Genomic DNA, 53,088 nt, shown 5'->3' with positions numbered 1-53,088 from the left:
TGGCGGCTGTCGCTGGGCAACGCGTCGTCGCCGTCCCAGTTATATGTCAGCTCGATCGGTGCGTCTTCCTGACCCGGAGGGGCCAAGAACACCAGGGTAAAGCGCCCGGCCTCACTCTCGTACCGGCGGGTTTCTTTCAGGCCCAAAAGTTCATAAAACGCCATGGATTTCTCCAGATCCTTCACGCGGACCATGGTGTGAAGATATGTCAGCCCCATCGTGACTTCCCTTACATTGATTGTGATTTTCAGCAGCTTAGCGCGCAGTCATCGTGTGTCGAGGGGTGCGGCGGAACACAATTCCAATTTTGCACGAAACGCCGCACATCTCGCGGTTCCGGTAGGGAAGTCGACGATATATAGTGGTGGGCGACTCATTTCTGGAAAGGATAATTTCATGCCTCTGTCTGCCGACCAACTGGCCGAGATCGACGCGCAACGTGCTCAGTCCCATCCGACCCGCCGCGTTGTTGCCGAAGGTATGGAAGATCACCTGTACACGGCGCATCCGGTTCTGGATCACGGATTTGTCCGGGTTATCGATTATATGGGCGACGATGCTGCAATTTGTCAGGCGGCGCGTGTGTCTTACGGCAAAGGCACCAAGTCGGTGCAGAATGACGAGGGGCTGATCCGCTATTTGATGCGGCACTGGCATTCGACACCATTCGAAATGTGCGAGATCAAACTGCACGTCAAACTGCCGGTCTTTGTCGCGCGCCAGTGGATTCGCCATCGGACGGCAAATGTGAACGAATATTCCGCCCGTTATTCGATCCTGGATCGTGAGTTCTATATTCCTGCACCCGAACACGTCGCCGCCCAATCCGAGGTGAATAACCAGGGGCGAGGCGACGCGTTGCAAGGTGAGGAAGCAGCTCGCGTTCTAGAGATTCTCAAGGCCGACAGTGCCCGGTGTTACGACAACTACGAATCCATGATCGATCAGGATGGTCAGCAGGGGCTGGCCCGCGAGTTGGCCCGCATGAACCTGCCGGCAAATATCTATACCCAATGGTACTGGAAGGTGGACCTTCACAACCTGTTCCATTTCCTGCGCCTGCGCGCAGACCCGCATGCACAATATGAGATACGGGTCTATGCCGAGACCCTGTGCAAAATCGTTGCCGACTGGGTTCCTTTCGCCTATCGCGCGTTCGAAGACTACCGCCTTGGCGCGGTCAATTTGTCGGCTCAGATGGTTGCTTGCCTTCGACGGATGCTGGCAGGTGAGGCTGTCACGCAAGAGAATTCGGGCCTGACCGCCCGCGAGTGGCGAGAGTTTCAGGATGTGATCCGCGAAGGCTGAGCTCGCATATCATTTGTCTATACGTTTTGTCATGTATCTGTTACATTGGATGCATGACAATGATCTCGGATATTCGAAATGTTGCCGCAGCTCTGCTGCTGGCGGGTACGGCTCACGCGCAATCTCCGATTGCAGAGGTGATCTGTGAACCCACCAGCCGGATGCACGACAAGTTGACACTTCAGTTCGGATCGCAGCAGGCAGCATCGGGTATACGCGGGCCCGAGCAGATCATGGAAGTCTGGACCAGCGAATCCGGTGATTGGACCTTGGTTATTACCTACGCAACCGGAACGTCCTGCATCGTTGCAATGGGCGAAAACTGGTTCACCCATGCCGAAGCAGATCCGGCACGAGGGTGAATTTTCCTGGAAGGGCGGTCAACGGCCGGAAATTGGCCGCTAACCTTTTTTGGAAACGTCCCACCTTTGGTGAGAGCAAATTACAATGGCTTCAAATCAGCCGCCATCTGACGACCGTCACGTCCGTCCTGCAGCTCGTACGAGACTTTCTGATTATCAGCGAGCCCGGTCAGACCGGATCGTTCTACGGCTGAGATATGAACAAACACGTCTTTGCCGCCTTCATCGGGGGCGATAAACCCATAGCCTTTGGTTGTATTAAACCATTTCACGGTGCCGGTTGGCATTTCCCGTGTCTCCTTCCTACTTACACGTTGACCCCTAAATTGGCGGGGACAGTAGTTGACGCAACCGCAACACATCACAGTTCGCCCAAGCGAGACGGCCCGAATTGCGTGTTTCGTCTTTTTCAACATTGCACGGTGAAGTAAAAAATCAAGAATAACCGGGGTAAGCATTTCATTTTGCCCAACATTGCATCAACGACAGGAACAACCCGATCATGCGCCTTTATGGATTGAAAACCTGTGATACCTGCCGCAAGGCATTGAAATCGCTTCCAAATGCTGAGTTCGTGGATGTTCGGGCGCAAGGTGTGCCGGATTCAGTGATAACGACGGCGTTCCAACGTTTCGGCAAAGCCTTGCTCAACACTCGCTCAACAACCTGGCGGGATTTGGATGAATCCGAGCGGGATCGTCCTGCTTTGGACCTGTTGGCAGAGCATCCCGCGTTGATGAAGCGTCCATTGATCGAAGCAGACGGCAGATTGTTCTTGGGCTGGACCGAAGAAACACGCCGAGGCCTTGGTGTTGTCTGAGAAACCACATATCTGACATCTGAAACTGTGGAGACGGAAGAATGCGGAACGCTGCAATGATCTTGGGCGTCATCGCCGGCCTTGTTGGAATGATTGTCGGCTTTTTTGGCTATGGCTTCGTGGAACTGGTTGATCAGTTTGGTGAGATCGACGGCATTGCCGAGCAGGTCGAGAATCCCGAACTGGTTCAGACCATCTCGATCCTGGCGCCCCTTCTGGCAATTGCAGGGGGCGCAATGGCTCATGCGCGTGCGCTTGTGGCTGGTGTTTTGCTGCTGCTTTCGGCGGCCGGCATGTACTACGCCTTTGGTTTCGGCGTGTTCACCATGTTCCCGATTGCCTTTGCCGCAGTGGCCGGGGTTCTTGGGCTGGCCGCGGGAAAGCCGGACGAGCCCAAGACGCATTTCTAAATCACTTGATGCGCAGGATTCGGTCCAGCGACAGTGGGCCTGCGCCATTGATCACGATCACCGCAAGCGTGAAGGACCACAGTGTCCGATCATCCAGCAGGTTCGGAGCGTTCGTGAAGTAGCTACCCAGCTCGGTACCGTGCCCGTTAACGTCCACGATCGTCTGAACCCAGACAAACGCGATCATGCCCAATGCGGAGATGCGCGACAGCAAGCCCACCACGATCAGAGCGGGCAACAGGAATTCCGCCCATGTGCCCGCCACAGCAACCGCCCAGTGAAAGATACCCAGTTGGGAACTGTCATAGCTGACAGCTTCCATGGCTTTGGGGAAAATCTGTACATAAGCACCGTCAGACGGGCGCAAGAACCCGAAAAATCCGCTGCCCAGTTTGGTCGTCGCCGAGTTCCAATAGTACACCAGCAGAGTTGCCGCAAAAACCAGCCGGGCCAAGGTCGGTGTCAACCAGCCAGAGGTCACCTCCAGCCGTCCCAGGGTGTTGTTGTACGTAGAAATCAGGGCAGTCATGTATCCAGCCTTTCGATAGTCACGGAAGTAATCGCACCGCCCTGCAAAAGCAGTGCCAGAGTGGTTCCCAGGTCAAAGTCGTGGGTTTCTGCAGTTGTCGCCTCAAACGCTTCGCCGATGGTTTCACCGTTCTGAATTCGTTCAATCCAGTCGGCACCGCCAGGCGGTAGTTCACGCGGGGCAGGGTCATATTCCGGACGAGTGATCAGGACGTCCTGTGCGCCCGCTTCGGGTTTGGGAGCATCTTCCTGCGTGTTGAACCGCCAAATTGCATGAATCGGCCAGACCGAGCGGACGATCTGCACCGCCGGAGCCAATGTAAGCTTTGCCCGCATCAGATCCTCGGGCGCGACGGCCAGAGCATCCGGATCGATCGGTTGACCATCGGCCGCGTGATAGGATCGCCGAATTGCAAGTTCCAGCCGGGCGACATCCGGCAGGTAACCCAGATGGGAAAGCTGCTCCATTTTGGCCAGAAAACCCGGAAACTCTTCCCCATAAAACATCATCAACGGTGAAGACGGCGGATGCTGGCGCAGAAAAATTCCCGCCAGGCCGTCCATGTTTTGCGGGCCCAGCAGTTTGGCAATCACCGGGAAGGCCTGATGCATTGCCTCGGTCAGGGATACGGCGACGTTGTTGCGATAGACGCTGAAACGGCCCCCCGCCGGTTGGTCGGCTGAATCCAGCAGACCGTCCGGAACGGGTTGGCTTGCATCCAACAGGGCCGAGTGAAAAGCGGTTTGCGACACCCTCATGCCGGAACCCGGTCCAAAGCCGATTGTGCGCGTTCCGCTTCGGCCCGCAGGACCGGCCAGTCGGGAACATCAGTGTCCCATTCGATCAGAATTGGCTTGGGTCCCGACCGGTCCAGAACGTAATCCAGCAGAGCCCAAACCGGATCGACGACTTCGCGCCCGTGGCTGTCGATCAACAGCTGGTGGCCGTGATCGTCCTCGTCTTCGTCATGACCGCCAAGGTGAATCTCGCCAACCTGCTCCAGCGGGTAGGCGTCGATATAGCCCTGTGGCGAGAAATCGAGGTTGGTGGCAGAGACAAAGACATTGTTGACGTCCAGCAACAAGCCGCAGCCCGTACGCCTGGCGATTTCGCGAAGGAAGTCGGGCTCGGACCAAGTGCTTTCCTCAAAGGCAAGATAGCTGGACGGGTTTTCCAGAAGCATTTGCCTGCCAACGACTTCCTGTACCTGATCGATATGATCGCATACGCGGGCCAGTGTGGTGTCGGTATAGGGCAGGGGCAGAAGGTCGTTCAGAAAATGACTGTCATGGGTTGACCAGGCCAGGTGCTCGGAAAAGCTTGCCGGGTTCAGCCAGCCGACCAAACTTTTCAAACGTGTCAGGTGGTCAGAGTTCAGCGGATCCTCTCCACCAATGGAAAGGCCGACACCATGGACGGAAATCGGAAACTGTTCGGACAGGTGTCGTAACTGCGCCAGCGGACGGCCACCGTCGCCCATGTAGTTTTCGGCATGAATTTCCAGCCATGCCACTGGTTTTGCGTGATCAAGGATCTGCGAGAAGTGCTGCGGCTTGTATCCTACGCCCGGTGCGGCAGGCAGTCGGTTCGATCGGAGAGCATCATCCAACATAAGCGCGTTCCCTGACTACGACGAAAAGGGCGGGCGATGTTGCCCGCCCCCAAATCTTCGTTTGCGAGGCCTTATGCCGGCAGGTCACGCTCCAGCGGCTCGAGCGAGCCGTGGCGGGGCGTACCGTCGGCGGACTTGGGCAGTTCGATATCGGCGCATGTGCCGGCATCGACCAAGGTCCAGGCGTTGCCCTGATAATCAACGGTCGAGGTGCCTGCGCAGGTAGTGCCGGGGCCCGCGGCGCAGTCATTCTGACCGGCCAGCGAAACGCCATAGCACTTTTCTTTGGCTTGCGCGGTTGCTGTAGTGGCTGCGCCCGATACAGCAGCTGCAACTGCGGTTGCGATGACCAGGGACTTTGCGGTGTTCGACATCTCGGTAATCCTCTTGATGACTGGGTATGTCTGCTTGTGACAATGACAAAGGTAATGGCTTGCGGGCCAGAGTTGAATTCACGAGCCCGTGTCTCACGAGCGCGTCAAAGGTAGTCATGCCACCTTGCGCGTTAACAAACTGTTTTTGAAGTGGAAAATTGGAAATGTTTCAATCCGGCCCCAAAAAGGGGGCCGGATTCACGGCAATTTGCTGCCGAATGTTACAACAGGTCCGGCGGGGTCGCGGACTGGCCCAGCTCTTTTGTTACAGCTTCAAGTGATTGAACCTGTGTCTGTTTTTCACCCAGCCGGCGAACGCTGACCGTGCGCTCTTCGACTTCGCGGTGGCCGACGGCCAGAATGACCGGAACCTTGCCGACCGAATGCTCGCGGACCTTGTAGTTGATCTTCTCGTTGCGGATGTCGGCTTCGGCGCGGACACCGGCGGCCTTGAGCGTTTCAACCACTTCCATCACGTATTCATCTGCGTCCGAGGTAATCGATGCGACGACCACCTGCCGCGGAGCGAGCCAGAACGGCAATTTACCTGCGTGCTCCTCGATCAGGATGCCGATGAAGCGTTCGAAAGATCCAAGGCAGGCGCGGTGCAGCATGACAGGACGGTGTTTGGCGCCATCAGCGCCGATGTAAGTGGCGTCCAACCGTTCCGGCAGAACGAAGTCCACCTGGAACGTGCCGCATTGCCAGTCCCGGCCAATCGCATCGGTCAGGACAAACTCCAGCTTGGGCCCATAAAATGCGCCTTCTCCGGGGTTCAGCTCTGGTTCGACACCCGCTGCGCGAGTGGCGTTCAGCAACGCTTCTTCGGCTTTGTCCCAAACCTCGTCCGACCCGGCCCGTTGTTCCGGGCGGTCCGAGAACTTGATCTTGAAACTGTCAAACCCGAGGTCCTTGTAGACATCCGTCAGGAAGCCGATGAAGCGTGCGCACTCGTCGCCGATCTGATCTTCAGTCGAAAAGATATGAGCGTCGTCCTGTGCAAAGCCTCGAACGCGCATGATGCCATGCAGCGCGCCCGATGGTTCGTATCGTGCGCACGACCCGAATTCCGCCATGCGCAGCGGTAGGTCGCGATACGACTTCAGACCCTGTTTGAAGATTTCAACGTGGCAGGGGCAGTTCATCGGTTTCAGCGCGTTGACCGATTTCTCGCGCGCGTGTTCTTCGTCCACTTCAACGATGAACATATGCTCCTGGTATTTGTCCCAGTGGCCGGACTTTTCCCACAGTTTGCGGTCTACGACCTGGGGTGTGTTCACCTCAACATAGCCACCGCGGTGCTGGGCGCGGCGCATGTAATCCTGCAACTGGGTGTAGATGGTCCAGCCGTTCGGGTGCCAGAAGATCTGACCCGGGGCCTCTTCCTGCATGTGGAACAGGTCCATCTCGCGACCCAGCTTACGGTGGTCGCGTTTGGCGGCTTCTTCCAGCATGTGCAGGTGGGCCTTGAGCTTTTCCTTGCCGGTGAAGGCCACGCCATAGATGCGTTGCAGCATCGCGCGGTTGCTGTCGCCACGCCAATAGGCGCCGGCAATGCTCATCAACTTGAAGGCGTCACCCGGCAACTGACCGGTATGTTGCAGGTGCGGACCGCGGCACAGATCCTGCCAATGGCCATGCCAATACATACGCACTGGCTCGTCACCCGGGATCGCTTCAATCAACTCGACCTTGTAAGGCTCGTTGTTGGCTTTGTAGAATTCGATCGCACGGTCCCGATCCCAGACCTCGGTGGTCACGGGATCACGCTTGTTGATGATTTCTTTCATCTTTTTTTCGATGAGGCCGAGATCTTCGGGCGTGAAGGGGTCCTCCCGGTCGAAATCGTAATACCAGCCGTTCTCGATGACCGGGCCGATGGTGACCTTGGTTGCGGGCCAGATTTCCTGCACCGCGCGCGCCATCACGTGAGCAAAGTCGTGGCGGATGAGTTCATTGGCCTGAACCTCATCCTTCATGGTATGGATGGCGATATCGGCATCCGCTTCGATGGGCCATTGCAGGTCCCAATGCTGGCCATTCACCGTGGCCGAGATGGCCTTTTTCGCCAGCGAGTTTGAGATGTCGGCCGCGATTTGCGCCGGCGTGATGCCAGCTTCATAGGATCGTGCATTGCCATCGGGAAAGGTGAGAGAGACGGATTTTGAATCCAGGGCCATGGTCTGGCTCTCCTCGTCGGTTTGGCGCCCACTGAACGCCCGGTTGCGGGTTATGGTGTTCCGATCCTTTGTCAGGCGGTTGCGCGGGTGTCAAGGGAAGAAGCGAGGAGCGCTGCCCCTCGCGCTCCCCGGAGTATTTGTGAAAAGATGAAAGGGCCGGGGAATTGCACTTGGGTTCGGGGCGTGCATGATGCGGGAAACGCAAAGAGGATTTCATGGCGGCGACGGAATATCTGGAGACAGCGCAAGGGCGACGGCTGGCCTATCACAAGAGTGAAGGGTCAGGGCCGACACTTGTTTTCCTTGGGGGGCTCAAGTCCGACATGGAGGGCACCAAAGCCGTACATCTCGAGGCATGGGCGCAGGCCCGTGAGCAGTCGTTTCTGCGGTTCGACTATTCCGGGCATGGCGAAAGCTCAGGCGCGTTCGAAGAGGGCTGCATCGGGGACTGGCATCAGGATACGCTGGCTGCGATTTCCACGCTGACGGACGGGCCGCTGATTGTTGTCGGTTCGTCCATGGGCGGGTGGCAGGCGCTGCTGCTGGCCAAGGCGATGCCGGATCGGATCGCGGGCATGGTCACCATCGCGGCCGCGCCGGATTTTACCGAGGACGGGTATTGGGCGTCCTTTACGGATGAACAGAAAGCGACGCTGGAAACCGTCGGTCGCGTGGAGCTGCCATCGGACTACATGGAACCTTACATCATCACCAGGCGGATGATCGAGGACGGACGGCAGCAGCTTGTTCTGCGCAACGCTCTTGAGTTACCGTTTCCCGTTCGCTTTCTGCAAGGTACGGCGGATACTGCGGTATCCACCGAAACGGCTGTTCGTTTGCTTGAGCACGCCAGCGGGCCGGATATGCAGCTGTTATTGGTCAAGGACGCCGACCATCGGTTTTCGGATGGCCCCTGCCTGCAGATAATCGAAAAGGCAGTCCTGGATGTGATGGCGGGTAGCTGATGCGGCGGTTCGGGCGTTTCCTGGGACGCGTTCTTCTGGCAGGTATTGCACTTGGCGCTCTTGTGTATTGGTTTGGCCCGCGTGAGATGGTGGACCTGAATCCCCAGTTTGAATCGCGAAAGTTCGGCGAAGGTGTGCAGGTCTATTTCGAAAGTACCGAGTCCGTCTTTGATGACATCGTGCCCGGTGTGGAGAAGCGGGTAATCTGGCGGGATGGCTTCAATGAGCGACGCACGCCCTATTCCGTTCTTTATGTTCACGGCTTTTCCGCGTCATCCGAAGAAATCCGACCGGTGCCGGATCTGATAGCAGACGCGTTGGGCGCCAATCTGGTCTACACGCGCCTGCAGGGGCATGGTCGATCCGGAATGGCCATGGCCGAAGCGACCGCGTCCGGCTGGATGATGGACATGGCCGAAGCGCTGGCCGCGGCCCGCGCTGTTGGCGAGCGTGTGGTTGTCATTTCCACGTCGACCGGTGGTACGCTGGCGGTAGCGGCCGCTCTCAACCCAGAACTCAGCAAAGACGTCGCGGCAATGGTTCTTGTGTCACCGAATTTCGGCGTCAATACGGTTGGGTCGTGGGTACCATCGCTGCCTTGGGCACGAAACTGGTTGCCGGTTCTGTTGGGGTCGGAACGGGATGTTTCTGGCCCAGACCCCGAATTGAACAAGTATTGGACCGTCGTCTATCCGTGGGAGGCCGTCGTGCCGATGACGGTGTTGGTCGAGAGCGTTTATGCTCTGGACGTCTCTGGCGCGCAGGTTCCGGCGCTGTTCTGGTTTTCCGACGACGATCAGGTTGTGCGGCCGGACCGGACGCATAAAGTGGCAGAAGCATGGGGCGCACCGGCCACCGTTTCGCTTGTCACGATGGGGCCGGGGGACGATCCGGCGTCTCACGTCATAGCGGGCCGGTTGATGGCTCCGGGGCAGACCGAATTTGCCGTGGCCGGTATGCTCGCTTGGTTGAAGGAACAGGGGATCGAATAATGGAACAACGCGTCAGCCTCATCACCGTCGGAGTTGTCGACCCGGAAACTGCCGCGGGATTCTACGAGCATTTGGGTTGGAAAAGGGTCGAAAGCCCGGATGGAGTCATCGCGTTCGATTTGATCGGACAGACCCTCGGCCTTTACCCGCTTTCGGCACTGGCAGAAGAAATCGGCGTCGATGTTGGTACGCTGGGGCAGGGGGCGCTGACCCTTAGCTATAATTGCCGCGCAAAAAGTGACGTGGCCGAAGTTCTGAGCAAGGCCGGAGAAGCAGGTGCCGAGATTTTGAAGCCTGCTTCGGATGTGTTCTGGGGTGGTCACCACGGCTATTTCCGCGCGCCCGAAGGCACGATCTGGGAGGTGGCATTTAACCCCTTCTCGAAGCTCGGAGAGGACGGCGCTTTTCGCTGGAACGGATACTGACAATGCGCAAGCCGGGCAGTATGTGGAGCCTCGAAACGCTCGGCCGTATACGCCTGTCCCGGCATTTCTTCATGCGGGATTTCCTGTATTCCGAGATCGGTAATTTCCACGCCCGGCAGAACATCCCCGAGAATCCGGATCTTGCAATCGAAACCGGCCGGGCGTTCTGCGAAACCCTGCTGGATCCGCTCGAAGAAACCTTTGGCCGCATTGCCGTGCGCTCCGGCTATCGGTCGCCGTCATTGAACCGGTTCGGCAATGAGAACAAGCTGAATTGCGCCCGCAATGATCACCCCCTGGAATGCCATATCTGGGATCGGGGTGAGGGCGAAGCCCGGATCGCCGGGGCATCCATCGTGATTCCGTGGTTTGCGGATCGGTATGCGCGGGGGCGCGACTGGCGGGATCTTGCATGGTGGATGCACGACCATCTGGACTATTCCGAAATTTGGTTCTTTCCCAAGCTCTGCGCTTTCAACCTCGTCTGGCGCCCAATCCCGATGCGGCGCATCGACAGTTATATCGCGCCGCGCGGCTGCCTGTTGCGACCAGGCGCCGAGCCGAACGAAAGCACGACGGAAAGGCGCAAGCGATACGTGGATTTCCCTGCATTCCGAGCCATCCAGTATCCTTGAGCCGTTGATCGAACGGGGCTGCGATTAATCGTAGAACGATGCGCGTTCTTCTTTGGTCAAAATTGTCGGCGTGACGGTCGGTGCACCGGTTTCCCGATTAAAGAAAACAGAGGTTTTCCAGCGTCCTGACAGTCGGGATGCCAAGGCGCGCCTGAAAAGTCCGATCGCAGCATATTGCAGCTTTTCGTGCTTTTGTTTCCTTTCTGGGGCAGGAACGAACCCTCGCGTGGTCACAGGGCCCAAGGGTGTTGGATCGGCGATGCGTTCAACGATAAATCCACCAAAGGAAAATTTCGGTGATTGCGGGGTCGTCAAAAGCGGTGCGTTACAGCAGTTTGCATACCAGCGCATCATCCCTTTGGGGCTTAACTGCATTGCGGCCAGATGCTCGGCCCCTTTTTCTATGATGATATCTTCCGGAGTGGTCTGAAGAATTTCAACGGGTCCCGGCGCCGGGTCCGGTTGGCCGAAGTATAGTTGAGCTGCCCGGCAGTCGCGGCAGAAGCACACGACATGTGTTCCGGACTTCACGCCCCGAGCGGTGATATGTCCTTGCAGGGAACCGCATGTGCAGGAAAAGGGGATATCTCCAACCTTTTTCCCGCTCATGGTTGTCAGGCAACTTTGTTCTGGTTAGCCGCTTTCCGGCGTGGCTTGCGGCTGTTTTGGTTCATGAAATCAATCACAAGCGGGCGGATATTGTCGCGCCAGCTTCGGCCGGCGAAGATACCGTAATGGCCAGCGCCCGGTTCGACATGGCTTGCTTTTTTGCTTTCGGGCAAACCGGTACACAGGTCCAGCGCGGCGATACACTGGCCGGGGGCTGAGATATCGTCATTCGCACCTTCGACCGATTTCACCGCCACGTCGGTGATTTTTGCGATGTCCACTTTGTGCCCAGCCACGACAAATTCGTTACGGGCGATTTCGCGGTTCTTGAACACCCGTTCCACTGTGGACAGATAGAACTCGGCCGTCATGTCCATCACCGCCAGGTATTCGTCATAGAATCGGTTATGGGCATCATGGTCCGACGCTTCATCCCGGATCACGCGGTGTATCTGATCGGTGAAGGCTTTGCTATGACGCTCCGCATTCATCGACATGAATGACGCCAGTTGCAGCAGGCCGGGATAAACCATGCGCCCCACGCCCTTGTATTTGAAGCCGACGCGCTGGATCATCGTTTCTTCCAACTGACCCATTGTGACGCGACGCCCGAAATCGGTAACCTCTGTCGGGGTTGCGTCCGGATCGACAGGGCCGCCGATCAGGGTCAGTGTGCTGGGCTGAGCCTTTGGTTCAAGCTCGGCCAGATAGGCGGTCGCGGCCAGTGTCAGCGGCGCGGGCTGGCAGATTGCAACGACGTGGGTATCCGGCCCCAGCTCCTTCATAAAATCGACAAGGTAGAGCGTGTAATCCTCGACATCGAACTTGCCTTCGGACACAGGGATATCGCGCGCATTATGCCAGTCGGTTACATAGACTTCGCAGTTGACCAGCAGGCTTTTGACAGTCGAGCGCAAAAGCGTCGCGTAGTGTCCCGACATCGGTGCAACCAGCAGCACTTTGCGGGCCTGGGTCTCGCGCCCGTTCACGCGGAAATGGATCAGGTCGCCGAATGGGCGTTCAAGCACGGTGGTGATGTCGACCAGATGGTCCTTGCCGTCTTCGCAGGTAAAGGTCCGGATACCCCAGTCGGGCTTTACGACCATGCGCTGAAAGGTGCGTTCCGTCACTTCACCCCAGGCGGCCATCCATTTGAACGCCGGGTTCGGGATCATCGCGAATTGGGGAAACGACGCCATTGCACTGGCCGTTGCGCCAAGCCACTGATTGGTGTTGCGCATGGTTTCCATCAGGTCGTAGGTCATCATGTAGCGCATGAAATGGGGCCTCCTGAGTGTCAGCCTGAGAGTTCGGACCATTCGTCGCTTTGCCCCCCAGCACCCACGACGTTATTCTGCATAGCAGCGAGGTTAGGGGGGAATTGTTAAAATGACAACTAGCGAAGGTCAGACACCCGAGGTGACCGAAGAACATATTGAACGCCTTAAAGAAAATATGGAAAAGGTCGAGCAGTTGTCGAAGCGCCTGATCGAGGTGATGGCCGGAAAAACGCCGCACGCCCCCGCGCTGGACGGCCCGAATCAAGATCTTTATGCAAAGGCAGCAACCGCTTATTGGGCCGATGCTTGGCAAAATCCCGCCAAGTTGTTGGAACAGCAGGTCGAATTCTGGAGCAAATCCGTTTTGAACTTTGCTGAAGCGCAGCGAGCGATGACCACCGGCGAAGTTGAAGACGACGGAAACTCGAAACCCGACCGCCGGTTTTCGAACCCGATGTGGGACACGAACCCCTATTTCCGATTCATTCGTCAGCAGTATCAGACCAATGCTCAAGCCATCGAACAGGCCGTGGCCTCGGTCGAGGATCTGGATGCGAAGGACAGACGCCGCCTGGCCTATTTTTCACAGCAGATTATCGACATGATGGCGCCGACGAATTTCCTGGCCACAAACCCGGATGCGCTGGAAAAGGCCGTCGAGACCGAGGGGCAATCTCTGATCAAGGGACTGGAAAACCTTGTTTCCGACCTTGAGGCCAACGATGGCGAGCTGGTGGTCAAGCTGGCTGATGACAGCGCCTTCGAGATCGGCGGGAATATCGCGACGACACCTGGTGATGTGGTCTATCGCAACCGGATGATGGAACTGATCCAGTACAAACCCGCGACTGAAACGGTACACGAAACGCCCATTGTTTTGTTCCCGCCCTGGATCAACAAGTTCTACATCCTGGATTTGAAGGCCCAGAACAGTCTGATCAAATGGGTAACCGAGCAGGGATACACCCTATTCGTTGTGAGTTGGGTCAATGCGAACCAGTCCCATGCCGATATCGGGATGGAAGACTATATTCAGGAAGGATTTCTGACCGCCATTGAAGAGGCCAAGAAGATTTGCAAGGTCAAGCAGGTTAACGCCGTCGGTTATTGTATCGCCGGAACGACGCTGAGCCTGACACTGTCGTTGCTCAAGCAGCGCGGCGACAAGTCGATCAAATCAGCCACTTTCTTTACCACGCTCACGGATTTTGGCGAGCAGGGCGAGTTCACGCCCTTCCTGCAAAACGATTTTGTGGACGGGATTGAACAGCAAGTTGACAAAGACGGCGTTCTCAAGGCGTGGATCATTGGGCGCACCATGTCGTTCCTGCGCTCGAAGGACCTGATCTATACGCCCGCCATCCGCAGTTACATGATGGGCGAAACGCCTCCGGCTTTTGATCTGCTCTATTGGAATGGAGACGGCGCCAACCTGCCGGGACGGATGGCAATGCAATATCTTCGCGGGTTGTGTCAAAGCAACGATTTCGTTGCAGACGGTTTCGAGTTGATGGGGCACAAGCTGCACATCAAGGACGTGGACGTGCCCTTGATGGCAGTTACCTGCGAAACCGATCACATTGCAGCCTGGAAGGATTGTTATCGTGGTGTCCAGCAAATGGGCTCGCGGTCCAAGACCTTCGTAGTGTCCGAATCCGGTCATATTGCCGGGATTGTTAACCCTCCGAGCAAGAAGAAATACGGCCATTACACCAATCCCGATCTCAAGGCCGACGCCGACACCTGGCTGAAAGAGGCTGATTTCCACGAAGGGTCGTGGTGGCCGCTGTGGGAGGCCTGGCTGAAGAAGCGCTCGGGCAAGCAAGTGCCCGCTCGCGATACCGGCGATTCGGACCATCCGCGTCTGTGCCCGGCACCGGGGACCTACGTGTTGGTCAAGGCAAATCGCTGATTTCATTATGAAACTAATTTTTTCTGCATCGCAGCAAGAAAATACTTGAAATGCTGCGGTGCAGAAATCATATTGTCCTCAAGCTGATGAAACCCGGGGTGGGCCCGGACCGGCTGAAAGGATTAGGACAATGGCAAAGACCCAAGACTTTACCGCGACCCTGAAAGACATGATGGGCGCGTTCCCGGTTGACACAACCGCTCTGGAAGACGCATTCAAGTCGACCGCGACCCTGAACGAAAAGCTGTCGGGCGTTGCTCTGGACGCTGCTGAAAAATCGGCAGAAATCTCGAACAAGTGGACCAAGGAAACCCTGGCCAAGCTGAGCGAGATGTCGAAAGCAAAGGCAGAGCCTGCCGACTACGCCAAGGCTGCAACCGACTTCGCAAGCGCGTCGGCCGAAGTTGCTGCTGAAAACATGGCTGCATTCGCCGAGATCGCAAAAAAAGTGCAGACCGAAACCGTTGAGCTGCTGATGGCCGCCGGCAAAGACGCTGCAGAAGACGCGACTGCCGCTGTCAAGAAGGCAACCAACGAAGTGACCGCTGCTGCCAAGAAAGCCGCGACCACCAAGTAAGCGACGACGGCAATCGGCACCCAACCCTCCCATTTGGTGTGATTGCTTCGGGCAGGTCGAATGACCTGCCCTTTCTTTTTGTGCTGCGCTCGCATAATCTCTGCTGCAACGCATCATCCTTGGGGAGGGTACTAGGTGTCAGAACAAGAAAAACCGCTGCTGATCAAGCGCTATGCCAGCCGCCGGCTGTATAACACTGAGACCAGCGATTACGTCACGCTCGAAGACATCGCAGGGTTCATCCGCGATGGGCGTGAGGTTCAGATTATTGACCTGAAAACGGGAGATGACCTGACCCGTCAATACCTGCTGCAAATCATTGCTGAACATGAAAGCCGCGGTGAAAATGTTTTGCCGGTGAATGTGCTGAACGATCTGGTACGCAGCTATATGGTGCCGGGCGGTGGAATGATGCCGCAATTCCTGCAAAGCTCGTTCGAGATGCTTCGCGAAAGCCAGACCAAGATGATGGAAAACATGAACGCCATGAATCCAATGTCACAGATACCTGGGTTCGAGGCGTTGCAGGCGCAGCAACAGGCGTTTCTGAAGGCGATGACGGGTGGTCTATCGGGGAACTGGTCCGGTCCTGATGCCGAAAAGGAAGACACGTCCGAACCGAAGGAAGATCTGGCGGACATCAAGAAACAGCTGGCCGAATTGCAGCAGAAACTGTCCAAACTTAGCTGACGATCCTTATGTGGTATGCGCTTCTGCTTCCTGCGGTTCTCTGGGCAGGGGGAGCGCTGGCGCAGGGGAAGTTCACTGAGACCTGGGAACCCGTTTGCACGATGGGCAGGGATGCGGCGGCCGGGTGTAGCGATATTCGCGCCCGTGAAATTATTGACGCATCTCAATCACCATGGCGCGCCATTGGTCGGGTCAATTTTGCCAGTACCAGCCAACGGTTTCATTGTACTGGAGTTCTTGTGTCAGAACGCCATGTCCTGACGGCTGCGCATTGCCTCTATAACGGTGCTCGTAAACGGTGGATTCCCGCAGCGAGCATCCGTTTCGCCGCTGGCTATCAACGCGGAGAAGCTGCAGCGTTTTCGACAATCAAAGACTACCGATTAGCGCCCGCACAGGGACGTGATGGGACGTTCGATGGGCAAGCCGATCTGGATTGGGCCGTTTTGGAGCTGTCCGAACCGATCGGTCAATCGGTGGGCTATCTGCCCATCGATCCGGTCACGCAACCGGGATTCGTGGTTGGTTACTCGGGCCTGAGGCCACATGTCCTGAGCCGAACGAACAGCTGTGAGCCCGATCCGGGGCCGCCAAGGCTATTGCGTGCGATCTGTCCGGTGATGATGGGAGATTCCGGTGCCCCACTGCTTGTCGAGACCGAACACGGAGTGGCCGTGGCTGGTATCCTGTCGCGTATCGCGCCGACTCCGCAAGGGATCAACGCGCTTTTTTTATCTGTCAGGTTGTTCGAACTGAACGGCGATTGAAAATCAGGTGCCGTAGACGGGCATCGGGCCCGTGACAACTGCGACCGACGCCAGCAGAATGTCCGTGATCACATCCAGCTCGTCCCGCGTCAGGCGAACGGGCAGGCGGACATCACAGGCTTTCATCAACATCGCACGGGTCCGCGGCAGCTCGACCTGTTCCGGCAAGAATTGCCAGTTCCAGAACGCGCGCGCGTTGTCCTCGCTCAGACCAAAGACCTGAACCTTGACGCCGCGCGCCTCGGCAGCCTCGGCAAAAGCACGGGTTTCGGCCACATCCATACCCACCAGATTGAACTGGATCGAATCCGGAGCGCGCCGTTCCGGAGCCAGCGGGGCTGGAACATCGATGTAAGGAGAGGTGTTCAGACGATCTGCGACGTAGTCGTGGTTTTCGAGGCCGTCGCGCACACGGCGGGCAAGTTCCGGGATCTGCGGGCGGATGACGGCGGCGCTCAGGTTGCTCATGCGCAGGTTATACAGCGGCAGTTGGTTCTGCCAGCGGGCGAAAGCTTGTTCAAGGTCTGGCGAGTTATCGCCATGCGGGCCTTTGTGCTTCTTCCAGTTGTGTTCATAGGCACCGGACATGATCACAGCCCGAGCGACCAGATCGGCGTCGTCGGTGATCAGGATGCCACCTTCGCCCGCATTGATCATCTTATAGGACTGGAAGGAGAAACAACCAACCTTGCCAATGGTCCCGATGTTGCGACCATGCCACTGAGTGCCCAGTGAATGGGCTGCGTCCTCGATCACCGGGATGTTGCGCGCGTCGCACAGCTCCATGATGGCGTCCATATCGGATGTGTGGCCGCGCATGTGGCTGATGATCACCGCCTGTACATCGTCCAGTTTGACGGCGAAATCTGCCATGTTGATCCGATAATTGTCGCCCACTTCGCACAGAACTGGGATGCAGTCGGCATGCACGATCGAAGACGGAACGGCTGCGAAAGTAAATCCGGGGATCAGCACCCGCGCATCGCGCGGCAGCCCCAATGCCTTGATCGAAAGGAACAGCGCGGCGGAACAGGAGGACACCGCCAAAGCGTATTTCGTGCCCAATAGTTCGGCAAATTCGGCCTCGAGAAGGGCAACCGGCGCGTCCTGCGGTGCGGTATAGCGAAACAGGTCGCCGGACTGCATCAGGGCGTCAATGGCTTCTCGTGCTGCTGCGGGGATGGGTTCGGCATCATGAACGTTAGGTGGTAGCGTCATATTTGGTTTTCCCGAATTCTATTATTTGGAAATATAAAGTAATGAATTCAGCAAACCAAGGCCCCATTGCACGCTTAAGCGGAATTTCACCAAACTGTTGCTTTTTCGAAAGGTCGACCTGTCTGCATGACCTCCCCCGGTGACGTCGGTATCCGCCCTGGTATCGCCGCGTACCAGCTTGGCGAGTGGCTCGATTATCGATCGTTGGAAGGGCGGAGGCTGAAATTCACGATCAAACGTTCATCAGCATGTAGTCATGTTCCCGCACCGAAAACCAACGCGGGACCTTGGCGACAATTCAGGGGGCGGCCGACACAGCAAATGCTCCAGTTTTCAGGCAGCCGTCCGGCCAAGCCGAACTTTTGCATGGCGGCCGTCAATGTCGGCTTCTAAAAGTCCGACATGACTACTCGAGATAGTATCCGCGCATTTCTCCAGCATGGCTGCAAATGAAGACGGCACTCCTTTGCTTCGCAGTTTTCGTTCAGGTAACTTGCGTTGATGCGTCATTGAGCATGGCCGTCATGACAAATTGGAGCTCGATTGGACTTGGCTCCAAAGGCGAAATGAAAGCCAGCGCAACCTGTCGAGACTTGAACAGACTGTTCAATGTGCGCGACGCCGAACCCAGGAGTTTCGACGCATCGCGCAAATAGTACGATCACCTAGCCATGATCGATCCATTGTTCGGTCAGGATTGGAGACGGTTCGTCGCCAATTGTACCCCTTGGCGTGATCCGTATAGTGTTCGCTGATGATACTGTTTCTTGCACTTGTCCTGCTGATCGTCGCGGTTTTGGGCTATCGCTTTTGGTCGAAAAAACAAAAGCGGGCGGCGCTTCTTTCTGCGCCGCTTACCGACCATCAGCGCAAGATCATCTATCGTCGTGTGCCGATCATTCAGCGGTTACCCCAGGACCTGCGCGGCAAGCTTGACGGCAAGATAAACCTGTTTTTGAACCAGGTGAATTTCCTTGGCTGTGATGGCCTCGAGGTTACAGAAGACATGGAGCTTTCCATTGCTGCACAAGCGTGTTTGCTCGTCGTGAACAGCGAGCTTTGGTACGATAATTTGACAACTGTCCTGATCTACCCGAACGCGTTCAAATCAAAACAGCAGAAGCATTCCGGTTTCGTTGTGACGGAAAAGGAAATCGTACGGACAGGGGAAAGCTGGGACCGGGGTCCTGTCATTCTGTCCTGGGCGCACAGCAATCAGGGCGCGCTGGATGATCACGATGGACAGAACGTTGTTTTTCACGAGTTTGCCCATCAGATCGATGATCTGTCCGGTGGAACCAATGGCGTGCCGATCCTGAGCGAAGGTCAGAGCTTTACCGAGTGGGAACACGCATTCCTTACAGCCTATGACGCCCATGTTCGGGCCGTCGAGAGCGGCCGTCACACGGTTATCGACCCCTATGGGGCAACAGGGCACGAAGAGTTCTTTGCGGTTTCAGTCGAGGTGTTCTTTGAAAGGCCCCAAGCGTTGAAGCATGAGGTTCCCGAAGTATACGCTCAGCTGTCCAAGCTGTTTCACCTCGACCCCGTCACCTGGCAGTAAGGTCCGACCCTTAACGCGCCAGATTCAACCGGAAGCGCATCTTGGCTTTCCGCTCGGCTGGCAGGTGGCGGTTCAGTCGTTTATTGACCAGCCCGAATCCCCAGACGATGACCAGCGTTAGCAGGATGAAATAGAATGCCAGGATCGGGTAAGGGACGAACGGGTTGAACGTCTTGTCCGCGAAATAGCTGGCGTAATAAAGCGCGTCACCCCGTTGCTGCCACGCAGGAAAGGCCGAGAAAAAGACGAGTGTGGTTGCATGGAACAGAAAGATCGCTTCGTTCGTGTAGGCGGGCCAGGCTAGCCGAAGCATGGTCGGCCAGACGATACGGCGAAAGCGGGACCACCCGGACATCCCATAGGCATCTGCCGCCTCGATATCACCCTTGGGGATCGAGCGCAGCGCGCCGTAGAAAATCTCGCCCGAATAGGCGGCGGTGTTCAGGAACAGCACGATCAACGCCCCCAGCCAGGCCGAGGTGAAGGCGTCGAACATCGGATAGGTCTTCTTCAGCGACAGGAAGAAGAAATAGGCGAAGAAGAACTGGATAAAGAGGGGCGAGCCCCTGAAGATGAAGATGAACCACTCGGCGGGCTTGCGCAGCCACTTGTTGGTCGATGCCTTGCCTACGGCCAGTGCGGTTGCAAGAAAGAACCCGGTCGCCAGCGCCATGATGCCGAAATAGACGTTCCAGATCATTCCCGAACCGATCAGAGTGAACTGTTCACACAGGGTAAAATCGGTTCTCGGCAACAAACGTTCGCCGATCCCGATCGAACGCAGGCCGTAGTCCTGGATGGTTTGCAAGCAGCTCATGCAGTGGTCTCCTTGCGCAGCAACTCGCCGCCGGATGTGGCCTGGCCGTGGGACAGGCGGCGCATAAGCTTTTCAAGCCCGATCTCCGACACGCGCGTCATGCCAAGGTAGAAAATGAGCAAAAACAGGAAGTACCACATGCGCCAGTCACCATGCGGGTATTGGGTGAATTTCGACGTCTTGGTCCCGCCAAGTTCGCGGGCCCAATAGACGATATCTTCGATGCCCAAAAGAAACAGCAACGGTGTCGCCTTGATCAGCACCATCCACAGGTTGCTGAGACCGGGCAGCGCATAGACCCACATCTGGGGCACAAGAATGCGCCAGAAGGTCTGGCGTCTGGTCATGCCATAAGCTTCGGCCGTTTCCAGTTGTGCATGAGGGACGGCGCGCATACCGCCGAACAGAACGTTTGCCGCGAAGGCGCCAAAAACGATGGAAAATGTGATGACGGCGAGGAAAAAGCCATAGGTCTCGTGCACCCATTCCGGGGCAGTGCCCAAAGGTAACTTGGCTGCCTGACACACGAGGAAGTCATTACCCTGGCGAACGGGCTCGGTCCATTCGGGGCACAAAACCTTGTGGCGGATCCATTCGAATCCCTGATCAAGGGCGATGACGAAAAACAGGAAGAACGCGATATCCGGAACACCCCGGACGATGGCGATGTAGCCTTTGCCCAACCAACTGAGCGGTGGAAAATGCGACCGTGCAGCCATGGCACCGCCAAACCCGAAAGCCAATGCGACAGGGGCGGTTACGGCCAGCAGGGCCAGAACCTTGACGAACGACAGGTAAAACGACCAGTGGACGCCGTTGGTCAGGTAACATGAAAACCAGCGAAACGTGCCCAGTGTGTCAGGATCGGCGCAGTAGGAGAACATAAGGCGTCTTTCGAACGTCAAGCCCGGTGATTAGCCGGGTTGGTCCGGCGCGCAAATGGCGCCGGACCTTTGAACGGAGTGCTTAGTTGGTGACGACCGAGCCGTCAGCGCTGTAGGTGGAGATGCCTTCACCAAACCACTTGATCAGCATTTCGTTCAGCGTGCCGTCAGCTTTCATCGAGGTGATTGCCTCGTCGAACTTACCGCGCAGTTCGCCGTCGCTTTCACGCAAGCCCATGCCAACACCACCGCCCAGTGGAACCGGGTCGCCTACGAATACCAGTTCGCCACCCGATTCCTCGACCAGCGGGACCAGATAATCGCGGTCCGCCAGAACGGCATCGGCTTCGCCGTTGCGAACAGCGGCGATGGTTTCTTCCGGTGTGGCAAATTCAACCAGAGTCGCACCGGATTCGGCGACGTGGCCCGCCTGAATGGTCGCGGTTTGGGCCGCAACGATGCCGCCGGTCACGTCCGCCGCATCAGAGGTTGCGACATAGGCCGACGCGGTCGGAGGATAGTAATCCTGAGTGAAGTCGATGACCTCGTCCCGCTCATCAGTGATCGACATACCGGCAATGATGGTGTCGTAGTTGCCCGAAACCAGGTTCGGGATGATCGAATCCCAGTCGTTCTTGACCCATTCGCATTCCAGACCGGCGCGCTTGCACAGCTCATCGCCAACTTCACGCTCGAATCCGTCGATTTCACCCGCATCGTTGATGAAGTTGTACGGAGGGTATGCGCCCTCGGTTCCCATCCGAACGGTGTCGGCCATAGCGATACCGGCAGTCAGCGCCAGTGCTGCGGTGGTCAGAATCAGGTTTTTCATTGGTTACTCCCCTTATTGGTTCTGTCCGTAGATTATGCCGCCTGAGTGGCGGAGAGAAAGCCCTGAAGCCGTTTGGATTCAGGGGTGGTGAAAATATCTTCGGGTGTGCCTTCTTCCTCGATCAGGCCCTGATGCAGAAACACGACATGGCTGGATATGTCAGCCGCCATCTTCATGTCATGGGTCACGATGATCATGGTGCGGCCTTCGGCGGCCAGATCCTTGATAACCTTGATCACTTCCTGTTCCAGCTCGGGATCGAGCGCTGAGGTCGGTTCATCGAACAACAGCGCCTCGGGTTCCATGCAAAGTCCGCGGGCGATGGCCGCGCGCTGCTGCTGGCCGCCGGACAACTGCGCCGGGTAAACATCGCATTTGTCGCCGATGCCCACTTTCTCAAGGTATTTGCGGGCGCTGTCCTCGACCTCGGCCCGGTCGCGGCCCAGAACGGTCACAGGTGCCTCCATCACGTTCTGAAGGATCGTCATGTGAGCCCAAAGATTGAACTGTTGGAACACCATTGACAGGTTTGTGCGAATGCGCAGCACCTGTTTGGGGTCGGCCGGACGGCGATGGTTGTGGTTACCGGTCCAGCTTACAGGTTCGCCTTTGAACAGAATCTCGCCTTCCTGGCTGTCCTCCAGCAGGTTGCAGCAGCGCAGAAGGGTCGATTTTCCTGACCCGGACGATCCGATCAGAGAAACGACGTCCCCGCGATGCGCCGTGATGTCCACCCCTTTCAACACCTCGAGATTTCCGAAGCTTTTGTGCAGGTTCTTGATCTCGATTACGGGCGCGGTCTCTGTCACGGGCGATCCAGGCATTGTTGGTTGTGTTGGTGCGGTACTAGGGCTGAAAAAATCGTCCAATGCAATGCGCAAATGACACGTTCCGGACCTGAAACCTCCAAAATGACCAGAGGTTTTGGTCAAATCGGTCAGGGATTGCGCAGGATGGCCTCTGGCGCGGGCGGATTGGGTACGGCCAGATAGTGTTCCGCCGGGATGTCGATCAGGTCGCACAGATGCAACAATTCCCGCTCGGTGCGTGACAAATTTCCGATGGCGTCACGCACAGCGCGGGCGACACTGCGCGCATCCTGTCCATTGGCAGTAATGTAGGGCAGTACGGGGGTCGGAGTCGTGGCAGCAGTTTCGCGTAGCTTTGCGCCGAGATCGCTATGTTCCTTGAGCAATTCCCAGGTCAGCGCGTCCAACGACGCATAGTCTGCACGTCCTTCCGCGACTGCCTGAGCCGACAAAGCGTGCCCACCGGTTTCCAGAATTGTCCTAGGAATTTTGCTGTGCTTGCCAAAGTGAACCATGGGCGCGGCCCAGCCGGATTGAGACAGGGCCTCGTTAAAGGCAAAAACACCCTCGGCAAGCTGATCCAGATCGCGGGAATCATCCCGCCGCGCGACGATGATCGAGCGATAATACCCCGGCGGACAACCAGTTAGTCCGTAATCCGGTGTACCAACCAATTGAACCTTGCCATGCAGGCGGGTTCGGTAGGGCATACCGCAGGTTTGTGCAAATACCAACCCCGGGTCCATCCAGACGTCCCAGAAGTCGCGATCACGGTCAAGTTTTGTGGGGCCGTACCCAAGGTGGTATCGAATCAGCGTCCAGAAACTGTCATTGGCGGCTTGCAAGGCAGGCATGTCGTACATGCCAAGCATCGCCGTCACGATTTTTCAGCCTTCTGCCGGGCCAAGGCCGAATCCACGTCGCTGATGCCCAAAAGGCTGACCACCAGTCGCAGCAGCGAATCCTCTTCTCCCGTTCGATGCCCGTCAGCCAGCGCAACCGACCACATCGCCTGCACCACGGCCAGACGATCATCGTATTCGATTGCCTCTTTGATAGCGCGGGTGAAACGGACGGTATCAGGGGCCTCGGCCTCCAGATCCTCGGCACGGGCACGCAGGGACGCGGCTTCGAATGGAGATAAGCCGTAACGCTGGGCTGAAATCCGGTCGATCCGGGCCATTTCGGTATCGGCATAATCGTTGTCGGATCTGGCAATGCGAACCAATAAGGCAGTCAGGGCCAGTCGGGCGTCATCTTCAACAAGCGGGTCGGGCTGAGGCTGCGTAAGCCGGGACAGGAAATCCTTGAACATACGCAAGATATAGACGCAGCTTAGCTGGCTTCCAAGCGGCTTTGCACCCGCTCGCGTGAGGCCTTGCTGTCATTGTAGCTGAGGCCCATTGCGGCACGTGCCTCTTCGACGATCTTGATCTCGCCTTCGTCCGAGTTGCCGTCGGCCAGGACAATCTCCCACAGCGCATCCAGTGCAGCCAGTCGTTCCTGCAGGTCCGTGGTTTCGCGGATCAGCTTGCCAAACGTATCGGTTTCAGGCGCGGCAGCGTGCAGTTTCTCGCATGTGGCGCGAACCTTGGCGGCCTCTATCGCATTGTGCTGGTAGAGGCGGGCGAGGATGCGGTCGATCAGACTGATTTCTTCCAGTTTGTAATCCCGATCCGCCTGCGCCACGCGCACCATCAATGCCCCCAGGGCCAGTTCGGCGTCAGGGTCGGGCAGGGTCGTGTTCTGAGGCGGTCGAAAGGCCTGAAAGAGTTTCTTTAGCATACCAAACACCTAATCGACACTGAGAGCTTGGCCAAGTATGAAATGTAGTAACACCGTACCGGAGCAACCAGCGTACGCTCAAGTGGCGGCGTGTCGCCCATCTTGTATTCCAAAGGATCTTGCACTTGGTAAAACGATCTCCCTCAGCGCTGGGCCTGCGCAAAACTCAAAAAGGTTTGGAGATTGCCCCATGGTTCAATCCGCTTGTTCCAAAGTCCAAAGGGTTCAACTCCAAATCCGCTGACGTTTTTCCTGCTAAAGATTTGATGGAGAACGCAAAAAATGATCCGTCAATCGCGTCGGACAAGTACGGGTTGATTGAAGAGGTGGACTATGTCGGCAGTGCGACGGAACTTGCTTCGACGGTTCCTCAGCACGAATTCGGGACTTTCGATTACATCTACAGCTCGCACAATTTCGAGCATCTGCCTAATCCAATTAAGTTTCTGCAAGCGTGCGAGCTTTTGTTGAAGCCCGGCGGGCAGTTGATCATGCACGTACCGGATGGTCGGCTTTGTTTCGATTATTTTCGCCCGCCCACTGTGCTTTCTGAATGGCTGGAAGCTTTTCACGAAGACCGGCAGAAGCCAACGGCCAGACAGGTCTTCGACTCGAACTACTTTTTGGCTTTTGAGGCGCAGGGAGACGCAGTGCTTCCGGTCAGCAACAAAACGGAGACCGCCTCTCTGAGGTTACAGAATGATCCGGCTGCGCTCTGGACGCGCTGGCAAAAGACTGACGCAGATAGCCCATATGCTGACGTACATTGTTCGGTCATGACGCCAAGTTCAGCTCAATTGATGCTCGAAGACTGCCGATATTTGGGCCTCACGTCTCTCTCCGTCGTAGAAGTTGGTGATCCTGTCGGGATTGAGTTCCTGATCAAGCTAGAGAAGCCAGCAGCAGAAGTCCCTGGGATGAATGCCGAGGAATATGAAGCTTTTCGTCGGAATCTGCTACATCGCCTGTGGAATGAGAGAGCCGACTGCACACGATCGAACCCGTTAGGAATAGTAAAAAGGCTGAACAACAGAAGGCTGTCGCGCAGACGGGCAAAAAAGCAGCGTTAATGCTTGGTGTCGCTCGCTGAGGAGGCGTTGCGGCACGGGTTTTGCCAAGTTTCGTGGACAAAAGCCTCAATCGGGTTTGTCGAGAGTTATGACTTACCCGTCATAGCCCTGAATAATCACCAATTCTCCGGTCGACACCGGATCGCGCAAAGCTTTGGCCCGCTGATAACTGTCACTCTCGTAACAGGCCAGAGCTTGTTCGTAACTTGGGAACTCAATCACAACCGTGCGGGCACGGGCCTGACCTTCCTTTTCGATGCGCTCGCCGCCTCGCACCAGGAATTTTGCCCCATATTCCGCGAACGGGGCAGCATTGGCAGCGATGTACTTCTTGTATGCTTCCATGTCGTCCACGTCGACATGAGCAACCCAGTATCCTTTGGCCAAGTGGCATCCTCCTGCAATTTTAGCGCAGGGTGCTGAGGATATCGCCGAATTGCAATCCCGAAATGGAATTCAGTTAGATGCTTGCAATGCCTCGCGCGCCTTGTCCTGCAACCATGCCACCATCTGTCTGTAAGGCACAGGGCCATAGCTGACACGTGCTACACCAAGCTTGGCCAGAGTGGGCGTATCCGGTGTTCCGGGCAGGGCGATAATGTTCACTGGCAGATCAGTCGCATCGCAAAGCGAAGCAATCAACGCTTCGTCTTTCAAACCGGGGGCAAAAAAACCGCTGGCTCCAGCCTCTTCGTAAGCTTTGGCGCGCGCGACAGCATCATCAAGCATCGCCTCGCTGTGAGTGTCAGGGTGCGCTTTGAGGAAAATATCGGTTCGTGCATTGATGAAAGCAGTAATACCCGCTGCGTCGCACCCCTCACGCATCGCGCTGACCCGCGCCGCCTGGGTTTCGATGTCATAAAGTTCTTTGGTGCCAACGATTTGGTCTTCGAAATTGAAACCGATGACGCCGGTTTCAAGCGCGCGCTTTACGTTAGCAGCGATGCCGGGTACGTCTTCGGCATAGGCTCCTTCGAAATCCAGGGTCACTGGGACATCCACAGCGCCAACTATTCGGCGGGCATTGTCCAGCGCCGTTTCCAACGGGATGTTCTGCCCGTCAGCGAATCCCTGCGCCATGGCAACCGGAGCGCTGCCGGTTGCAATTGCTTTTGCACCCGCATCCCGCACCGCGGCGGCGCTGCCAGCGTCCCAGATGTTGAATAGGATGACAGGGTCACCCTTTTTGTGCAGGGCGGTGAAGTTTTCTGCTCGTGTGTTCTGATCTGTCATGGTCGGTCTCCTGTCAGCGATTTGCTGACAGTTAACCTCGTAACGGGCGGCCGCGTATAGTTGTTTTCGCGGCGGCTGTCACATTGCGGTGACCTGCAGGATTGATCAGACCAGTCGTGAGGTCTCTTTCGCAGCCCGCACGAAATCGCGGAACAAGGGGTGCGGTTCAAACGGCTTGGACTTCAGCTCCGGATGGTACTGAACACCGATAAACCACGGATGATCGGACCATTCGACGATTTCAGGCAGGCGTCCGTCGGGGGACATGCCCGAGAAGTTCAGGCCCGCTTTTTCCAGCTTGTCACGATATTTTATGTCCACCTCATAGCGATGGCGATGGCGTTCTTCGATATTGGTGCCGCCATAAACTTCGGCCACTTTCGAGCCTTCGGCCAGAACGGCGTTATAAGCGCCCAGACGCATCGTGCCGCCCTTGTCGTCATCTACACCACGCTGCACTTTATAGTTGCCCTGCACCCACTCTTTGAGGTGGTAAACTACGGGTTCAAAACGTTTTTTTCCGGCCTCGTGATCAAACTCTTCCGAGCCCGCCTCGGCAATGCCCGCCGCGTTTCGGGCTGCTTCGATCACTGCCATCTGCATACCCAGACAGATGCCTAGGTATGGCACCTTATGTTCACGGGCATATTGCGCGGCCTTGATCTTGCCCTCGGTTCCGCGTTCGCCAAAACCGCCGGGTACGAGGATCGCGTGGAAGCCCTCCAGATGCGGGGCCGGGTCTTCGGTGTCGAATATCTCGGCATCGACCCACTCGACCTTGACCTTGACGCGATTGGCCATACCACCATGGGTCAAAGCTTCGGCAATCGATTTGTAGGCGTCTTCCAGTTGAGTGTATTTCCCAACAATGGCGACTTTCACTTCGCCTTCAGCATTGTGGATGCGGTCACTGACGTCTTCCCATTTTGCCAGATCGGGCTTGGGGGCAGGGCTGATCTGGAACGCGTCCAGAACTGCCTGATCCAACCCTTCGCGGTGATAGGCCAGCGGAGCGTCGTAGATGGTGGAAAGGTCCTGCGCCGCAATCACGCTGTCCGGGCGGACGTTACAGAACAGGGCCAGTTTCTCACGCTCTTTGGTCGGGATCGGACCTTCGGAGCGGCAAACCAGAATGTCGGGCGCCAGACCGATCGAGCGCAGTTCCTTCACCGAGTGCTGGGTCGGCTTGGTTTTCAGCTCGCCGGAGGCTTTGATGTAGGGCAGTAGCGTCAGGTGCATAAAGATGCACTGTCCGCGTGGCTTGTCCTGGCTGAACTGACGGATGGCCTCGAAGAAGGGCAAGCCCTCGATATCGCCCACGGTGCCGCCGATCTCACACAGCATGAAATCGACCTCATCCTCACCGATGGCGATGAAATCCTTGATCTCGTTGGTGACGTGCGGAATCACCTGAATGGTCTTGCCGAGGTAGTCGCCGCGGCGTTCCTTCTCCAGCACGTTGGAGTAAATCCGGCCCGAACTGACCGAGTCGGTTTTGCGCGCCGCCACACCGGTGAAACGTTCGTAATGGCCAAGGTCCAGATCGGTTTCGGCTCCGTCATCGGTGACAAACACTTCGCCATGCTCAAACGGTGACATAGTGCCGGGGTCAACGTTCAGGTACGGGTCAAGTTTGCGAAGACGCACCGAGTATCCCCGTGCCTGCAACAATGCGCCCAAGGCCGCTGAAGCCAGTCCTTTGCCCAAGGACGAAACAACACCACCAGTGATGAAAATAAAACGCGCCATGTTTTTTCGGCTGCTCCCGTGAGACGTCATTATCAACTGCCCGGCGGTTCCAAAAAACCGCTGCATCACGGGACTTCACGTATAAAGGATTCGCGCAAAATGCGCAAGAGAACCGCAAGATGCTGTTGCAGCTCTCTTTCAAGTTTCTAGGTTTTGTGGATCAGTCCGCCTGGGGAATCAGCGGCGCGTTGTCGCCCTGTGTCGGAGGCAGCAGATCATCTGCGGACGGAACCGCCGGTGTGGCTTCCTCAGCCGGGGCCGGAGCCGGAATGCCCAGCCGGTCGATAACCGAGCTGCCCGATGACTTCTGTGCGGCCAGTATGGTCAACGTGATCGAGGTTACGATAAAACACGCGGCCAGCAGCCAGGTCAGTTTGCCCAGTGCCGTCGCTGCCGCACGGCCCGTCATGGCACCACCGCCGCCACCCATGCCCAGGCCACCGCCTTCGGACCGCTGCATCAGAACAACGGCAATCAGGCCCAGGGCCAACAGAAGGTGGATGATTAGAACGACGTTTTCCATGGTGGTCCTGTACAGCGTGGCGTGTATCGCGTGGTACTTATGCAAGTTTGCCATCGGGGGCAAGGGAGGAGTTGTCATCACGACCCGTGATACGCCTGATCACGGCAAAGGGACTGGACAGGGTGGCAATCCGTGACGCAGGCTACGCCAATGCCTCATGACGATCACGACCACCCGCACGCTCTGCTGCCGCCTGAACCTGCGCTCCGTGTCAAGGCGCTGGAAACGATTCTGACCCGCAAGGGGTTGATTGATCCGGCTGCACTGGATGAGATTGTCGACACCTATCAGAACAAGATCGGTCCGCAAAATGGCGCGCGTGTTGTCGCAAAAGCCTGGAGCGATCCTGTCTTCAAGGCGGCTCTGCTGGAAGATGCAACGCCGGTGGTCGCCGATCTTGGCTACTACGGTCGTCAGGGTGAGCATATGGTTGTGGTCGAAAACACTCCGGAGCAGCACAACATGGTCGTGTGTACGCTGTGCAGTTGCTACCCGTGGCCGCTGCTGGGTATTCCTCCGGGATGGTACAAATCCGACGCCTACCGCGCGCGCGCCGTACGCGAACCGCGCAAAGTGCTGGCCGAGTTTGGCGTGACCCTGCCCAAGAACACCTCGGTTCGTGTCTGGGATTCGACGGCTGAGATTCGTTATCTTGTCTTGCCGATGCGCCCTGAGGGCACAGAAGGGCTGGACGAAGATGAACTTGCGCTGCTCGTGACCCGCGACAGCATGATCGGAACAGGTTTGGCAAAGGTGCCATCATGACCCGCGTTCATGACATGGGCGGGCGTTTTGGCGATGGTCCGATTTGCCCCGAAGCTGAGGATGCACCAGTTTTTTCAGAGGATTGGCATGCACGGGCGCTGGCAGTGACACTGGCTTCGGGGTTTCTGGGGCAATGGAATATCGACACTTCCCGCCACGCGCGCGAGCGTCTGTCACCAAAGGACTATGCAAGGTTTTCCTATTACGAGAAGTGGATCGCGGGCCTGGCGGATCTGTTGGTCGAAAAAGGCGTGTTGACGCTGGATGATCTGCGCGGTGCGAACGATAGCGGGGAACATCCATTGGCCGCGCGTGCGCTGAAAGCCGAATCCGTTGCTGCTGCGTTGGCAAAAGGAGGTCCGGCGGTCCGACCATCGAATGTCGCCGTAAAGTTTGAAATTGGACAGGCAGTTCAAACAATACACCCAGCCGCGAGCCGGATGGTGGATGGCGGGCACACGCGGCTGCCGGTCTACGCGGCAGGGGCAAAAGGCCGTATAGTTCGGCTGCACGGCACCCACGTCTTGCCGGATTCCAATGCCCATGGCTTGGGCGAGTCACCAGAGCCGCTTTATGCCGTGGCATTCCCGGCCTCCGAGCTTTGGGCCGCGCCGGAACATCCCGGGGACGAGGTGGTGCTGGATCTTTGGCAATCTTATCTGGAGCGGGCATGAGTAGTTGCGTCACGTATTCGGCTCCGGAACCTGTTTTCGCCCAGCCTTGGCATGCGCAGGTCTTTGCCGTCACGGTTGCGCTGAACGAGGCCGGTTGCTTCGGCTGGCCCGATTGGGCCGACCGATTTTCCGACACATTGAGACGACATGGACTCGATCGGGAACTGGACGGTGGCGAGGATTATTTCAACGCTTGGCTGGAAACACTTGAGAGTTTGCTGGCGGAGCAGGGGCGCGCGTCCCCAGAGGATGTGTCGGCATTCACCAGGGCCTGGGAAGAAGCTTATCTGAAGACGCCCCATGGGCAACCGGTGCGTCTGGCTGGCTCGTAAAGGGGGCGCTGCCCCCGCCGTCCGTTCCGGACGACTCCCCCGGGATATTTTCAGCCAGATGAAGCAGGGGATCCTCACTTCATCTGGCCCCAAATATCCCCGCCGGAGGCATCGCGCGGAACGCGCGAATTTGGACTGCGGCGAAATACCGGTTTCCCTGTCGTCCGAGCGCCGCTATATGAGCCGGGTTTGAATACTCAGCGCAAAAGGACCGGATATGGCCAACGTGGTTGTTGTCGGCGCCCAGTGGGGCGACGAGGGGAAAGGCAAGATCGTCGACTGGCTCAGCGAACGGGCTGATGTGATCGCGCGTTTTCAGGGTGGGCACAACGCAGGTCATACGCTGGTGATAGATGGCGAGGTTTACAAGCTGCACGCGCTGCCGTCGGGCGTAGTCCGCGGCGGCAAGCTGAGCGTGATCGGCAATGGTGTGGTCCTGGACCCGTGGAACCTGCTGAAAGAGATCGAAACCATCCGGGCGCAGGGCGTGGAAATCACGCCTGAGACCCTGATGATTGCTGAGAACACACCACTGATTCTGCCTTTCCACGGAGAACTGGACAGGGCGCGGGAAAGCCAAAACTCGGTTGCCAAAATCGGTACGACTGGCCGCGGCATCGGACCCTGCTATGAGGATAAGGTGGGCCGCCGGGTTATTCGAGTGGCTGACCTTGCCGATGACGCCACGCTGGCGCTGCGTGTGGATCGCGCGTTGGTTCATCATAATGCATTGCGCAGCGGCCTGGGTTTGGAGCCCATTGATCGCGATGCGCTGATTGCACAGTTAAAGGAAGTCGCACCAAGTATTCTGGAGTTCGCCGGGCCTGTTTGGAAGGTCATGAACGAAAAGCGCAAGGCGGGCAAACGCATCCTGTTCGAAGGGGCGCAAGGGGCGCTGTTGGACATTGATTTCGGGACCTATCCGTTTGTGACCTCTTCGAATGTCATTGCGGGACAGGCGGCAACAGGTGTGGGCATTGGTCCAGGATCTATCGACTTCGTACTCGGTATCGTCAAAGCCTATACCACCCGCGTTGGTGAGGGACCGTTCCCGACAGAGCTGGATGATGATGACGGTCAACGTCTTGGTGAGCGTGGGCACGAATTCGGTACCACGACTGGCCGTAAACGCCGCTGCGGCTGGTTCGACGCCTGTTTGGTGCGCCAGACCTGTGCGACAAGCGGTGTGAACGGCATTTCCCTGACCAAGCTGGACGTGCTGGACGGATTCGAAACCCTGAAAATCTGTGTGGGTTACGAGCTGGACGGCCAGCGTCTGGACTATCTGCCCACGGCTGCAGATCAACAGGCCCGTTGCATGCCGATTTATGAAGAAATGCCCGGGTGGAGCGAATCCACCGAAGGTGCGCGCAGCTGGGCTGAGCTGCCGGCGAACGCGATCAAATATGTACGCCGGGTCGAGGAACTGATCGAGTGTCCGGTCGCGTTGCTATCCACAAGCCCGGAGCGGGACGACACCATTCTGGTGACCGACCCGTTTGCCGACTGATGAGCGGTCGCGACAAACCCGGCCTGAGTTACAAGGCTCGGCGGCGCTGGTCGCTGGTGCTGCTTTTGGTTGGACTGCCTTTGTATATTGTCGCTGTCGTGACCGTACTGAACTGGCTGGATCGCCCTCCGATTTGGTTGGAACTGCTGGTTTATGTCGGGCTTGGCATCCTGTGGGCCCTGCCGTTCAAGTTCGTGTTCAGGGGGGTTGGTAAAGAGGACCCGGATCAGGACACGAACTGAGCCTCATTGCTCGATACGGGTCTGCACGGTGGATTGGTTGGTACAGTGGTGCTCGGCAGTGATTGGCGTTGATAGCACGCGCTGGCACCAGGATCGGTGGGGCTATTCCGGCCAGCGAAATATCGCGCGGGCAAAGGCATGGTACTCGCCCGCGATTTCCTCGGCCATACTCATCGGACTAGGCCAGGCTGGCGTCAGTGTTGCTGCGACCTGACCGGTCACCAGGCTTAGCTCTGCATCATGCTTGCGCGCCAAGTGGCGCATTTTCTGATTAGTCGCGAGACACAGCAATTGCACCTCGCGAATTCTGCGGTTGCGCGCCGCAGCAATGATCCGTGACAAAAGCGCGTCGCCTATTCCGCGATCCTGCCATGGGGTTTCAACAGTGATAGCCGCCTCTGCAATGCCGGGTCCATCACCATCCGTGGGGCGCAATTCAGCCACGCCGCGTAGGTGGCTGTCGGGAAAAGCGCCATAGATCAGAGCCGAGTCGTCAAAAATACCTGAAACATAACGCGTCACCTTTTCGGGCGCGATAACCATGCCAAATCGGGATTTCAGGGCCGCGTCATCGAGGCTCTGAAAATGTGTGCTGATCTGGGGTTTGTCGAATATGCGCAGACGTCGGATTGCAAGGTCATACATACCGGTTCCTCGGATCGAGACGGGACAAGGCGACGAGGTCTAATTTCGACTCTGTATTAACATCTTTCTGCGTTGCAGCATAGCATTTGATCCCCAATCGGAACCCGGAACTGACTTGCCCGGGCCATATGCTCAAAAGCCATGCATATTGAGATAATCAAGGGCCAGAGGTTGCCTCTGGCCCTTTTGTCGAGGGGGAGGTTACTTTGAACTATCCCGCAGCGCGCGTGTCGTGTGGCCGAAAGCCTATCTCGGTCGAAGCCGAAAACCGGCCGCCACCAGCCTTTTCGATCTTCCCGTCACGTAGTAACTGACCGAAAGAGCGCAGGCTTTCCTCGCGGTTGAAATCGTCCTGCTTGAGCGAGCGAACCTTGTTCATCAGTTGCGGACGCGAAAATTGCTCCTGTCCTTCGATGAAGGAAAGATACGCGGCTGCGGCCTCCAGCAAGTCGGACAGTGATTGTGCACCCTGTTCCTGAGCGAAAGCGGCAAAGCCACCCTCTTCGTTCGCCTCATCCTGTGAGGACTGGATGCGCCGAGGTGTAACCGGGCCGGTTTCCTGATCATCGGTGTCCACGCGCTGCTCGGCCACTAGTTTCAGCGGTGCAGGAGCATCGGACTGCGGGCGAATGCTTGTAACATTAACCTCGGGGCGGCGCGGGCTGACGACCGACGCCAGATCACCGCGGTAATCCGCATCTTCAGACTCGGCTTCATTTTTAGCGCCACGTTCGGCTTCGGTCGCGGCCACCGCAGTGCGCAAGTGCGAATAGGTTTCGCGCTGGTCGTTGGTTGCGGGATCGTCCATGCGGGCGTCAGCTGTGTCCATCAGGCGCGAGACGTCCTGATCCAGATCGCTGTCCTCTGGCCCGTTGCGATCAGAACGCGCCGAAAGCTCTGCCTCGACCAGTGAAATCTCTTCCAGCAGGTCGGCTTCATCTTCGGCGCTCAGAACACTTGCGGCTGTTTCAGAGACCGGTTCGTCAGCGTCCTGAGCTTCCTCTTCTTCTTCGCTGAGAATGTTGCGGATGTCTTCCGTTTCCGTTTCGTCTTCTGGGGCTTCAGCTTCGGTGAACAGAACGTCTTCCGAGGTGACTTCGGGTTGTTCAGGTTCCGTATCTTCAACTTCCTCCGCTTCGACGGCATCTGCTCCGGTCAGAGCCAGAATTTCGTTCAGCGTCTCATCGTCCTCTTCAAAGGCGGTCTCGATCGATACCTGAGCTTCTTCCAGATCGGTGGAACCGACGTCTTCCAATTCGTCGGTTTCGGTCAGAACTTCAGTTTCAATCTGTTCGGGTGGCTCAACGGCTTCTTCATACTCTTCCGGTTCGGGCATTTCCGCCTCTTCCGGTTCGGGCATTTCGACCGCCGGTGCTGCATCAGCTGGTTCGTCGGTTTCGACCTTGGCTTCACTTTCCGTCAGATCGGCGGGGTTCAGCGCACCGGCTTCAAAAGCGGCGGAAATCGCGTCTACCTGAGGTTCCGCCGGTTTGATAAAGCCGTTCTCCTCATCCTCGCCAAACTGCGGCGGGTTTTCATTGGAATGCGAAACCACGGCGCGAATACGTTGCAGCTTTGCAGCGATACTATCGGCGGCCGGCGCACCTGCGGCAGAGGCCGGGGTTTCGACGGATGGCATTTCCGGTTCGGCGGGTGCCTGCGGGGCAGGGGGGCTGGCGATGGGCGCGGCGGCGGGGGGCTCTGCCGTGGCGCGCAACAGCAGACCGCTGTCGTTCTGGCTGGCTTCTACTTTGCGTGCGATATCGCGCTGCGCGATGCGGGTCAGCATTTCGGCGTCTGGCTGCGGAGGTTCGGATCCGAAGTACCGGTCATCTGCTGCCAGATCACGGAAGTATTCGGCAATGGCCTTCATCGTTTCAAATGAATCGTCAAAGCCTTCCAAAGTGCAGGAAAAGGTCCCGTAGGATACGGTCAATACCTTGTTGTTCTGTACCATCAGACGCACGTCCTTTACAAACTACCAGGCCGAATTCCGAGCTTGGTGCACGGCATCGACTCGAAACTTTGTCCATGAGTCTATCATTTTGTGGTCTCATTATGTCCAAAAGCAGGAAAAATGGTCAATCTTACGAAAAATGGACCGATTGTACGAGCTGAGGAGCCAATCGCGCTGTTTGGCGGTGGTTATATCGGTCCAGAGGACGCGAATCTGGTGCTGGCCCGCGTCAATCGTGTCGTCGCGGCTGATGGCGGCGCGGCGGCACTCATCGATTCGGGGCATCTGCCGGAAGCGGTTATCGGGGATTTTGACTCTCTTGAGCCGGGGTATCGAAGCCGTATTTCCGCCGATCGTTTGTTTCCCATTCGGGAACAGGACAGCACGGATTTCGACAAGGCCCTGCGCAATATCGATGCACCATTGGTTATAGGTGTCGGCTTTCTGGGAGCGCGCGTCGATCATCAATTGGCGGTACTCAACGCACTGATACGGCTACAGGATCGGCCCTGCGTGCTGCTTGGCGAACGTGAGGTGATTTTCCATGCGCCGCCGCGGATTGCTTTCAGCGTCGAAGCCGGGGAAACGGTCTCATTGTTTCCTTTTCGGCGCGTAACCGGGTGCAGTAAGGGGCTGGAATGGCCAATCGACGGGCTGGAGCTGTCCCCGGACGGACGGGTCGGAACCTCGAACCGTGCCCTTTCGGGTGTCGAGCTAAAGATGGACGGGCCCGGACTATTGGTCATGGTGCCGCGGGCCGCGTTGGATCAGGTCACGCGGGCGTTTCTGTCGGGCCAGACCGGGCGCTGGCCCGCTCTTGCAAAATGACATAGAGCCCGGCGCCGATCGTAATGGCGATGCCCAAGGCTGCGATCCCGTTGGGGAGATCGCGAAAGATCAGCCAACCGATTAGGGTGGCCACTGGAATCTCCAGGTATTGCATCGGCGCCAGTGTCGCCGATGGCGCATAGCGCAGGGACCATGTCATCAGCAAATGTGCGACGGTGCCGAGGATGCCGATGGCCAGCAGCAGCCAGTGGATGTCATCGGTCGGCAGGATCAGGGTCAATTCCCGGATCCCGGTACTTGTTCCGAGCAACAGCAGCGGCAACAGAATTGCCGTTGCCATGGCTCCGGAAACGGCCTGTAACGCCACCGGGTCCATTTCCTTGGCGATCTGCCGGGTGACCAGCATGAACAGTGCGAAAACAACGGCGACGATCAAGGGCAGCAGGGCTGGCAAGCCCACCGCGGCAAAGCTGGGCTGGATCACCAGCAGCGTGCCGATGAATCCCACGATGCAAGCGATCAACCGGCGGGGACCGACCTTTTCGCCCAGCACGTATTTTCCGAGCAGCAGCATTATGAAAGGCATGACGAAGGCAATGGCAATCGCATCTGCCAGCGGCAGGTACTGCAGAGCGCTGAACATTGCGGCGATCCCGATGATATGGAGAACTGTGCGTATCAAAGTCAGTCTCAGAATGCGCCCCTGCATCCGCCAAATGCGCCCCGTAAGGAGAACCAGCGGCGTCAGGATGAAGGCCTGCACCGCAAATCTGACAAGCACAAGCAGTCCGATGGGTGTTGTTTCTCCCAACAGCTTGGCCATTGCATCGCCGAGCGGCGCGAGGATGCAAAAACCAAGCATCAGTATGATGCCGAATAGGGGGCGATCCTGAGTCATGACCGCGACGCTAGCGGGTTGTCGATGTCGAGGAAAGAGTCGAGCCCGTCAAACGTCGGTCAGCGGCTGGTGTTTCGTGTAATCGGGGCCGATGCAACTGGGCAGCCCGTCATCCAGCTTGAGCCAGCTCAATTTCTCTTCATGGGCCACGTGCAGCGTTGGTTGCAGCACCTCAGGATTGTCCAAAGCCGCCACGTAGAGGTGCATCACATCCGACATTGAGGTCGAGCGAAAGGACATCGGTGTACCGCAGTTTGGACAGAAACTACGCTCGACGCCTGGCGAGGAATTGAACCGACGCGGCTCTTCTCCAGTCCAGCGCCAGCGGCCATCGCGGACGCCGAAATATGCGGTCATCGGGGCCGAGCACTGACGTCTGCAGCTTTCGCAGTGGCAGGTGACACAGGACAGGACGGGGGGATTCACCTCGAACCGGACTGCACCGCACAGACAACGACCGTTCATCGGTCACCTCTCTTTCCGCATTGCCGCCCGGTGCGATACGTCAGCAGTTGGGAACGTTCACTGCCAAGCCACCGAGCGAGGTTTCCTTATACTTTTCATGCATGTCGTGACCGGTCTGGCGCATGGTTTCGATGACCGCGTCCAGCGGCACGAAATGCTGCCCATCACCGCGCAGTGCCAGCGACGCTGCCGAGACCGCCTTGATTGCGGCCAGACCGTTGCGTTCGATGCAGGGCACCTGCACCAGCCCGGCCACGGGATCGCAAGTCATGCCGAGATGGTGTTCCAAAGCGATTTCGGCTGCGTTTTCCACCTGTTCCGGCGTGCCTCCCATAACTGCGCAAAGGCCTGCTGCTGCCATGGCCGAGGCGCTGCCGACCTCGGCCTGACAACCGGCTTCGGCGCCTGATATCGAGGCGTTGTATTTGACCAGACCTCCGATCGCCGCCGCGGTGAGCAGAAAATCCTCGATATGGCTCTCGGATGCGCCTGGAACGTGATCCAGGTAATACCGCAAAACGGCAGGCAGCGTACCGGCCGCGCCGTTGGTCGGAGCGGTGACGACTTGCCCACCGGCGGCGTTTTCTTCGTTCACTGCCATGGCGTAAACGCTCATCCAGTCGTTGATCGTGTGCGGTGCGGTCAGATTCATGCCCCGCTCGGCCATCAGCGCGTCGTATATGCCTTTGGCGCGGCGGCGGACCTTCAGTCCGCCGGGCAGAATACCGTCCGTTGTCAGGCCACGTTCGATGCAGTTGTTCATGACCTCCCACAGGCGGGCAGTTCCCCTGGCGAAACTGTCGGCACAGCCGCGTGCGATTTCATTCTCGCGCTTCATGGCAGCGATGCTCTTGCCGCTGGTCTTTGCCATCTCCAGCATCTCGGCCGCCGAATGAAACGGGAAGGGCACCGGGGGCCCATCGTTGGTGTCTTTGCCTTCGGCCAATTCCTCTTCGGTCAGCACGAATCCACCGCCGACCGAGTAATAGACCTGCCGCAGGATCACGTCGCCCTGCGCATCCGTGGCCATCAGGACCATACCGTTTGCGTGACCCGGAAGATTGTTTTCATAGTCGAAGATAAGATCGGCTTTTGGATCGAACTTCAGGGTCGGCAATCCCTCTGGCGACACCGATTGCGTTTCGGTGATTTTGGCCAGCGCAGCTTCGGCTTTGTCATTGTCGTAATTGTCCGGCACAAACCCCGCCAACCCAAGGATTGTGGCCCGGTCGGTGGCATGACCCACACCGGTAAAGGCCAATGAGCCGTGAAGAGACCCGCGCAGACCCGCGAAGTCGAATGGAGAGGCGCGCATCAGGTCCAAAAACCGGGCTGCAGCGACCATTGGGCCCATGGTGTGCGACGAAGACGGGCCGATGCCCACTTTGAACATATCGAAGACAGAGAGAAACATGTCAGGTAGCTGAGCCTTCTGGGGGGTTAGCGTAAGTGGGTGAGGTAAACGGCGTGACGCCCAGCCCTTCGGCCACAATAGCGGCGCGTGTCGCCGGCCTTGATTCAAGCCGCATCAGGAGGGTTTGAAGATAGGGTGTATCCGGTAACTGGAACCAGCTGCGGTCCGACCCGGATGGGTACAAAGCCATCCAACGAAGCATGCAGGCCAGGTAATAGGTCAGGACAGAGGGCTGATCGGGCGAAAGCCATTCGGGCGCTTTTTGCGCTTCAGCATCCAGCAGTTTCAGGTGCTGGCGCAGCCGCGGTCTAATCCCGGAACGTAGGGCTTCGGCCTGCGCTGCGTTGATATACTTGTCGGCGTAGAACAGGATGCGCAGATCCGCATGCACCGTGTTGGACGCGAAGAACAGCCATTTCAGGAACGCAGCCCGCTCGGGGCTGTTGGCGGCCGGTGCCAGTTGCCCGTGCTTGTCTGCCAGCCACAACAGGATCGCGGCCGTTTCGAATATCGGCCCTTGTGGCGTTTCCAGCACCGGGATCAATCCATTGGGATTGAGCGCCCGATAAGCAACGCCATTCTGCTCGTTCCGGCTACGGTCAACCAGAACGGCCTCGAAGGGCTGGCCCATCTCTTCCAAAGCCAGCCGGATCACCAGCGAGGCGTTGTCGGGGGCATAATGCAGGCGGTACGGCGAATCCATAACCCTTATGTAAGATGCACAAATAACAGACGAAGCCTTGATTGCGACGTTTCCAATCGGAAACGCGCATTTCAGCGACATGTTAACACAGCGCATTCGCGATTTGGCACTCGCAGTCGACCGGGGCATTCCGTATAACGCCGGCAGCAATCTGAAGGGGGAACCTGCCATGTCCGGAGAAATGTCGCCCATCGAGACAGCCAAATATGTCGCCGCACGCCGCGCCGCCGAGTTTGTGAAGGACGGGATGCGCGTCGGTTTGGGAACCGGATCGACTGCTGCCTGGATGGTGCGCCGACTTGGTGAACGGGTGCGCGACGAAGGATTGCAGATCAAGGGCGTCCCGACCTCGACTGCGACGGCGCAGTTGGCGCGCGAAGAGGGGATCGAGGTCGTATCGCTGGATCAAGCAGGCTGGCTGGATCTGACCATCGACGGCGCAGACGAATTTGACGGTGAATTCAATCTGATCAAGGGCGGCGGCGCCGCTTTGTTACAGGAAAAGATCGTGGCAACGGCCAGCGACCAGATGATCGTGATCGCCGATGCCGGAAAAGAGGTTGAAACTCTGGGCGCTTTCCCCCTGCCGGTCGAGGTGATCCCATTTGGCTGGCAAACCACGCGAACCCTGATCGAAGAAGCCTTGGACGCGATGGATGTTCTGGGCACTTCGGTCACGCTGCGGATGAATGGCGAAGTGCCAAGGGTCACGGATGAGGGCAATCATATACTGGACCTGCATCTCAAGCGTATCGGCAATGCGCGGCATCTGGCGTTGGTGCTCAATCAGGTTCCGGGTGTGGTCGAAAACGGACTTTTCCTCGATATCTGCGACAAGGTCATCATTGGCCACGGCGACGGACGGGTCGAAGTGCGTGATCTGAACGAGGGAACAGTTGAGACAGATCAGCCAAACGACAGCACCGAGAATCTGTTTTCAGATTTGGCGGACTGAAGGGACACGGCCCAAGGGGGCGATGCAAAACCGTTTTTTCGGCTGGCAGGGGTTGGCAATCGCTATATTGCGCCCAGATATCCAGAGAATTTTGGCAAGTGAACAAAGGAACCCGGCATGAGCTTTGACTATGATCTGTTTGTCATCGGCGGAGGCTCGGGCGGGGTCCGTGCAGCACGCGTTGCTGCGGGTGAGAACGGCGCCAAGGTGGCTTTGGCGGAAGAAGACCGCTATGGCGGCACCTGCGTGATCCGGGGTTGCGTTCCCAAAAAGCTGATGGTTTTTGCCAGCGAATATGCGGGTATGGTCAGCGACGCGCAGGCCTATGGCTGGGACATTCAGCCCGGTGCGTTTAACTGGGACATTTTTCGTGACAAGCTCTATGCCGAGCTGGACCGGCTTGAAGGTATCTATCGCAACATTTTGAAAAACAACGGTGTTGAAACCTTTGACCAGCGCGCGCGCCCGGTGGATGCACACACGGTTGAGATGGCCGACGGCACCCGCAAAACGGCCAAACATATTCTGGTGGCGACGGGAGGGCGCCCGATTGTTCCCGAGTTTCCGGGCTCGGATCTGGCGATCACCTCAAACGAGATCTTCCATCTGGAGAAATTGCCCAAAACCATGCTGATCGTGGGCGGCGGTTATATCGCCTGCGAGTTTGCGGGCATCATGAACGGGATGGGCGTCAAGACCACGCAGTATTATCGCGGCGCGCAAATCCTGCGCGGTTTTGATGACGAAGCGCGCGGACTGATCTGCGAGGAGATGTGCCAAAACGGCGTAGACGTGCATCTGGGCACCAATGTGCTCGAAATGAAAAAGCAGGGCGACAAGATCTGGGTCAAGGCGACCAACGGATCCGAACAACTGTTCGATGTGGTGATGTATGCGACTGGCCGCGTACCGAACGCCGATGATCTGGGTCTCGATGACCTCGGCGTCGAACGCGGCCGCAAGGGCGAGATTGTCGTGGACGAATACAGCCAGACTGCCGTGCCTTCGATCTATGCCATAGGTGACGTGACCGATCGGGTGAACCTGACGCCGGTTGCGATCCGCGAGGGCATGGCCTTTGTGGAAACCGTCTTCAAAGGCAACCCGACGCCAGTGGATCACGAGCTAATTCCGACGGCAATCTTCACGCAGCCCGAGATGGGCACCGTCGGCCTCAGCGAGGAAGAGGCGGCCGAGCAGGAGCCGATTGAAGTTTATGCGACATCGTTCAAGCCGATGCAAAAATCGTTTGCCGGTGGCACGCAGCGTGTGCTGATGAAGCTGATCGTCAGCCAAGCCACTCGCAAGGTGCTGGGATGTCATATCGTGGCCCCCGGCGCAGGCGAGATGATCCAATTGGCCGGGATTGCGGTGAAAATGGGCGCGACCAAGGAAGATTTCGACCGAACGGTCGCCGTTCACCCCGTGATGGCCGAAGAACTGGTGACAATGCGGCAACCTGTGCGCACTGCTTGATTTGCAACTGCGCGAACACAAGTTACAAGGGAACCCGTGATCACACGGTCCAATACGAAGGAATAGACTCATATGGCGGGCAACAGCGGTGGCCCCTGGGGGGGCGGAGGCTCATCCGGAGGCGGAGGAAATCGAGGAAACAACGGGGATGGGCGCAAACCTCCCGAAGGTGATGGCCCGCAGATCCCCGAGATCGATGAGCTGATGAAAAAAGGCCAGGAGCAGCTGCGCGTCCTGATGGGCGGTCGCGGCGGCGGTCGTGGTGGTAGCGGTCAGGGCTCTGGCGGCGGTGGTCCGATATTCACCAAGGGAACCATTGCCATAGGTGCGCTGGTCGCGATTGGCCTTTGGGCTGCCGCAAGTTTCTATACCGTAAAACCGGAAGAGCAGTCAGTTGAACTGTTTCTGGGTGAATTTTCAGCCGTCGGGAACCCGGGTCTGAACTTTGCTCCCTGGCCGCTAGTGACCGCCGAGGTCATTCCGGTCACCCGCGAACAGACCGAGGATATGGGCGGCGCGCGCGGCAGCGATGATGGCCTGATGCTGACCGGCGACGAGAATGTCGTGGACATCGATTATCAGGTTGTTTGGAATATCAGCGACCCTGCGAGATTCCTTTTCAATCTGCGCGATCCGCGCGAAACCATTCGGGCGGTGTCTGAATCGGCTATGCGTGAGATCATCGCGCAAAGCGAACTGGCGCCAATCCTGAACCGGGATCGCGGTATCATCGCCGACCGCTTGCAGGAACTGATTCAGGCCACGATGGACAGCTACGATTCGGGCGTAAACATCGTGCGTGTAAACTTTGACAAGGCTGACCCCCCGCAGGACGTGATCGCCGCATTCCGCGACGTTCAGGCCGCCGCGCAGGAGCGTGACCGTCTGCAAAACGTGGCCGACGCCTATGCCAACCGTGTTCTCGCTGAAGCCCGGGGTGAAGCCGCGCAGGTTCTGGAAGAGGCCGAAGCCTATCGCGCCCAGCAGATCAACAGCGCGCAGGGTGAGGCCAGCCGTTTTAGCGCGGTTCTGGAAGAGTACACCAAAGCGCCGGACGTAACCCGCAAGCGCCTCTATCTGGAGCGGATGGAGCAGGTTCTGGGTGACGTCGACAAGATCATTCTGGACGAAAACTCGACCGGGCAGGGGCAAGGTGTTGTGCCGTATCTGCCGCTCAACGAGCTGCGCCGCAATCAGGCCGAGGAGAGCAACTGATGCGTAAATCGACATTTATTCTGCCGGTTATCGTGATTGCGGTTGTCGGCATCCTGTCTTCGATCTTTATCGTCGACGAACGCGAACGTGCGCTGGTTCTGCAGTTTGGCCGCGTGGTCGCTGTCAAAGAAGAACCCGGTCTGGCGTTCAAGATTCCCCTGATTCAGGAAGTCGTTCGCTATGACGACCGCATCCTGTCGATCGACGTGCAGCCGTTGGAGGTAACGCCCTTGGACGACCGTCGTTTGGTGGTTGACGCATTCGCACGCTATCGGATCGCGGATCTTGAACAGTTCCGTCAGGCGGTTGGCGTCGGCGGTATCCCGGTCGCCGAGGACCGCCTGGACCGCATCCTGCGCGCGGAAACCCGTGAGGTTCTGGGTTCGGTGTCGTCGCGTGACATCCTCAGTTCGGACCGGGCCGCCCTGATGCTGCGCATTCGCAACAGCGCCATTGCCGAAGCACAGGCGCTGGGCGTCAGTGTGATTGACGTGCGCCTGAAGGCGACGGATCTGCCGCAAGCAAACCTTGAGGCCACCTTTGACCGGATGAAGGCCGAACGTGAGCGTGAAGCAACGGACGAACGCGCACGTGGTAACGAGGCTGCGCAGCGTGTGCGCGCGCAAGCTGACCGGACCGTGGTCGAGCTGGTATCCGATGCCCGCCGCGAGGCCGAGATCATTCGCGGTGAAGCGGACGCCGAACGCAACGCCATCTTTGCCGAAGCCTTTGGCAAGGACCCGGAGTTCTTCGAGTTCTACCGGTCGCTTTCCGCTTACGAACGCGCGCTGGGCGGCAGCAACAGCTCGATGGTGCTGACCCCGGATTCCGAGTTCTTCAATTACCTAAAATCACCCACCGGGCAGGCGGCCCGGTAATGGGTATGATCCTTCTGGCCTTCGGGTTGGTACTGATTGTCGAGGGGCTGGCCTACGCGCTGGCCCCTTCGCTTATCGAGCGTATGTTAGAGGCGTTGAGGGCAATGCCGGAACAGGCTCGGCGTCTGGTCGGGCTACTGTGCATGGTCAGCGGTCTGGTGCTGTTGTGGGGTGCTTATCAGATCGGGTTTTGACACAAAGACCTCAATTGCCGGTGATTTCCCCATGATCCTGAGTTGCGGGCTTGGACAAACTGACTACATTGGTTGCTAAGAGAGGCTGCCTGCAGGCGGCTCAACAAGAATTGTCGACAAGGAGTTCCCAAGTGCAGGCTCAAGCACGCAGTATTTCGGTCCGGCGGGACGAGAGTGTTGGTTTCATACGGCTGATGTGGCTGACCTTTGCCACGATGCTGCTTGTTCTGGCGCAGACCCTTGCAGCACAGGCCCGTGGTGAAAGCCTGGCGCCGCTGGCGGAAAAGATCAGCCCAGCGGTTGTCAACATTACCACAAGCACGCTGATCGAAGGTCAGACCGGCCCGCGGGGGATCGTGCCCGAGGGCTCTCCGTTCGAGGACTTCTTCCGCGAGTTTCAGGACCGAAACGGTGACGACGAAAACCGGCCGCGCCGCAGCAACGCTCTGGGGTCGGGATTCGTGATCTCCGAGGACGGCTATATCGTCACGAACAATCATGTAATCGCGGAAGCCGATGAAATTCTTGTGGAATTCTTTCCCGGCGACGGACAACCAGCCAAGGAATTGCCGGCCAAAGTGATTGGTACCGATGACAAGACCGACATCGCGTTGCTTAAGGTCGAGGCGTCATCGCCGTTGCAGTATGTCAAGTTTGGCGACAGCGATACGGCTCGTGTCGGAGATTGGGTTATCGCCATGGGCAACCCTCTGGGTCAGGGCTTCTCGGTTTCGGCGGGGATTGTGTCGGCGCGGAACCGGGCGCTTAGCGGGTCGTATGACGATTACATTCAGACTGACGCGGCGATCAACCGGGGTAACTCGGGTGGGCCGCTGTTCAATATGGATGGCGAGGTCATCGGGGTGAATACCGCGATTCTGTCGCCCAACGGGGGTTCAATCGGCATCGGGTTTTCGATGGCGTCGAACGTTGTCATCAAGGTTGTCGACCAGTTGCGTGAGTTCGGTGAGACTCGCAGGGGATGGCTGGGTGTTCGGATTCAGGACGTAACCGAAGACATGGCCGAAGCGATGGGCCTGGACAAGCCCGGCGGTGCGCTGATCAGCGATGTGCCGGAAGGCCCCGCCAAAGAGGCTGGTCTGCTGGCCGGAGACGTAATCATCAGCTTTGACGGCGTCGAGGTTGAGGACACACGTGGGCTGGTCCGTCAGGTGGGTGAAACCACCGTCGGCAAGTCGGTGCGTGTTGTTGTCCACCGCGACGGCGGTACCCAGACCGTATTGGTGACGTTGGGTCGCCGTGAGGATGCCGAACGTACGGAGAATGGTGAAGAAGAGACTCCGCAGGTCGAAGAAGAGGAAAACAAGGACATCCTTGGCCTCACGATTTCACCGTTGACCGATACACTGCGCGAGGATTTGGGGCTGGATGCGGATGCCGAGGGCTTGGTCGTGTCCAATGTTGACGAGGCGTCCGAGGCGTTCTCCAAGGGCCTGCGTGCGGGTGATGTGATCACCGAAGCCGGGCAGCAGAAGGTAACCTCGATCGACGATCTTGAGGCACGCATGGAAGAGGCGCGAGAGGCCGGGCGAAAGTCGCTGCTGCTGCTGGTGCGACGTGGCGGAGAGCCTCGTTTCGTTGCGCTGAGCCTGCAAGAATAAGCAGCCAAAAACCAAGATGGGAGCCTGGGGGGCATCCTCCAGGCTTTTGCCATGAATGCCGAAATGCGTGGTTTGGTTACTTCCTATTCCGGCCCTAAATTTGTTCAATCGGTGGAATCCTGACGCCGCAGGACGGATGTACGAGGCACATTCCCGGCATTCGGTGATGCAAAACGCAGCGACTGGTGCAGGTTGTGCCCGGTGTTACAGGTCATCTGTGCCACGACGACTGGTTCTTGCAGCCATGATACCTGCGTTATCCGTCTCGTCCGGGTTCGTTGGGATCGCTGGAGAACAATGCGATTTTGTTCCCTTGAGGGTCGCGAAGGTAACCAACATAGAAATGAGGTCCATACGAGTCGCGAAAGCCCGGTTGGCCATCGTCAAAGCCGCCTGCGGCGAGCGCGGCGGCGTGAAGGTCACGAACCTGCTTTTGACTGCGCGCCTCGAAGGCAACCATAGTGCCGTTTCCAGCCGAAGCCGGACGTCCATCAAAGGGTGACTTAACGTAGAACTCCGGCATCAGGGGAAACTGACCCGGCTTAGCAGGCAGCGCGTAACTCAAGTCTCCATGGTACTTTTCCAGCTCGTAACCAAGGGCTGGCAGGAACGCTGAGTAAAACCGTTCCGCGCGAGCGATGTCGTCAACACCGACGGTGACGTAGGCAATCATTCTGCGCACCTTTCAGGACGTCTGGTCATGGCAACGGATTAACTTCGCCAGGGTAGGCCAACATACGCACCCGCTCAAGAACGGCCTTTTGTCGAGCGGCTTTTCAGATCCAACCTTGGCACAAAAACGTCGGATGGCCGCTTTTTCCGTCACGTCGGGCATCAGACCGCATCATGACGATGACAGCATTGCGAAACAACTCAGATACCGCGCTTGGGTATCCTACTTCAGCCGAGGCAAGTGCCACGGATCTGCTACCCATCCGACGCATTCAGCGAAACGACTTTCGGGAAAAGAACTGTGCAAAGAAAGAAGAAGCCATATGCCGGAGAAGGCATATGGCTCTGGTACAGGGAGAGACTGGTGGACAGATATCGGGGATGATAGAACCAGCCTCCTACGGTAACGGGGTTAACCATACGGCGAATCTGATGTCAGGTATGTGAAGCGGATCACAGGGCCGAGATTTTAAATCAGATCGGATTCTGCCAGCTGTTTCAGCGCATCGAAATCATGGATTTGCAGCCCGCCACGTGAGGCTTCGACCACATTGCTGCGTTTCCAGGTCGAGATCGTTTTCGAAACTGCTTCGCGTGTGGCGCCGACAAACTCGGCCAGTTCGCTTTGCGACAGCGTGATGCGCGATGAGGGGTGTTCCTGTTGCCCGGCCAGCAGCAACAGTTTCCTTGCCAGTCGGACCGGCATGGGCAGAAAGACCTGCTCGTTGAGCTGAGCGCCCATCCATCGCATACGCAGACCGGCCAACCGGATCATGTCAACCGCAAGATCGGGATGCTGCCTGATCTGCTCCATCACGTCGTTTCTTCGCACGCGCAGGACGCGGGCCGGTCCGGTCGCGGTGATCGTCGCAGTGCGTGGGCCATTGTCGAACAGGGCGATTTCACCAAAAACCTCGCCGGGACCCATGAGGCTGAGTGACAGTTTCCGCCCACTCATTGCCAGAAATGACGCCTCTAGCGTGCCTTCCAGAATGGCATAAAGTGCGTCGCCTTCATCATCCTGTTCAAACAAGACCTCTCCACGAGCCAGAGCAAGCTCGGAGGCTTGCGCAGAGAGCATTTCCCGCAGCTCGTCGGATGCTTCGGACAGAAAACCACTATTGGGAAAAGCCGTCATGGTGCGAGCAGTACTCCGGTTGAGTATTTTGAGTGGTTCCTCAACTTTCCACAGCTTGCGCATTAAGCCAAGGGTTTTGTCTGTTAACCCTGTCAACAGGCGTCATTTTACTGCTGATCGGTGTCTTCCATATAGCGTTGCAGCAGGCTGAATTGCATCATCAGGAACGCCATCAAGGCAATGGGAAAGCCGAAGGTTTCGATCTTGACCCACAGGTCGGTCGACATGGTACGCCAAACAAGCTCATTCGCCACGGCAAGAACCGCAAAACAGGCGCAAAGACGGCGTGTCAGGATCATCCAGCCTTCATTGCGCATGGGCAGCATTTCGTCCAGCACATAGGCCAAATACGATTTGCCCTGTAGCAATCCTATGCCAAGGATCACCGAAAAGAACCCATAGACCAGCGTGGTCTTCATCTTGAAGAACCGCTCGTCATTGAACCATGCGGTCAGGCCGCCGAAGAAGATGACCATGAAAGCGGTGAATATCTGCATCTTGCTAAGCTTGCCCGTCAGGAACCACAGGATACCCATTGCGGCCAGCATAAGTGGTACGAACAGAATGGTGGCGACGATGAACCCGGAATACTCGATCCCACCGATCTGAAAGCTGTCGTCGCGCAGGCGCAGATAGATGAAGAAAAAAGCCAGCGGGGGGCCGAGTTCCAGTACCTGTTTCAGAAACGGATTGATCTCTTTATTGCCTGTCATGCTTTGCGTCCTGCTGATTACCCGCCCATTTCAACTATTACGGCGCCGAGTGCAATCAATGCCATCAACGCAATGCGTCTGGGACCGACGGTTTCTTTCAATATCAGCCAGCCGATGAGTGCCGCGAAGACGGTGGAGGTTTCGCGCAGCACGGCGGCTTCTCCGACCTTGTCCAGTCGGGTGGCCAGCATGATGGATCCGAAGGATAGAGGGGCAATGATGCCTCCGGCCAGACCGCGCAGCATCAGCGGGCCGAGCGCGGGGCGATTGATCATCGCGCGCCATCTGAGTGCCGCATAGAACGGCATCGCCGCGCCGTCGATCATGAAGAACCAGGCGAGAAAGGTGAAAGGATCGGCGGTGGCGCGGATGCCATAGGCGTCATAGGTGGTATAGAGCGCCACGAACAGGCCCGTGACAATGGCCAAGGTCAGAGCTATGCCCAGCGTTTCACGGTTGGTTTCAAGAAAGCGGAAATTATAAGCAGCCAGACCGTAAATCCCCACCAGAAGGGTGGCAACGCCCAACCATTGAACGGCCGAGAAGGTTTCTCCAAACAGTAAATAGGCACCGATGACGGTGAACAGAGGTCCGGTGCCGCGCACGACCGGATAGACCACCGTGTACGAGCCCTTGGAGTACGCCATCGCCTGCAGGGTCTTGTAGGCAATGTGAATCAGCCAGACGACGAAAAAAATGGGCCACATATAGGGCTCCGGCCACGGAACCACGAAAAATGCGAAAGGCGCGGCCATCAGGCAATAGCAGGCGTCTATGGCCCCGCGGGACAGCCAGGGGTCGTGTCGGCCTTTTTGCAAGGCCCCAAAAGCTGCGTGCAGAAACGCCGCCATCAGCGCAAGGCCAAGGGCGAGGTGATGACCTGATTCGGTGCCTTCAAGTGAGATCAGCCAGTCGCTCAAATGTCAGGTCTTTTCGCTGGGCCGAGAGGGTGGGGGGCTGTCTGCCCCCACGCCCCCCGAGGATATTTTTGGCCAGATGAAGATCGGATCAGGTGGGTTCCAGACCGGTGAGGGCAGCGGCGAAGTCTTCGGGGTCGAATGGGGCAAGATCGTCAATCTGCTCACCAACGCCGATTGCATGGATGGGAAGGCCGAACTTGTCCGCCAGCGCAACCAGAACGCCGCCTTTGGCAGTGCCGTCGAGTTTGGTCATCACCAGGCCCGAGACATCCGCCAGCTTGCGGAAGGTTTCCACCTGGCTCAGGGCGTTCTGGCCAGTGGTGGCGTCAAGCACCAGAAGGGTGTTATGGGGTGCGGTTTCGTCGATCTTGCGAATGACGCGGACAATCTTGGCCAGTTCTTCCATCAGGTCGGCGCGGTTTTGCAGGCGGCCGGCGGTGTCGATCATCAGCAGGTCGGCGCCGTCCTGCTGGGCGCGTGTCAGGGCGTCGAAAGCGAGGCTGGCGGGGTCGGAGCCTTCCGGTGCGGTCAGCACGGGCACCCCGGCGCGGTCGCCCCAGACCTGAAGCTGTTCGACAGCGGCGGCGCGGAAGGTGTCTCCGGCGGCGATGACCACTTTTTTGCCTGCAGCCTTGAACTGACTGGCCAGTTTGCCGATGGTCGTGGTTTTGCCCGAGCCGTTGACCCCAACGATCAGAACCACCTGCGGGCGTTTGGGATAGATCGGCAGGGGTTTGGCGACAGGCTCCATCACGCGGGCCACTTCCTGCGCCAAAAGCTGCTTGATCTCCCGGGTAGAGAGTTTGCGGCCATAGCGTCCTTCGGCCATGTTCGCGGTGACGCGCAGGGCGGTGTCGACGCCCATGTCCGAGGCGATCAGAAGCTCTTCGAGCTGTTCCAGCATGTCGTCGTCGAGCGTGCGGCGGACAACCGCGCGGTCGTCGCCGCGACTGAACAGGCGACCCAACAGGCCTTTGGATTCGGGAACCTCTGGCGGTGGCGGGGCAGGCGTTGGATCGACGGGGATCGGGGCCGGTGGTTCAACCGGCTGTGGTACAGGCCCTGGGCTTGGAACTTCGGGGACCGGTTGCGGTTCGGGCTCGGGGTCTGGAATGACCGGGTCCGGGGCCGGGGTTTCTTCGCCGCCATCCTCGACAATTGCGTCGAGCCCCTGTTCAAGGCGCGACGAGGATTTGAACAGCTTGTCCTTCAGCTTGGAAAAAAACGCCATTTTTGGTCTCCGCAGGTGTTCTCCTCACCTAATGCGGAATTGCGGCAGTTGCAAAGGGTCCCGAAAATGCAAACAGGAATCCGGCCTGTGCACACCAATAAAGCACCCAGACCAGATAGGGCGTTAGTTTCAAGGCCGGGTGGTCAGCCGGTAACAGAAATTTCTCGGTTGCCAGTATCAGGTCTGACGCGATGAAGGCCAGTGCCGCAGGAAAAGCCCAGCGCATTGCGCCGACCTCGGGCAGGGCGAGAACACTGATACCCATGCCGAGGATGATGGGGATATAGGCTAGTACCGGGCCTTTGAGCTCTCCGGCACGTGGGGCGAGCAACGTTGCCATGACGATACCGAGCAGGATCAGCGACCAGAATATGCCGGGTTTTTCGAGAATTAGACCGGTGACGCTTGCCGGATGGGTCAGAAACAGGGCGATATAGGCCAGGTGGCCGGCGGCAAAGGTTCCGATACCGGCCATGAAGGTCGCATCGGTCTCGCGAGACAGCAAGGCATCTCCGATGGCGCAAAGCGCAAGCGCCAGTACCAGTAGCCAGGGTGCGGCCTGTACCAGGGCCAACACCGCCAGCAGCGCAACGGAAGCGGTTTTGGCTATGCTGCGCAATGCGCTGGCTGGTCGGGCAGTCAGAGGCAGATAGGCCAGTGCGCAAAAGAGGGCGGCGATAAAGAGGACCTGTGTCATTTGATGGTTTCCTGTTTTGTTGCGCCGCTTTAAGTCTCTTCCGGTGTTGGGCGGCAACTCAAGCCGTGACGTGGAGTTAACCACGTGAACGAATAAACGTTAATTGGTGTCATGGCCGAGCATCTGCCAGAATGAGTGAATGTTCAGACGCTTGTTGATTCTTTTCCTGCTATCCGCCCAACTTGCCGCTGCACAATCGCCTATGTCCGGGGACGAGTTCGACAGCTACACGCGCGGAAAGACGTTGTTCTACGGATATGAAGGGCAGATCTATGGTGTGGAACGGTATCTGCCGAACCGGCGGGTGATCTGGTCGTTCCTGGATGGCGATTGCAAGGAAGGCGTTTGGTACGAGCGAGAGGACCAGATTTGTTTCCTTTACGAGGACCGGCCAGACCCGCAGTGCTGGGTTTTTACGCAGTCGGGTGGCGGGCTGATCGCGCAGTTCGAGGGGGATCCGACCGCAACGGAGCTCTATGAGGCCTCGGATATCGGCGAAGAAATGGTGTGCCTTGGCCCTGATATTGGCGTCTGATGCTAGGTCGCTCGAAGTTCTTGGTAGCTGATCATGACGTGCTCCTGATACGCCGGCCTGTCGGTCAACCTGTCGTAGTACCTGCGCAGATGGCACAGACGAGCACGCGGAATGTCGATGTCGTAATAACGGAACAAAATGTGGCCGAGCTGAATATCGGCCAGTGTCAGGTTTGAACCTGCGATGTAGTCGCTTTCCGCCAGGATGCTGTAAGCGATCTCGAGTTTGCCTTCCAGAGTAGTGACGGCTGCCAGTACGGCTGTCTCGTTCCTTTGCGATGGTGCAGTTCGGACGGTCTGCCAGAAAACCGGGACCGTGAAGGCCATGGCCACGTTGATTTTTGCCCATTCGGCCCATTTGTCCACTTCGGCCCGCTGCACGGGATCACGGGGCCAGAATGCTTCGGCGCCATACTGGCCGGCGAGATAGCGCAGGATCGGACCGGTTTCCCAAAGCGGTGGATTGTCGCCGTCCTGCAAAACCGGGATGGTCCGGTTTGGATTAAGCTTCCGGAAGAATTCAGTATCCAGCCCCCCGAAGCGGTGGCCCAAGTCGTGACGCCGGTATTCAAGACCAAGCTCACCGATACACCACATCAGGGCTTGAACATTGGACGAGGTTTTGCGGCCCCAGATCGTTAGCATGGGTTAGAACAACGACCCTTGATCCGGAGGATCGGGTTTCGATTTTTTTACGGTGGTCTTGGATGATCCTACTGTTTGCAGTCGGCCATCAGAGAATTCGATTTCGAGTGCCGCGTGGCCGGCGGCTTGGGCCTTTGTCGTGACAACTTCTCCTTCGGCGCGCACGACCGCGTAGCCCCGATCCAGCGTCGCCTTGTAGCTGAGCGTTTCGCGCAGGCGGTCCGTGGCCTCAAGCTGTTGGCGCAGGCGGTCCAGTCGGGTGGACTGGGCCGTGTTCAACCGCTCGGTCAGACGGATCAGCGTGTCGCGCCGTGTTGTCAGCTCACGCTGAATGGGACGCAGCGACAGGCGTGTGGACAGGTTGCGCCAGCGGTCGCGCCGCGTTTCCACGACGCCGCGCAAAGTCGAAGGGCGCAGATGGGCCGAGATGTCCAGCAATTTCAGACGGCGGGTCTGAACGCCTCGGATCAAGGCGTTGGGCAGACGTTCGGATATCTGATCCAGTCGCTGCCGGGGGGTATCCAGCAGGGTATCAGCGCGCGGAAGGGCGCGGGACAGATCGCGCAGGCGCTGGCTGCGGCGTTGAACTGCGTCCGAGGCAGAGCGTGCCAGACGCGCGCCCTGTTCGCCGGTCCAGGCCAGCAGCTCCATCCTGACCGGAACGGCCAGTTCCGCCGCTGCAGTTGGGGTTGGCGCACGCCTGTCCGAGACAAAGTCGATCAGTGTGGTGTCGGTCTCGTGCCCGACAGCCGAGATCAGGGGAATGTCCGAGGCGGCAGCGGCCCGGGCAACGATTTCTTCGTTAAAACCCCAGAGGTCCTCGATCGACCCGCCACCACGCGCGACGATGATCAGATCGGGGCGCGGCAATGC

Annotated in this window: 62 protein-coding genes (2 of these 62 only partly in view); 27 read left to right on the top strand and 35 right to left on the bottom strand. The window is 57.8% G+C overall.

The genetic code is table 11. The features are described 5' to 3' along the window. Window positions 1-218, bottom strand: the 5' portion of a protein-coding gene (locus tag AC2TDJ_RS11990; RefSeq protein WP_480842472.1) for a VOC family protein. The gene continues 211 nt to the left of window position 1, outside the view; 218 of the gene's 429 nt are visible here — the first part of the coding sequence; it begins with the start codon at window positions 216-218; the stop codon falls past the left edge of the window. 178 nt (window positions 219-396) lie between these two features. Between AC2TDJ_RS11990 and thyX the strand changes: the two genes are divergently transcribed. After that, a complete protein-coding gene (thyX, locus tag AC2TDJ_RS11985) occupies window positions 397-1,308 on the top strand; it encodes an FAD-dependent thymidylate synthase (RefSeq protein WP_480842469.1) in 912 nt (303 codons plus the stop codon). A gap of 53 nt (window positions 1,309-1,361) precedes the next feature. Further along, on the top strand, window positions 1,362-1,670 hold the full coding sequence (locus AC2TDJ_RS11980) for a hypothetical protein (protein WP_480842467.1): 309 nt from the start codon (window positions 1,362-1,364) through the stop codon (window positions 1,668-1,670). Window positions 1,671-1,750: 80 nt separating this feature from the next. On the opposite strand, the gene AC2TDJ_RS11975 is transcribed toward AC2TDJ_RS11980, so the two are convergent. After that, complete coding sequence (locus tag AC2TDJ_RS11975; RefSeq protein WP_008758035.1) at window positions 1,751-1,957, bottom strand: cold-shock protein; 207 nt, start codon at window positions 1,955-1,957, stop codon at window positions 1,751-1,753. Window positions 1,958-2,172: 215 nt separating this feature from the next. On the opposite strand from AC2TDJ_RS11975, the gene AC2TDJ_RS11970 reads away from it, so the two are divergent. Beyond that, window positions 2,173-2,490: an arsenate reductase family protein gene (locus AC2TDJ_RS11970; RefSeq protein ID WP_480842466.1), complete on the top strand. Its 318-nt coding sequence runs from the start codon at window positions 2,173-2,175 to the stop codon at window positions 2,488-2,490. 41 nt (window positions 2,491-2,531) lie between these two features. Continuing rightward, a complete protein-coding gene (locus AC2TDJ_RS11965) occupies window positions 2,532-2,900 on the top strand; it encodes a hypothetical protein (protein ID WP_480842464.1) in 369 nt (122 codons plus the stop codon). A gap of 1 nt (window position 2,901) precedes the next feature. On the opposite strand, the gene AC2TDJ_RS11960 is transcribed toward AC2TDJ_RS11965, so the two are convergent. The 5 genes from AC2TDJ_RS11960 to thrS all read right to left on the bottom strand — a co-directional run bounded on the left by AC2TDJ_RS11960 (window position 2,902) and on the right by thrS (window position 7,595). Continuing rightward, entirely contained in the window at window positions 2,902-3,429 is a 528-nt protein-coding gene (locus AC2TDJ_RS11960) for a DoxX family protein (protein ID WP_480842462.1), read from the bottom strand. Next, window positions 3,426-4,187, bottom strand: a complete 762-nt coding sequence (locus AC2TDJ_RS11955; RefSeq protein WP_480842460.1) for an HvfC/BufC N-terminal domain-containing protein — start codon at window positions 4,185-4,187, stop codon at window positions 3,426-3,428. Before AC2TDJ_RS11955 ends, AC2TDJ_RS11960 begins: the two co-directional genes overlap by 4 nt. Continuing rightward, window positions 4,184-5,041, bottom strand: a complete 858-nt coding sequence (gene bufB / locus AC2TDJ_RS11950; RefSeq protein WP_480842458.1) for an MNIO family bufferin maturase — start codon at window positions 5,039-5,041, stop codon at window positions 4,184-4,186. Before bufB ends, AC2TDJ_RS11955 begins: the two co-directional genes overlap by 4 nt. Before the next feature lie 71 nt (window positions 5,042-5,112). Continuing rightward, window positions 5,113-5,415, bottom strand: a complete 303-nt coding sequence (locus AC2TDJ_RS11945; protein ID WP_480842456.1) for a BufA1 family periplasmic bufferin-type metallophore — start codon at window positions 5,413-5,415, stop codon at window positions 5,113-5,115. Between the two features lie 221 nt (window positions 5,416-5,636). Next, on the bottom strand, window positions 5,637-7,595 hold the full coding sequence (gene thrS / locus AC2TDJ_RS11940; RefSeq protein ID WP_480842454.1) for a threonine--tRNA ligase: 1,959 nt from the start codon (window positions 7,593-7,595) through the stop codon (window positions 5,637-5,639). 215 nt (window positions 7,596-7,810) lie between these two features. Between thrS and AC2TDJ_RS11935 the strand changes: the two genes are divergently transcribed. The 4 genes from AC2TDJ_RS11935 to AC2TDJ_RS11920 are packed head-to-tail and all read left to right on the top strand — an operon-like array spanning window position 7,811 to window position 10,612. Continuing rightward, complete coding sequence (locus tag AC2TDJ_RS11935) at window positions 7,811-8,560, top strand: alpha/beta fold hydrolase (RefSeq protein WP_480842452.1); 750 nt, start codon at window positions 7,811-7,813, stop codon at window positions 8,558-8,560. Beyond that, window positions 8,560-9,552, top strand: a complete 993-nt coding sequence (locus tag AC2TDJ_RS11930; protein ID WP_480842451.1) for an alpha/beta hydrolase — start codon at window positions 8,560-8,562, stop codon at window positions 9,550-9,552. The genes AC2TDJ_RS11935 and AC2TDJ_RS11930 overlap by 1 nt, the downstream gene beginning before the upstream one ends. Further along, entirely contained in the window at window positions 9,552-9,977 is a 426-nt protein-coding gene (locus tag AC2TDJ_RS11925; RefSeq protein WP_480842449.1) for a VOC family protein, read from the top strand. Before AC2TDJ_RS11930 ends, AC2TDJ_RS11925 begins: the two co-directional genes overlap by 1 nt. A 20-nt stretch (window positions 9,978-9,997) precedes the next feature. After that, a complete protein-coding gene (locus AC2TDJ_RS11920; protein ID WP_480842447.1) occupies window positions 9,998-10,612 on the top strand; it encodes a hypothetical protein in 615 nt (204 codons plus the stop codon). A 24-nt stretch (window positions 10,613-10,636) separates the two neighbouring features. On the opposite strand, the gene AC2TDJ_RS11915 is transcribed toward AC2TDJ_RS11920, so the two are convergent. Next, complete coding sequence (locus AC2TDJ_RS11915) at window positions 10,637-11,221, bottom strand: DUF6151 family protein (protein WP_480842445.1); 585 nt, start codon at window positions 11,219-11,221, stop codon at window positions 10,637-10,639. Window positions 11,222-11,226: 5 nt separating this feature from the next. Beyond that, a complete protein-coding gene (phaZ, locus tag AC2TDJ_RS11910; RefSeq protein ID WP_480842443.1) occupies window positions 11,227-12,498 on the bottom strand; it encodes a polyhydroxyalkanoate depolymerase in 1,272 nt (423 codons plus the stop codon). A gap of 112 nt (window positions 12,499-12,610) precedes the next feature. On the opposite strand from phaZ, the gene AC2TDJ_RS11905 reads away from it, so the two are divergent. The 4 genes from AC2TDJ_RS11905 to AC2TDJ_RS11890 all read left to right on the top strand — a co-directional run bounded on the left by AC2TDJ_RS11905 (window position 12,611) and on the right by AC2TDJ_RS11890 (window position 16,447). Beyond that, window positions 12,611-14,413: a PHA/PHB synthase family protein gene (locus AC2TDJ_RS11905; protein WP_480842441.1), complete on the top strand. Its 1,803-nt coding sequence runs from the start codon at window positions 12,611-12,613 to the stop codon at window positions 14,411-14,413. Between the two features lie 130 nt (window positions 14,414-14,543). Then, window positions 14,544-14,990 (top strand): phasin family protein, encoded by a 447-nt coding sequence (locus AC2TDJ_RS11900; protein WP_480842440.1) that lies wholly within the window; start codon window positions 14,544-14,546, stop codon window positions 14,988-14,990. 135 nt (window positions 14,991-15,125) lie between these two features. Next, window positions 15,126-15,680, top strand: coding sequence for a polyhydroxyalkanoate synthesis repressor PhaR (gene phaR, locus AC2TDJ_RS11895; protein WP_480842438.1), 555 nt, complete (start codon window positions 15,126-15,128; stop codon window positions 15,678-15,680). A gap of 8 nt (window positions 15,681-15,688) precedes the next feature. Continuing rightward, window positions 15,689-16,447, top strand: coding sequence for a trypsin-like serine peptidase (locus tag AC2TDJ_RS11890; RefSeq protein ID WP_480842436.1), 759 nt, complete (start codon window positions 15,689-15,691; stop codon window positions 16,445-16,447). A 3-nt stretch (window positions 16,448-16,450) separates the two neighbouring features. Here the strand turns inward: AC2TDJ_RS11890 and AC2TDJ_RS11885 are convergent, their stop codons facing one another. Beyond that, on the bottom strand, window positions 16,451-17,665 hold the full coding sequence (locus AC2TDJ_RS11885; RefSeq protein WP_480842434.1) for a DegT/DnrJ/EryC1/StrS family aminotransferase: 1,215 nt from the start codon (window positions 17,663-17,665) through the stop codon (window positions 16,451-16,453). Window positions 17,666-18,419: 754 nt separating this feature from the next. On the opposite strand from AC2TDJ_RS11885, the gene AC2TDJ_RS11880 reads away from it, so the two are divergent. Then, on the top strand, window positions 18,420-19,229 hold the full coding sequence (locus AC2TDJ_RS11880; protein WP_480842432.1) for a M90 family metallopeptidase: 810 nt from the start codon (window positions 18,420-18,422) through the stop codon (window positions 19,227-19,229). 10 nt (window positions 19,230-19,239) lie between these two features. Here AC2TDJ_RS11880 and AC2TDJ_RS11875 read toward each other — a convergent pair whose 3' ends face one another. The 7 genes from AC2TDJ_RS11875 to AC2TDJ_RS11845 all read right to left on the bottom strand — a co-directional run bounded on the left by AC2TDJ_RS11875 (window position 19,240) and on the right by AC2TDJ_RS11845 (window position 24,356). Continuing rightward, window positions 19,240-20,046 (bottom strand): ABC transporter permease, encoded by an 807-nt coding sequence (locus AC2TDJ_RS11875; protein WP_480842430.1) that lies wholly within the window; start codon window positions 20,044-20,046, stop codon window positions 19,240-19,242. Further along, window positions 20,043-20,930, bottom strand: a complete 888-nt coding sequence (locus AC2TDJ_RS11870) for an ABC transporter permease (protein WP_480842428.1) — start codon at window positions 20,928-20,930, stop codon at window positions 20,043-20,045. The genes AC2TDJ_RS11875 and AC2TDJ_RS11870 overlap by 4 nt, the downstream gene beginning before the upstream one ends. Window positions 20,931-21,012: 82 nt before the next feature. Further along, window positions 21,013-21,762, bottom strand: a complete 750-nt coding sequence (locus AC2TDJ_RS11865) for a transporter substrate-binding domain-containing protein (protein ID WP_480842426.1) — start codon at window positions 21,760-21,762, stop codon at window positions 21,013-21,015. Window positions 21,763-21,794: 32 nt separating this feature from the next. Next, window positions 21,795-22,571: an ABC transporter ATP-binding protein gene (locus AC2TDJ_RS11860; RefSeq protein ID WP_480842424.1), complete on the bottom strand. Its 777-nt coding sequence runs from the start codon at window positions 22,569-22,571 to the stop codon at window positions 21,795-21,797. A 128-nt stretch (window positions 22,572-22,699) separates the two neighbouring features. After that, the gene (locus AC2TDJ_RS11855) at window positions 22,700-23,443 is read right to left on the bottom strand and encodes a phosphate/phosphite/phosphonate ABC transporter substrate-binding protein (RefSeq protein WP_480843029.1); all 744 of its coding nucleotides are present in this window, start codon (window positions 23,441-23,443) and stop codon (window positions 22,700-22,702) included. A 5-nt stretch (window positions 23,444-23,448) separates the two neighbouring features. Then, window positions 23,449-23,886 carry a tellurite resistance TerB family protein gene (locus AC2TDJ_RS11850; protein ID WP_480842422.1) on the bottom strand — a complete coding sequence of 146 codons (438 nt, stop codon included), beginning with the start codon at window positions 23,884-23,886 and terminating at the stop codon, window positions 23,449-23,451. Between the two features lie 20 nt (window positions 23,887-23,906). Further along, window positions 23,907-24,356 (bottom strand): tellurite resistance TerB family protein, encoded by a 450-nt coding sequence (locus AC2TDJ_RS11845; RefSeq protein WP_480842420.1) that lies wholly within the window; start codon window positions 24,354-24,356, stop codon window positions 23,907-23,909. Between the two features lie 125 nt (window positions 24,357-24,481). On the opposite strand from AC2TDJ_RS11845, the gene AC2TDJ_RS11840 reads away from it, so the two are divergent. After that, entirely contained in the window at window positions 24,482-25,426 is a 945-nt protein-coding gene (locus tag AC2TDJ_RS11840; RefSeq protein ID WP_480842418.1) for a methyltransferase domain-containing protein, read from the top strand. A 93-nt stretch (window positions 25,427-25,519) separates the two neighbouring features. Here the strand turns inward: AC2TDJ_RS11840 and AC2TDJ_RS11835 are convergent, their stop codons facing one another. The 4 genes from AC2TDJ_RS11835 to secG all read right to left on the bottom strand — a co-directional run bounded on the left by AC2TDJ_RS11835 (window position 25,520) and on the right by secG (window position 28,931). Then, window positions 25,520-25,813, bottom strand: coding sequence for a DUF1330 domain-containing protein (locus tag AC2TDJ_RS11835; protein WP_480842416.1), 294 nt, complete (start codon window positions 25,811-25,813; stop codon window positions 25,520-25,522). 69 nt (window positions 25,814-25,882) lie between these two features. Beyond that, complete coding sequence (locus tag AC2TDJ_RS11830) at window positions 25,883-26,659, bottom strand: isocitrate lyase/PEP mutase family protein (RefSeq protein WP_480842415.1); 777 nt, start codon at window positions 26,657-26,659, stop codon at window positions 25,883-25,885. Between the two features lie 105 nt (window positions 26,660-26,764). Continuing rightward, window positions 26,765-28,408 carry a CTP synthase gene (pyrG, locus tag AC2TDJ_RS11825; RefSeq protein ID WP_480842413.1) on the bottom strand — a complete coding sequence of 548 codons (1,644 nt, stop codon included), beginning with the start codon at window positions 28,406-28,408 and terminating at the stop codon, window positions 26,765-26,767. Between the two features lie 160 nt (window positions 28,409-28,568). Continuing rightward, complete coding sequence (gene secG / locus AC2TDJ_RS11820; RefSeq protein ID WP_480843028.1) at window positions 28,569-28,931, bottom strand: preprotein translocase subunit SecG; 363 nt, start codon at window positions 28,929-28,931, stop codon at window positions 28,569-28,571. Between the two features lie 150 nt (window positions 28,932-29,081). Between secG and nthA the strand changes: the two genes are divergently transcribed. From nthA to AC2TDJ_RS11795, 5 genes are all read left to right on the top strand, one after another. Then, on the top strand, window positions 29,082-29,696 hold the full coding sequence (gene nthA / locus AC2TDJ_RS11815; protein WP_480843027.1) for a nitrile hydratase subunit alpha: 615 nt from the start codon (window positions 29,082-29,084) through the stop codon (window positions 29,694-29,696). Beyond that, entirely contained in the window at window positions 29,693-30,370 is a 678-nt protein-coding gene (gene nthB, locus AC2TDJ_RS11810) for a nitrile hydratase subunit beta (protein ID WP_480842411.1), read from the top strand. The genes nthA and nthB overlap by 4 nt, the downstream gene beginning before the upstream one ends. Further along, a complete protein-coding gene (locus AC2TDJ_RS11805; protein ID WP_480842409.1) occupies window positions 30,367-30,702 on the top strand; it encodes a nitrile hydratase accessory protein in 336 nt (111 codons plus the stop codon). Before nthB ends, AC2TDJ_RS11805 begins: the two co-directional genes overlap by 4 nt. A gap of 217 nt (window positions 30,703-30,919) precedes the next feature. Then, window positions 30,920-32,212, top strand: a complete 1,293-nt coding sequence (locus AC2TDJ_RS11800; protein ID WP_480842407.1) for an adenylosuccinate synthase — start codon at window positions 30,920-30,922, stop codon at window positions 32,210-32,212. After that, a complete protein-coding gene (locus AC2TDJ_RS11795; protein ID WP_480842405.1) occupies window positions 32,212-32,454 on the top strand; it encodes a DUF2842 domain-containing protein in 243 nt (80 codons plus the stop codon). Before AC2TDJ_RS11800 ends, AC2TDJ_RS11795 begins: the two co-directional genes overlap by 1 nt. 102 nt (window positions 32,455-32,556) lie before the next feature. Here the strand turns inward: AC2TDJ_RS11795 and AC2TDJ_RS11790 are convergent, their stop codons facing one another. Together AC2TDJ_RS11790 and AC2TDJ_RS11785 are read right to left on the bottom strand one after the other, a co-directional pair. Next, on the bottom strand, window positions 32,557-33,099 hold the full coding sequence (locus tag AC2TDJ_RS11790; protein WP_480842403.1) for an N-acetyltransferase family protein: 543 nt from the start codon (window positions 33,097-33,099) through the stop codon (window positions 32,557-32,559). Between the two features lie 211 nt (window positions 33,100-33,310). Continuing rightward, entirely contained in the window at window positions 33,311-35,056 is a 1,746-nt protein-coding gene (locus AC2TDJ_RS11785; RefSeq protein WP_480842401.1) for a hypothetical protein, read from the bottom strand. A gap of 120 nt (window positions 35,057-35,176) precedes the next feature. Between AC2TDJ_RS11785 and AC2TDJ_RS11780 the strand changes: the two genes are divergently transcribed. Beyond that, window positions 35,177-35,884, top strand: a complete 708-nt coding sequence (locus tag AC2TDJ_RS11780; protein ID WP_480842400.1) for a thiamine diphosphokinase — start codon at window positions 35,177-35,179, stop codon at window positions 35,882-35,884. On the opposite strand, the gene AC2TDJ_RS11775 is transcribed toward AC2TDJ_RS11780, so the two are convergent. From AC2TDJ_RS11775 to AC2TDJ_RS11760, 4 genes are read right to left on the bottom strand one after another with little or no spacing between them, the layout of a single operon-like run. Continuing rightward, window positions 35,829-36,743: a DMT family transporter gene (locus AC2TDJ_RS11775; RefSeq protein ID WP_480842398.1), complete on the bottom strand. Its 915-nt coding sequence runs from the start codon at window positions 36,741-36,743 to the stop codon at window positions 35,829-35,831. The two genes, AC2TDJ_RS11780 and AC2TDJ_RS11775, sit on opposite strands and share 56 nt — an antisense overlap. A 48-nt stretch (window positions 36,744-36,791) precedes the next feature. Continuing rightward, window positions 36,792-37,208 (bottom strand): GFA family protein, encoded by a 417-nt coding sequence (locus tag AC2TDJ_RS11770; protein WP_480842396.1) that lies wholly within the window; start codon window positions 37,206-37,208, stop codon window positions 36,792-36,794. Between the two features lie 40 nt (window positions 37,209-37,248). Further along, a complete protein-coding gene (locus AC2TDJ_RS11765; protein WP_480842394.1) occupies window positions 37,249-38,622 on the bottom strand; it encodes an L-serine ammonia-lyase in 1,374 nt (457 codons plus the stop codon). A gap of 1 nt (window position 38,623) precedes the next feature. Then, complete coding sequence (locus tag AC2TDJ_RS11760; protein ID WP_480842393.1) at window positions 38,624-39,325, bottom strand: glutathione S-transferase family protein; 702 nt, start codon at window positions 39,323-39,325, stop codon at window positions 38,624-38,626. Between the two features lie 169 nt (window positions 39,326-39,494). Here AC2TDJ_RS11760 and rpiA point away from each other — a divergent pair, with 169 nt between their 5' ends. From rpiA to AC2TDJ_RS11730, 6 genes are all read left to right on the top strand, one after another. Further along, on the top strand, window positions 39,495-40,280 hold the full coding sequence (rpiA, locus tag AC2TDJ_RS11755) for a ribose-5-phosphate isomerase RpiA (RefSeq protein ID WP_480843026.1): 786 nt from the start codon (window positions 39,495-39,497) through the stop codon (window positions 40,278-40,280). 117 nt (window positions 40,281-40,397) lie between these two features. Beyond that, the gene (gene gor / locus AC2TDJ_RS11750; RefSeq protein ID WP_480842391.1) at window positions 40,398-41,756 is read left to right on the top strand and encodes a glutathione-disulfide reductase; all 1,359 of its coding nucleotides are present in this window, start codon (window positions 40,398-40,400) and stop codon (window positions 41,754-41,756) included. A gap of 72 nt (window positions 41,757-41,828) precedes the next feature. Continuing rightward, window positions 41,829-42,971 carry an FtsH protease activity modulator HflK gene (hflK, locus tag AC2TDJ_RS11745; RefSeq protein ID WP_480842389.1) on the top strand — a complete coding sequence of 381 codons (1,143 nt, stop codon included), beginning with the start codon at window positions 41,829-41,831 and terminating at the stop codon, window positions 42,969-42,971. Further along, window positions 42,971-43,849 carry a protease modulator HflC gene (gene hflC, locus AC2TDJ_RS11740; RefSeq protein WP_480842387.1) on the top strand — a complete coding sequence of 293 codons (879 nt, stop codon included), beginning with the start codon at window positions 42,971-42,973 and terminating at the stop codon, window positions 43,847-43,849. Before hflK ends, hflC begins: the two co-directional genes overlap by 1 nt. After that, a complete protein-coding gene (locus AC2TDJ_RS11735) occupies window positions 43,849-44,043 on the top strand; it encodes a DUF2065 domain-containing protein (protein WP_480842386.1) in 195 nt (64 codons plus the stop codon). The genes hflC and AC2TDJ_RS11735 overlap by 1 nt, the downstream gene beginning before the upstream one ends. A 131-nt stretch (window positions 44,044-44,174) precedes the next feature. Then, window positions 44,175-45,665, top strand: coding sequence for a DegQ family serine endoprotease (locus AC2TDJ_RS11730; RefSeq protein WP_480842384.1), 1,491 nt, complete (start codon window positions 44,175-44,177; stop codon window positions 45,663-45,665). 256 nt (window positions 45,666-45,921) lie between these two features. On the opposite strand, the gene AC2TDJ_RS11725 is transcribed toward AC2TDJ_RS11730, so the two are convergent. The 6 genes from AC2TDJ_RS11725 to AC2TDJ_RS11700 form a co-directional block, all read right to left on the bottom strand. Further along, window positions 45,922-46,338 carry a VOC family protein gene (locus AC2TDJ_RS11725; protein WP_480842382.1) on the bottom strand — a complete coding sequence of 139 codons (417 nt, stop codon included), beginning with the start codon at window positions 46,336-46,338 and terminating at the stop codon, window positions 45,922-45,924. Between the two features lie 468 nt (window positions 46,339-46,806). Then, window positions 46,807-47,475 carry a Crp/Fnr family transcriptional regulator gene (locus tag AC2TDJ_RS11720; RefSeq protein WP_480842380.1) on the bottom strand — a complete coding sequence of 223 codons (669 nt, stop codon included), beginning with the start codon at window positions 47,473-47,475 and terminating at the stop codon, window positions 46,807-46,809. Window positions 47,476-47,582: 107 nt separating this feature from the next. Then, window positions 47,583-48,188, bottom strand: coding sequence for an inner membrane-spanning protein YciB (locus tag AC2TDJ_RS11715; protein ID WP_480842378.1), 606 nt, complete (start codon window positions 48,186-48,188; stop codon window positions 47,583-47,585). Window positions 48,189-48,205: 17 nt separating this feature from the next. Beyond that, complete coding sequence (locus tag AC2TDJ_RS11710; RefSeq protein WP_480842376.1) at window positions 48,206-49,108, bottom strand: EamA family transporter; 903 nt, start codon at window positions 49,106-49,108, stop codon at window positions 48,206-48,208. Between the two features lie 88 nt (window positions 49,109-49,196). Further along, entirely contained in the window at window positions 49,197-50,339 is a 1,143-nt protein-coding gene (gene ftsY / locus AC2TDJ_RS11705; RefSeq protein WP_480842375.1) for a signal recognition particle-docking protein FtsY, read from the bottom strand. Window positions 50,340-50,367: 28 nt separating this feature from the next. Then, window positions 50,368-51,036, bottom strand: coding sequence for a lysoplasmalogenase family protein (locus AC2TDJ_RS11700; protein ID WP_480842373.1), 669 nt, complete (start codon window positions 51,034-51,036; stop codon window positions 50,368-50,370). A 139-nt stretch (window positions 51,037-51,175) separates the two neighbouring features. Here AC2TDJ_RS11700 and AC2TDJ_RS11695 point away from each other — a divergent pair, with 139 nt between their 5' ends. Then, window positions 51,176-51,571 (top strand): hypothetical protein, encoded by a 396-nt coding sequence (locus AC2TDJ_RS11695; protein WP_480842371.1) that lies wholly within the window; start codon window positions 51,176-51,178, stop codon window positions 51,569-51,571. A gap of 2 nt (window positions 51,572-51,573) precedes the next feature. Here AC2TDJ_RS11695 and AC2TDJ_RS11690 read toward each other — a convergent pair whose 3' ends face one another. Together AC2TDJ_RS11690 and xseA are read right to left on the bottom strand one after the other, a co-directional pair. Further along, entirely contained in the window at window positions 51,574-52,215 is a 642-nt protein-coding gene (locus tag AC2TDJ_RS11690) for a glutathione S-transferase family protein (RefSeq protein ID WP_480842369.1), read from the bottom strand. Between the two features lie 3 nt (window positions 52,216-52,218). Next, on the bottom strand, window positions 52,219-53,088 hold the 3' portion of the coding sequence (gene xseA, locus AC2TDJ_RS11685) for an exodeoxyribonuclease VII large subunit (RefSeq protein ID WP_480842367.1). Its footprint extends 615 nt past the window's final position; the window shows 870 of its 1,485 coding nt (coding positions 616-1,485); the start codon falls outside the window, past its right edge; the stop codon is at window positions 52,219-52,221.

The organism is Ruegeria sp. HKCCD6647-2, from assembly GCF_057221075.1.
The sequence above is the reverse complement of the archived record's forward strand: the minus strand, read 5'-3'. Positions and strand labels throughout refer to the sequence as shown.

Coding starts and splice junctions, on each gene's coding strand:
- AC2TDJ_RS11930 (WP_480842451.1), top strand. CDS start 8,560: ATGCGGCGGTTCGGGCGTTTCCTGGGACGCGTTCTTCTGGCAGGTATT.
- AC2TDJ_RS11920 (WP_480842447.1), top strand. CDS start 9,998: ATGTGGAGCCTCGAAACGCTCGGCCGTATACGCCTGTCCCGGCATTTC.
- pyrG (WP_480842413.1), bottom strand. CDS start 28,408: ATGGCGCGTTTTATTTTCATCACTGGTGGTGTTGTTTCGTCCTTGGGC.
- AC2TDJ_RS11885 (WP_480842434.1), bottom strand. CDS start 17,665: ATGACGCTACCACCTAACGTTCATGATGCCGAACCCATCCCCGCAGCA.
- AC2TDJ_RS11900 (WP_480842440.1), top strand. CDS start 14,544: ATGGCAAAGACCCAAGACTTTACCGCGACCCTGAAAGACATGATGGGC.
- AC2TDJ_RS11775 (WP_480842398.1), bottom strand. CDS start 36,743: ATGACTCAGGATCGCCCCCTATTCGGCATCATACTGATGCTTGGTTTT.
- AC2TDJ_RS11760 (WP_480842393.1), bottom strand. CDS start 39,325: ATGGATTCGCCGTACCGCCTGCATTATGCCCCCGACAACGCCTCGCTG.
- AC2TDJ_RS11975 (WP_008758035.1), bottom strand. CDS start 1,957: ATGCCAACCGGCACCGTGAAATGGTTTAATACAACCAAAGGCTATGGG.
- AC2TDJ_RS11875 (WP_480842430.1), bottom strand. CDS start 20,046: ATGAGCTGCTTGCAAACCATCCAGGACTACGGCCTGCGTTCGATCGGG.
- AC2TDJ_RS11780 (WP_480842400.1), top strand. CDS start 35,177: ATGGTCAATCTTACGAAAAATGGACCGATTGTACGAGCTGAGGAGCCA.
- AC2TDJ_RS11980 (WP_480842467.1), top strand. CDS start 1,362: ATGACAATGATCTCGGATATTCGAAATGTTGCCGCAGCTCTGCTGCTG.
- AC2TDJ_RS11715 (WP_480842378.1), bottom strand. CDS start 48,188: ATGACAGGCAATAAAGAGATCAATCCGTTTCTGAAACAGGTACTGGAA.
- secG (WP_480843028.1), bottom strand. CDS start 28,931: ATGGAAAACGTCGTTCTAATCATCCACCTTCTGTTGGCCCTGGGCCTG.
- AC2TDJ_RS11785 (WP_480842401.1), bottom strand. CDS start 35,056: ATGGTACAGAACAACAAGGTATTGACCGTATCCTACGGGACCTTTTCC.
- AC2TDJ_RS11695 (WP_480842371.1), top strand. CDS start 51,176: ATGTTCAGACGCTTGTTGATTCTTTTCCTGCTATCCGCCCAACTTGCC.
- AC2TDJ_RS11915 (WP_480842445.1), bottom strand. CDS start 11,221: ATGAGCGGGAAAAAGGTTGGAGATATCCCCTTTTCCTGCACATGCGGT.
- phaZ (WP_480842443.1), bottom strand. CDS start 12,498: ATGCGCTACATGATGACCTACGACCTGATGGAAACCATGCGCAACACC.
- AC2TDJ_RS11790 (WP_480842403.1), bottom strand. CDS start 33,099: ATGTATGACCTTGCAATCCGACGTCTGCGCATATTCGACAAACCCCAG.
- AC2TDJ_RS11865 (WP_480842426.1), bottom strand. CDS start 21,762: ATGAAAAACCTGATTCTGACCACCGCAGCACTGGCGCTGACTGCCGGT.
- AC2TDJ_RS11945 (WP_480842456.1), bottom strand. CDS start 5,415: ATGTCGAACACCGCAAAGTCCCTGGTCATCGCAACCGCAGTTGCAGCT.
- AC2TDJ_RS11955 (WP_480842460.1), bottom strand. CDS start 4,187: ATGAGGGTGTCGCAAACCGCTTTTCACTCGGCCCTGTTGGATGCAAGC.
- AC2TDJ_RS11850 (WP_480842422.1), bottom strand. CDS start 23,886: ATGTTCAAGGATTTCCTGTCCCGGCTTACGCAGCCTCAGCCCGACCCG.
- AC2TDJ_RS11890 (WP_480842436.1), top strand. CDS start 15,689: ATGTGGTATGCGCTTCTGCTTCCTGCGGTTCTCTGGGCAGGGGGAGCG.
- bufB (WP_480842458.1), bottom strand. CDS start 5,041: ATGTTGGATGATGCTCTCCGATCGAACCGACTGCCTGCCGCACCGGGC.
- AC2TDJ_RS11905 (WP_480842441.1), top strand. CDS start 12,611: ATGACAACTAGCGAAGGTCAGACACCCGAGGTGACCGAAGAACATATT.
- AC2TDJ_RS11800 (WP_480842407.1), top strand. CDS start 30,920: ATGGCCAACGTGGTTGTTGTCGGCGCCCAGTGGGGCGACGAGGGGAAA.
- AC2TDJ_RS11765 (WP_480842394.1), bottom strand. CDS start 38,622: ATGTTTCTCTCTGTCTTCGATATGTTCAAAGTGGGCATCGGCCCGTCT.
- AC2TDJ_RS11805 (WP_480842409.1), top strand. CDS start 30,367: ATGAGTAGTTGCGTCACGTATTCGGCTCCGGAACCTGTTTTCGCCCAG.
- AC2TDJ_RS11855 (WP_480843029.1), bottom strand. CDS start 23,443: ATGCTTGGCATGTACGACATGCCTGCCTTGCAAGCCGCCAATGACAGT.
- AC2TDJ_RS11880 (WP_480842432.1), top strand. CDS start 18,420: ATGATACTGTTTCTTGCACTTGTCCTGCTGATCGTCGCGGTTTTGGGC.
- AC2TDJ_RS11965 (WP_480842464.1), top strand. CDS start 2,532: ATGCGGAACGCTGCAATGATCTTGGGCGTCATCGCCGGCCTTGTTGGA.
- hflK (WP_480842389.1), top strand. CDS start 41,829: ATGGCGGGCAACAGCGGTGGCCCCTGGGGGGGCGGAGGCTCATCCGGA.
- nthB (WP_480842411.1), top strand. CDS start 29,693: ATGACCCGCGTTCATGACATGGGCGGGCGTTTTGGCGATGGTCCGATT.
- AC2TDJ_RS11845 (WP_480842420.1), bottom strand. CDS start 24,356: ATGCTAAAGAAACTCTTTCAGGCCTTTCGACCGCCTCAGAACACGACC.
- AC2TDJ_RS11795 (WP_480842405.1), top strand. CDS start 32,212: ATGAGCGGTCGCGACAAACCCGGCCTGAGTTACAAGGCTCGGCGGCGC.
- thrS (WP_480842454.1), bottom strand. CDS start 7,595: ATGGCCCTGGATTCAAAATCCGTCTCTCTCACCTTTCCCGATGGCAAT.
- AC2TDJ_RS11720 (WP_480842380.1), bottom strand. CDS start 47,475: ATGACGGCTTTTCCCAATAGTGGTTTTCTGTCCGAAGCATCCGACGAG.
- AC2TDJ_RS11725 (WP_480842382.1), bottom strand. CDS start 46,338: ATGATTGCCTACGTCACCGTCGGTGTTGACGACATCGCTCGCGCGGAA.
- rpiA (WP_480843026.1), top strand. CDS start 39,495: ATGTCCGGAGAAATGTCGCCCATCGAGACAGCCAAATATGTCGCCGCA.
- AC2TDJ_RS11770 (WP_480842396.1), bottom strand. CDS start 37,208: ATGAACGGTCGTTGTCTGTGCGGTGCAGTCCGGTTCGAGGTGAATCCC.
- AC2TDJ_RS11960 (WP_480842462.1), bottom strand. CDS start 3,429: ATGACTGCCCTGATTTCTACGTACAACAACACCCTGGGACGGCTGGAG.
- hflC (WP_480842387.1), top strand. CDS start 42,971: ATGCGTAAATCGACATTTATTCTGCCGGTTATCGTGATTGCGGTTGTC.
- AC2TDJ_RS11735 (WP_480842386.1), top strand. CDS start 43,849: ATGGGTATGATCCTTCTGGCCTTCGGGTTGGTACTGATTGTCGAGGGG.
- AC2TDJ_RS11870 (WP_480842428.1), bottom strand. CDS start 20,930: ATGTTCTCCTACTGCGCCGATCCTGACACACTGGGCACGTTTCGCTGG.
- ftsY (WP_480842375.1), bottom strand. CDS start 50,339: ATGGCGTTTTTTTCCAAGCTGAAGGACAAGCTGTTCAAATCCTCGTCG.
- nthA (WP_480843027.1), top strand. CDS start 29,082: ATGCCTCATGACGATCACGACCACCCGCACGCTCTGCTGCCGCCTGAA.
- gor (WP_480842391.1), top strand. CDS start 40,398: ATGAGCTTTGACTATGATCTGTTTGTCATCGGCGGAGGCTCGGGCGGG.
- AC2TDJ_RS11830 (WP_480842415.1), bottom strand. CDS start 26,659: ATGACAGATCAGAACACACGAGCAGAAAACTTCACCGCCCTGCACAAA.
- thyX (WP_480842469.1), top strand. CDS start 397: ATGCCTCTGTCTGCCGACCAACTGGCCGAGATCGACGCGCAACGTGCT.
- AC2TDJ_RS11925 (WP_480842449.1), top strand. CDS start 9,552: ATGGAACAACGCGTCAGCCTCATCACCGTCGGAGTTGTCGACCCGGAA.
- AC2TDJ_RS11690 (WP_480842369.1), bottom strand. CDS start 52,215: ATGCTAACGATCTGGGGCCGCAAAACCTCGTCCAATGTTCAAGCCCTG.
- AC2TDJ_RS11935 (WP_480842452.1), top strand. CDS start 7,811: ATGGCGGCGACGGAATATCTGGAGACAGCGCAAGGGCGACGGCTGGCC.
- AC2TDJ_RS11970 (WP_480842466.1), top strand. CDS start 2,173: ATGCGCCTTTATGGATTGAAAACCTGTGATACCTGCCGCAAGGCATTG.
- AC2TDJ_RS11700 (WP_480842373.1), bottom strand. CDS start 51,036: ATGACACAGGTCCTCTTTATCGCCGCCCTCTTTTGCGCACTGGCCTAT.